We start from the raw sequence: 57,671 nt of genomic DNA on the forward strand, positions 1-57,671 counted from the left end.
CATCATACGGAATTCTTGAAGCATTAAGATCTAAGGGATTCTTGCCATAAGCAACAGTGGCAAAATCACTTGAAACTCGTGCTTTCTTTCCAGCACAATAATATGTATAAGTTTGGGTACTAATCTTTTTCTTTTTGGAGTTGACGGTCACATAGCTGGAGTTGCCTTCTCCGGTATTCATTATTAGTGGTTGATAGGTAATTTTTGATGTAATTTGTTGAGTATTATCTAAATCTGGATTATCAAGCATTGTTTTGTTAAAAAGCCAGACCGCAGCAATCAAAAAAAGCGTCACTTCAAGTAAGTCAATGAGAAAATTAGGCCAACTAAATTGTTGGTGTTTTTTAATAATCATTGTGATACGACGGCGGCGAATATTCTGGACGACAAAAATAAGAAATAAAACGACAATAGCCCATAATAGGACGCCGATTAGATTCCAACTAAACATGAAAGACCTCCTGTAATTGACTTCATTATATGGTAAAAAGCCACTTTTGGATAGTTAAAAAGAATGATTAATTCTCAGTATTATGACACCCGTTTTTTATTTCTTCGCTGTTTTGCTCTTTGTTGTTTTCTTTGCGGTAGATTTTTTGGCTGGCGTTTCTGGTTTTTGGTATTCACGCACTTGCGCAATTTTATCAAAAATAGCCTCAGTTAGCTTGTCAATGACTTCATTTTCATTTTTGCTAATTTCTTCTTCAGTTGCCAACTGATCAATGCGAAAGTTTGAAGCATTTATATATTCAGACTGGGTTTCAAAGTACACGGATACTTGATATTCCTGACCTTCTTCAAAAAAATTGGCTATTTTTTTATAGTTACTGTATGGCAAATTAATAATATTATTTTCTAATGCAAATGTTACTGGTCTTTGTCCGGTTACTTCAAGTGCTACATGACTCAACGAATTGTGCTTAATCGCCGCACCAGTTTCTTTAACCATTTTTGCTGCCAAAGCTTTAATTTTGGCTTTAGACTTAGCAATATCAGCATATTTGACAGTTTCTAAGTCTTGCAGGTAATCCTGCTGTTCAATCTTTTCAGTTAAATCAGTTAAGTTAATCTTCAAAATAAAAATCCCTTTTAATTTATCAGTTTGTATTCAATCTTCTATACGATACTCAAATTTTGCGATAAAAACAATTAATTTTATTTCTTTTAAAAATTCTTTTTAAAAAACAATTTTACCAAAAAAGTCAAAAAGAAAATCCATTAAAACGATATTTTTAATTAAAAAACTCTAATTTTACTTACTTTGCTCACCGGTTTTAAATAACACCCTGCAACTTAATTAAGCCGAAAATGGCGCACTTTGTTTAATCAATACGGAAACATTATTTTCCCCACTTTACAAGCGTTTTCACAAAGAATAGAATTTAATATGTAATTAAGGATTTTTCACTAAATTTTTTTAATTGAGAGGTAGACAAATATGTCAGAAAAAGTTTACACAGATTATTTCTATAATCCAGATGATTTTGATAAAAATCATGGTATGGGCTATAAAGAGCTTCATATTCCCGAAGGCGTCGAGGCACAGCCATTAATCGTACCACCAGTTTTAGAGCCAGATAAACAAGAATATAACGATGTCTGGTACACCATTGAGTCTCAAGAAGGTGACTTCCAGTTTTTACCAGGTAAAAAGACTCATACTTGGGGCTATAACTTCCCTGTTCTTGGGAAAACCATGGTCTTGACCAAGGGACAACACGTTCATGTAACCTTGAAAAACAGTTTGCCTGAATTAACTACATACCACTGGCACGGTATGGAAGTTTCCGGCCCTGGTAACGATGGCGCTTGTCACTCACCTGTGTACCCCGGTGAAGAAAAGCACATTGACTTTGTAGTTAACCAACCAGCTGCTCTTACTTGGTTACATGCTCATCCATGTCCATCAACTGCAATGCAAGTTTGGATGGGACTTGCCATGGGCGTTGTTGTCACTGATGCTAACGAAGCTAAGTTACCAATTCCAAAAACATATGGTAAAGATGAATTCCCAATTATTCTGCAAGATCGTATTTTCCACGAAGATAATCAATTCGATTACAAGGCAGATTACAATGCAATGGGCATCTTTGGCGACACACCAGTTATCAACGGTGTTGTTCGTCCTTACGTTGATGTAACTACTCAAAAAGTTCGTTTGATTTTCTTAGGTGGCTCTAACCGCCGCGAATGGCGTCTACACTTTAGCGATGACTTGGTAATGACTCAAATCGGTGGTGACGATTCATTCTTGGAGCATCCAGTTAAGATGACTAAAGTTTTAATTGGACCGGGTGAACGTCAACAAGTAGTTGTAGATTTCAGTGATTATAAAGAAGGCGACGTTGTCAACCTTTACACTGATGATTTCAAATTAGTTGAATTTCGAATTCACAAGTATGAAAAAGACGATAGTGTGATTCCTGACACGCTCTTTAAACCATATGACCCAGTTGTTAACCCTAATGCACCAGTTCCTCATGTTACCATGGATGACCACAACAAGATTAATGGTAAGCTGTTCTCCATGCAGAGAATTGACTTAAAGCAAGAGCTAATGGATGCAGAGTACTGGGATGTAACTAATACCAATGATAAAGTCAATGGTATGTTGCACCCATTCCACATTCACGGTGCCCACTTCTTAGTTGTTTCTCGTAACGGTGAAGATCCATATCCAAACGAACAAGGCGTTTACAAGGATACGGTTGAAGTTGCCCCTCAAGAAACCGTTCGCTTGAAAGTTTACTTCCAGAACACTGGTGTCTTCATGTATCACTGCCACATCATCGAGCATGAAGATGCAGGTATGATGGCTCAAATTCAAATTGTTGATCCAAAAGATCCAGACAAGAAGTATCACTTAATGGACATGGAAACTTTAACTAAGGCTTTTGCTGAAGAAAAAGGTATTCCAATGGACGAAGTATACTGCCCAGGTATGGACGTTGAAGGTATGGACGTTAAGGGTGAAGATCATTCACTAGATGCTCTTTCAGGTGCTAGTCATCATTAATAATTTGAAATGAATTTTATTAGTTAAAAAAACCGCTCATGATTTCTGAGCGGTTTTTGTTTGAACAGCTTTATAACAAGTAACTAAAAATCGTTTAAATTCAACGTTTTATTTAAGAAATCCTTTGCGTTAATCTATCCATATATGTTTAAATGACTCTATTATGAAAGAGAAAAAATCTGCAACCAAAATCGTTGTGCGCATTGTACTGGTCTTAGTCATTATTGGACTCGCACTAGTTTTTTTCAACGCTAATAAAATTAAAGATCAATACGACTGGGTGACACTAAAATCAGCGCAAAAACTGGATGTCCCCTTAGAAAATCAATATCCTGACTTGCCTAATGGCTGCGAAGTAACTTCTTTATCCATGCTTTTGCAATACTACGGTATTAAAGTTAACAAATTAGATCTATCGCAAAATATTAAGCACGTTTCTTCTTATACTGATGGCGGCAAATATCGTGGCAATCCACATGTTGGTTTTGTCGGTTATATGAGTCAAGCTAATGCTGGTTGGTGTGTCTATAATGAACCGCTCGAACAAATTGCGCGCAAGTATACTAATCGCATCCAAAATTATACCGGACATGACTTTATTCAAGTAATAAAGCTAGTATCACAAGGACATCCTGTGGTAATTATCACTACCATCAAATTTGATCATGTAAATGATATGCAAACTTGGCAAACTGCTCAAGGAGAAGTCAATGTGACTCCTTCCTCACACGCGTGTGTAATTACTGGCTTTGACAAACAAGCACGCACCGTGCTTATTAATGACCCATTTGGATACAAAAATAAAGTGGTTTCCTGGAAAAAATTAGAAAGTAGTTACAATCAACAAGGTAAACAAGCTTTATATCTCAAATAAAAAAGAGCAAATTCAATTAAGAATCTGCTCTTTTTCAAATCGAGGCTCATTTAGCTAAAAATAAGTGACTACTTCTGTTCACATCAGGTTGGTCAACCGCCAATACTTCCCGTATTTGCCAGTTAAGGCAGGCGTCCTCATACAAATACGCATCTCGCGCTTTTGTCGACTCGTACTATTCATTATACGAATTTTTATTTTGTTTGTAAAACTTTTTTATTTTGAAGAAAATCTCAACGCACATATTAGAAAGCAGCATCCCCAGTGCGATTGATCCCGTTACAATAATCACGCGCAGCATCGAGTCACTAGCAGCATTAATATTACCAGAAGTCAGTTCACGCACCGCTTGATAAGCTGGCACTCCAGGAACTAGTGGAACAATTGCGGGAATATAGAAAACTGTAGCTGGACATTTTTTTATTCTGGCAAAAACAATGCCTAAAATCCCAATTGCAAATGAGCCCAATAAATTAGACAAAAGTCGACCCATCGAGGCTTCCATTGCTAGCCAATATATTATCCAACTAATTACACCACTTATTCCAGCCAAGTTAAGCACACGATGTGGCACGTTGATAGTTAAAGCAAATCCGGTAGATGCAAGATAAGCAAATACAATGTTTATTAGTAATTCTATCCAAAATGGCATTTTTCTATGCTCCTAAAAACTTCAAAATTATCCCGACACCACCACCAAGTGCAAAAGCGGTTAGTAAGGCCTCACAAATTTTAACCATTCCAGAAAGAAGATCTCCCTTAAACAAGTCACGCAGAGCATTAGTTAAAGCTAATCCAGGAACTAGCGGCATCAACGCTCCGGTCAAAATACTATCAGTTATCATCTGCGGAAAAATATGTACTAAACCAACGGTCACTAACGTCATAATCATCGCAGCCACTAACTCCGCTAGGTACTTTACGTTGGTAAATCGTTTAAAATAATAAAAAGAAAGAAAACCAATCGCACCTACAATTGCGGCCGCTGGAAAATCAATCCAATCATAGTTATCCATAAACATCACCATCAATGTCGCACTCAAAACTGCGGCACCAATAGTTTGTAGCCACAACGGAAAAGTAGGAAAATCGCCACGAGCAATATCAAAAACTTGTTTTTTTACTTGCTGTAAGCTGATTTCGTGATCAGCAAACGCCCGAGACAAAGAATTAATTCGGTCAACAAGTTCAAGATTGATATTTCGCTCATGGACTAAAATGCTCTGACAATAGTTGCCATAATCTAGACTCATAAAGATACCCGTTGGTATCACGAAGACACGTGGATCAGGTTCACCTGCACTCTTGGCAATACGAACCATTGTATCCTCAACGCGGTACATTTCGCTGCCGCCTTCAATCATCAACTGACCAGCGGTTAAGCAAGTATCTAATAATTCTTGGTAAAAAAATTTATCTTTTTCGTTAAACATGATTCCCTCAAAGCTTGTTCATAGTTTCAATGTCAATTGTTTTATCAACCCAGTCGCCTTGGAAAAAGTCGCGCTCGTGGCTAACAATAATTACTGCACCCGGAAATTTAACAATTGCATCACGCAACGCATCCTTAGAATCGCGATCTAAGTGATTGGTTGGTTCATCCAAAAACAGCAAGTTAGTCGGTTCAAACTGCATTTTAGCTAGCTTTACCTTTTCTTGCTCCCCACCCGATAATTTTTTCAATGGGCTCATTGCCTGCTGCGCAGTAACACCAAGACGAGCTAAAGCACCACGTAGTTCTTTTGGTTTTTTGCGCTCAAATATTTCTTGTAAATACTGTAGCGGCGTCATGTTGTTATTGGGCCACGTTAAATCTTGTTTAAAATACGCTAATTTGGCAGTTTCAGATAACTTAAAGTCGCCAAAAATTGGCTCAATCTGACCAAGTAACGTTTTTAATAACGTCGTTTTGCCGATACCATTAAATCCAGTAATAGCAACTTTTTCGTTTCCTCCTACCGAAAAGTTAAATGCTTCTTTAACTAACGCTTGGTCATAGCCAATCACTAAATCTTGCGTCTGCAAAAGTAAATTAGCAGCTGTAGCGACATAGGGAAATTCAAAATGAGCCCTTCGATTACCTTTTGGTGGACTTAAAACTTCCATTTTGGCAAGTTGACGCTCACGCGATTTTGCACTTTTGGAACGAGTACCAGCCTTATTCTTACGAATATAAGCTTCAGTTTTAGAAATTTTACGTTGCTGATTGGTATACGCCTTCAAATAAGTTTCGCGATTTGCCGCTTTTTGGCGCATAGCCTGCTTTAACGTTCCGGTATAGCGTGTAATTGTACCGATATCAATATCAATAATGCAATTAGCAATACGACCTAGAAAATCATAATCATGACTAACCACGATAAAAGCACCGGTGAATTCATTCAAATATTCCACTAGCCAATCGATATGTGATACATCCAAATAGTTGGTTGGCTCATCTAAAAGTAGTACATCTGGGCGTTGCAATAATAGCTTGGCTAAAATAATTTTCGAACGCTGCCCACCAGATAGTTGCGCAACGTCGTGCTCGTAACCTAATTCAGCTAAGCCGAGACCCGAAGCAACTCGTTCAATCTCAGTATCAATGCCATAAAAGTTGTTTTCTTCTAAATATGTTTGTAATTTACCGGCTTTTTCAAGTAGCTGGGCATCTCCGCTTTCCGCATACTGACTATACAAATCAGTTAATTCTTTTTCTTTTTGGTAAAGTGAAGCAAAAGCAGTACGTAAAAAACTCCGAATAGTCACACCAGATGCTAATTTGGCATATTGGTCAAGGTAGCCAACAGATACACGATTTTGCCACTTTACCTCGCCTTCATCAGGAAGCATTTCGCCAGTTAAAATTTTGATTAAGGTAGACTTGCCTACTCCATTTTGGCCAGTAACACCCATATGATCTTCCTTGTTGAGAACAAAATCACCATTTTCATACAAAGTCTTATCTATAAAGCTCTGCCCCAAATTTTTAACTGTCAGTAAACTCATTTTACATCCCCTTTTGGCTAATATTGACTTGCTCTAGTATATAATAAAGGTGTGCTTTTGGCTTGTATTTATTAATTGGTACTTTATTTACGTTTTAGCAATAAGTATATATCTTGACGGCCACAAAAGTTAAACTAGAAAAATTATAATTATATTCATTACTTTTGTCACTGACGAAATGGTGGTTTTGGAGCATTCAAATTAAGCAATACAAGAAAATAAAAAGCGGGCTATTACCCGCTTTTTTTATTTTCTTTCTTGTTCATACTTCTGTAAAGCCTCTAAAACTTTTGGCCAATATCGTTTAGGTAAAATTAACTGCAATTTATCATGATAAATTGGAAAATCACTTGCCTTCATACCAGTGATTTTAGCTAAATCTTGATCTGAAAGCTTGAATTCGCGCGCAATTCGTTTTATTTCAACAGAAGCATGCCCTCTAAACCAGGAAAGAGCAAAGAAAAGCAAAGCAAATATACTAGCGCTCAAAACCGATACAGGTAATGCCCAGTTAAATGTGCGCAAACAAATAAAAAATACTGCAATAAAAGCAATAAGCGCTGATAATACACCATAAACTGCTGGAAAGAGTGATTTTTTTTGCATTATTATCCTCCCTTTTCTAAAACGTTAATTATTGCCCCGAACTGTTGTCACTTTCGGTTCCAGCTGTACCACCAATATCCTCAGTAACAACTGAGCGATAAATTTGATAATTTGTAAACGCATTAGGATCACTCCATTTAATGCCGTTGTTTTGCTCGTTTAGCTTATTTAGCTTAGTTTCATCGTTATCTAAAACTTTTTTAGGTAACCCTAAGTTATTACGCATCTTGTCCGAAGCTTTTTGTAATTCGGCAGTAGAGGCAACTTGAATTGATGAGCCATTAATCCACGCATCATGACCTTGAATGTAGCCACTGCTGATATTTTGCGAACATCCCCGGTAAGTTAGTGCTAAAGCTAGCATGTCGTTAAATGTTAAGTTAGTTCGCACATATTTACTAAAAATCTTAACGAGCTTACGGTAGTTCGCAATTGAATCAAGTGAAATCGCCTTATGGACGACTGCTGTAATTACTTGCCGTTGACGCATTTGGCGACCATAATCGCCGCGCGGGTCATCATGACGCATCCGTACATAAGCCACGGCATGGCGGCCGTTTAAGTGCTGCTTTCCTTTATGAAAATCACACCAATCGTAGGAAAAGCTAAAGGGAACGTTAACGTCAACTCCACCCACAGCATTAACTAAACTCTTAAGAGCCTTCATATTAACTTCTACGTAATAATTGATTGGAACGCCTACAAGGGCTGATACTGTACGCATTGAGGCCGCACTTCCACCCACACCATATGCAGAGTTAACGCGGAACATGTTGTATTTATCACCCGGATCACCCAAAATATTGGCTAAGGTATCACGTGGAATTGAAGTCATAGTTGCCTTATTTTTAGCTGGATTAGCAGTTGCTAAAATTATAGTATCGGAATTGCCTTTGTCGTGGCGACCTTCCAATCCCTGGTCAACTCCAAGAATCAAAACTGAAATTGGTTGTCTTTTGGCAATGCGCACGGACGTAGCAGAGTTACCACTTTGTCCGTCAATTGCACTGTGTAAGGCAAAATACATATGCGCTGCCCAAGCAATACCTCCGCATACAAGCAAAACCACCACAATGCCACAAAATCTAGCCAGCGGACTACCTTTTAATTCACTTGCTGGAGCGGCAATAGCATGATTGCGGTTAAGGCTTAGGGAAGAAGTTGCTTGATGAGAAGAATGCTCTTTGCGATAATCTTCTCTGCGTTTTGATTTTGGATCCATACCTTTTATTCAAGTCCTTCCATAATTATCCAAGTTTATTTGTATCACTTTCAAAGTTGAATTAGAATGTTAACAAATATAATTAATAATATCTTATTTTTTTGTTTTTAGCACAATTAAAATTAATCGCATAAGGAGAGCAACTAATGCCAATACCGCAAAGAAAAGACGTCCCTGAAAAGCTTAAGTGGGATCTTACTCGTATATTCAAAACTGATAGTGACTGGGAAAATGAATATACTAGCGTTAAACAAGAAATACCGGCGTTAGATAAAATCCAAAAAGATTTTACTACCTCAGGAAGCAAGTTATATGATGGTTTAACAAAGATTTTAGCAGTAAATCGGCGCTTAGAAAAAGTTTATGTTTATGCCACAATGTCAAGTGACGTTGATACTGGGAATGCACATTATCTGGGTTATGTTGCCCAAGCTCAAGCATTGGCAAGTCAATTTGAAGCCGTTACTGCCTTTCTTGACCCTGCTATTTTGAGTATTTCCGCAGAAAAAATGGCTCAGTTTAAGCAAAATGAACCAAGGCTAAACGATTATGCACACCTGCTCGATCAAATCACGCGTAAAAAGCCACATACATTATCTGCTCAAGCAGAAAAATTAATCGCTGATGCCGGAGATGCGCTGGGAATTTCAGAAAACACCTTCAATGTTCTAACCAATTCCGATATGGAATTCGGTTATGTGGAAAATGAAACCGGTGAAATGGTGCAACTGTCAGATGGACTATATTCAATTCTTATTCAATCGCAAAATCGCGAAGTTCGGCAAAACGCCTTTGACGTCATGTATGCAACTTATGGACAGTTTGAAAACTCGCTTGCGTCCACGCTTTCTGGTTCAGTCAAGCAGCACAATTATCATGCTCGGGTACACAACTATCATTCTGCGCGCAGCGCAGCTTTGCATGATAACAATGTTCCAACAGTAGTCTATGATACTCTAATAAAAGAGGTCGACAATCACTTGAACTTGCTTCATGACTATGTTGACTTACGTAAGCAAATTCTTGACGTAAGTGACTTACAGATGTGGGATATGTATGTTCCCTTGACGGGAAAACCTGCTTTGTCATACACTTTTGATCAAGCTAAAAAACAGGCCAGAACGGCTTTAAAACCACTTGGAGAAGACTATTTAAAACAGGTTGACTATATTTTTAACAACCGGGTTATCGATGTCGTTGAGTCACAAAACAAAGCCTCTGGGGCATATTCAGGAGGCTGTTATGATACTGATGCTTATGAGTTGCTTAATTGGGAAGGCGACGTTGATTCGCTCTATACACTAGTTCATGAAACTGGACACTCTGTTCACAGCATGTATACTAGGCAAAATCAACCTTTTGTATATGGCGATTATCCTATTTTTATTGCTGAGATTGCTTCAACTACTAATGAAAACATCTTAACTGAGTACTTTTTAGACCACATCACTGATCCTAAGGTTCGCGCGTTTGTTCTTAATTATTATCTTGATTCTTTTAAAGGAACCTTATTTAGACAAACGCAATTTGCTGAATTTGAACAATACATTCATGAAATGGATGCTCAAGGAGAACCACTTACGGCTGACAGTCTTAACGACTTTTACGGGAACTTGAATCAACGCTATTACGGTGATAGCGTCACACCTGGTAGCGATATTGCAAAAGAGTGGGCTCGTATTCCACACTTTTATTACAACTTCTATGTTTACCAATATGCGACTGGCTTTGCCGCAGCAACAGCGCTAGCAAATAATATCGTTACTGGTAACCCTGAGCAAAAAGAAGCCTATCTCAATTTCTTAAAATCTGGCTCAAGTGACTATCCAATTGAAATTATGAAAAAAGCCGGTGTTGATATGACCAAACCTGATTATTTAGAAGAAGCATTTGCAACTTTTGAAAAGCGATTAGCTGAGTTCAAAACAATTGTGGCAAACAACTTTAAGTAATACCAATATCTTAAAAATTAAACTATTTAAAAATCCCTTCTTCGTATTTGAAGAAGGGATTTTGTTTACTTATACTCCTGCCAAAAGCGGTCTGCCAATAGTTGATACATTTTGCAGCCAAGTAAATAATCTTCTACTCTAATAAATTCATTTGGTTCATGATTTGTATCGCCAGCAGCAGGACCCAAAATAATAATTGGAAAATCGCCAGCCAAAATATACTCAGAAGAATCCGTAGCGCCTGTGCCAGCCACAAACTCACAAGGTTGTTTTAGTTCATTTTGAACAACTTCTTGAGCTAATTTTGCTAGTTTTGAGCCCGCTTGACTGGGGAGTGGTACTTCCGGAAAACTATAGCGTATTTCTAGTTGCGCTCCTTGCTCATTGAGCTCGGCAATGATTTTTTCAAGTTCTCGGTAAATTTGCTCATTAGAATAAATCGGCGTGGTGCGGATATTGCCAGAAAGCCAAGCACTATCTGGAACGGAGTTGATCTGACTACCGCCCTGAATTTGACTAATTACATGGCTAAAAGAACCTAGAACTGGATCCATTTTGGTGTGCGTATCCATTAAGTCTTGCACTTTTTCCGCAAATGTAATAAGTGGCATAATCGCGTTCTTTCCTTTTTCAGGCATTGACGAATGAACGCAGACCCCCTTAGAAGTAACGTAATAATCGATTACCCCTTTATGCGTGACTTCGACATTAAAGCTAGACGGCTCGCCAACAATTAGACCATCTAAATCAGTAGCATAACCAGCTTTAGTCAACTGTGCCGCACCATACTCACCGGTTTCTTCACCAACTGAAGCTAAAAGCCGAATACGTCCGGGCAAAGTTTTTTTGTTTTCCAATAAATCTAGCATTGCAACAACCATTGCTGCCAAGCCTGATTTCATGTCACTAGCGCCACGACCATACAATTTGCCGTCACGAATAGTTGGCTCAAACGGGGGAAATTTCCAATTATTCAAGTCTCCGGCTGAAACAACATCTTCGTGTCCAGAAAAACCAAGTAATGGACCCTGATCACCCATCGTAATAACAAGATTGTCACGCCCAGGTGCATAGGTTACTCGCTGTATTTCGACAGGATAGCCTTTGAACAAATCAGTTAAATAATCGGCGACTAGGCTTTCATGATCATTGGCCGAATCAATCGCAATCAAATCAGAAAGAATTTTAACTGCACGCTCTTTTTCCATAGTCACATACCCCCTATGCTTCTAGCACTTTTGCTAAAAATTCTTGGGCGCGCTCTGTTTTAGGATGTTCGAAAAACTCTTGCGGTGCCGTCTTTTCCTGAATATATCCGTCGTCCATAAACCAAATTTCATCAGCAACTTTTTTAGCAAAGCCCATTTCGTGGGTAACAACAACCATCGTCATCCCCTTTTGCGCTAAATCTTGCATTACTTTAAGCACTTCGCCAACCATTTCAGGATCAAGCGCCGAAGTTGGTTCGTCAAATAGCATTACTGCTGGATCCATTGCTAACGCCCGAGCAATGGCCACCCGCTGTTGTTGACCACCAGAAAGACTTGCAGGAAAATCTTCTGCCTTATCCTCCAATCCTACTTGTTTCAGCAGCTCAATTCCTTTAACTGTAGCTTCTTCATCGGTCATTTCTTTGACTTTCATTGGTGCCAGCTTGATATTTTCAATAATATTCATGTGCGGAAACAAATTAAATTGCTGGAAAACCATTCCCATTTTTTCACGTAGAATGTCTAATTGTTCTTCACTAAGTGCTGTTAGTTCCTTATCCTCAAACAAGACTTTGCCAGAAGTTGGTTGATCTAACAGGTTAAGGCAACGTAAAAAAGTACTTTTACCAGCACCTGAAGGGCCAACCAAACAAATTACTTGACCATCATTAACTTCTGAATTGATGTCTTTTAAAACTTCATTATGACCAAATGACTTTTTCAAGTGTTCAACTTTAATAATCGGTGCTTTAGTCATGGTTCATTTTCCTTTCAAAAACTTTCATCAAACTGGACAAGCCAAAGGTAATGATAAAGTACAAAATCATTGTAATTACCAACGGCATAACTCCACGATATGTATCAGCTTGGACAACTCTTGATTGGTAAATAAGATCTCTAACTCCAATAACTGATACAATTGAACTCTCTTTAATCAAGGAAACAAATTCGTTTCCTAAAGCTGGCCAAATATTTTTCATTGCTTGCGGCATAATGACATAGCGCATCGTCTTAAACTTTGATAATCCCAGAGAACGTGATGCTTCAGTTTGACCAATGGAAATTGAATTGATTCCTGATCGAATAACTTCCGCGACATAGGCTGCCGAGTTAAGTGAAACAGCAATGATGCCCGATAAAAGAGCCGGAATATTAACAATCAGACCCAAGCCAAAGTAAATAAACAGCAATTGTACCATCAAAGGCGTACCACGAACAAATTCAATATAGGCAGTTGCGACAGTATGCGCAACTTGATTATGACTCAGTCGCATAAGCGCCAAAATTGCTCCAAGCAGGAAACCAAAGAAGACTGAAATTGCCGAAATGAACAAAGTATATCCAACGCCAGCTGCAAAAAAGTCCTTATAAGCCCACATTGAATTTGATGCCTTAGCTTCTTTTTTAGTTTTGCCACTAGCTAAATACTTACCAGCTTTAGGTAAGTACTCCTTGTTAATCAAGTCATTTTTCTTGATATCGGCAATCGATTTATTTGCGGCATTAACCAAGCTTTTTGCACCCTTGTGGAAGGCAATTGCAGAACCATCAGAAGTAATTTTGAATCCAGATGGTATCGCCATAATACCATTAGTGTTTTTAGCAAAAGCCGCAGCCGTGGCCGTATCAACCGCTACAGCATCAAATTTATTTGTTTTCAAGCCTAAAACTAAATCAGTATCCTTGTCCATTGTCTTTAACTTAGTTTTTTTGGCCTGTTCTTTAATTAAAGTCGCCTGCAAACTACCTGTTTGAGCAGCAATTGCTTTACCACCAAATGAGCGGTAATCATGGTATTTACCCTTATCGGTAGTTCTGATCAGCAGTGCTTGGCCACTGCGGTAATATGCATTACTAAAGTCAACACTTTGCGCTCTTTTCGGAGTTGCAGTCATTCCAGAAATGACCATATCAATTTTTCCTGTTTCAAGGGCAACTAAGAGCGAGTCAAAGTCCATTGTCTTAACCACTAATTTAACTCCAAGGTCGCGGGCAATTTTTTTACCGACTTCGATATCCATCCCCACGACTTTAGATTTGCCATTAATGTTTTTGACAAACTCGTAAGGAGGAAAATCAGGACTAGTTCCCATAACTATCTCGCCCTTTTCTTTTACCTTTTTCAGGTAATTGTCCGTTGCTTTTGGTGCTTGATCACTTTCAGCGGCATTGGCAGTCTGTGGCATTATGGCCAACATCAGCATTGCTACTAGAAGCGTTTCAACCCATTTCAACGCTTTTTTCATAATTTTCCCTCCATGCTAGATTTTTATTATAGCAATTATAATAATCAAAAGATTAAATTACAACTTTAGATTCAAATGTTTTTCTCATTTTTGTTGATTACAACAGCAAAAAAGCCTTGCACATCAGCTTTTACAGCCAATATATGCAAGACTCGCTTTATTATTAAATTAGTTTTTATGAATGTGATGCACCGGAAACTGCATCTGTTCCCGCATCTTTCATTTGGTTTTCAGGGGTAACCGGATATGGTTTCATTCTTGACGGATCAGTGTTTGACTTTAAGTTATCAGCAGTGTAATTGATGTGCGTAATTTTCGCGCGCTTAATGTCTTCGACAGTCTTGCAACCGGTCAATTGCATATCAATTAGCAATTCTTTATTAAGTTGTTCAATAACTGATTGTACACCCTTTGCTCCACCTAATGCTAAACCATATAGATAAGGACGACCAACGCCGACTAGGTCTGCACCAAGTGCTAAGGCTTTAAATACGTGCGAACCACGTCGTACACCACCATCAAAAACAATTGGAACACGATGGTTAACAGCTTTAGCAATTTCAGGTAGCATATCAATAGTAGCTGGTCCACAGTCAACTTCACGACCACCATGATTAGTAACGTAAATGCCGTCAGCACCTGCTCCCATTGCCAAGTAAGCATCTTCTTCACAAACTACACCTTTAACAAACACTGGCAGACCTGACATTTCCTTAATTCGCTTAATATCGTCAGGGCCAATCTTTTGAGCTGATGAGGCATACATTTGCGCTACAGTTTGGCCTTCGCCTTTACCGCCTTGATAACGCGTAAAGAAGTCAAGTGGTACTGGATAAGCGAATTTGGTCCTCAAGTTTGCTTCACGAAAGCCTGATACAAGCGCATCGACTGTTAAGTAAATGCCTTTGTACCCCGCCTTTTTAATGGCTTTAAAGACCATTTCATTAAAGCCCCAGTCTTTACTTAGGTAAAGCTGGAAAAAACGTGGCGCATCAGGAGCAGCAGCGGCAATTTCTTCTACGCTTTTATTGCCATATGTGCTTGAACCAAACAAAGCTCCAACAGCAGCAGCACCTTTTTGAGTAGCAACCTCAGCATCCTTGTGAGCAATTCCGTGACAAGCAATCGGTGAGATTATTACTGGCGTCTTCAGTTTCATTCCCATGAATTCAGTATCAAGTTGAGGATTATCCATATTGGTCAAAGCGCGCGGCACAATTTGAAAATGATTAAAGGCAGTAGTATTGTTACGCCAAGTCCATTCGTCCTCTGAACCAGAGGCAATGTAGTAATATGCAGCTTCTGGCATTACTTCTTTTGCACGTTCCTCAAGCTCATCGAGGTTAATCATATCAATTGCTTCATCACGATCACTTTGCGGAAAACCATTATAGTATGATGTCATTTTATAAGACTCCTTTTAGTTTAATCAATTTACAATTCTATTATACATGCAAATGCTTACAATAGTTAGTGAAATTTGTAAAAAAATGCTAAAATATCAGCCTTAGTTCTGTATTATTTTTCACAAAGTTACAAGAGGTAGCACTATCCAAACTCTTTTTTACAATACTGATTAACGATTATGCTTAATAACATTTGTAAAGTAAATAACAAGATAAATTATTACTTCTATAACTGCGATGAAAAACGTTACTGGCAAACTAGTCATAAATCCAAGATAAAGTCCAAGCCACACTCCAATTAGAGCGAAGAAAACTGACCAGGCAATCATTGAACCAATTGTTTTGCCCAAATAATTGGCAATTGCTGGTGGCAACGTCAATAAAATAAACACTAAAAGTGAACCAACAATCTGCGCACCAACTGAAACTGACATTGCTAAAGCAACTAGAAAAACTACGCTGACCATGCCGGTTTTCACCCCATGCGCCAAGGCACCAATGTGATCAAAAGAATCAAAATTCAGTGGTTTTTGGATACTAAAAATTAACAAAAGAACAATTATCGATAGTCCAACGAGCTGAATAACTCCCTGTTTATTAACACCAATAATACTGCCAAACAGAATATTAGTAGCGTAGTTGCTATTTGTGCCTGAAATTGCCAAAAATAAAACACCTAAACCAACAAACAATGCCGAAATTGCACTAATTGAAGATTCTTTTTGTTCACTGTGCAGAGATAGCTCACCAACACTAATTGAACCTAAAAGCGTAAATAACAGCATGCCCCATAAAGGATTTATACCTAACCACACCGCAAACGCAGCTCCAGCAAAGCCAATTTCCGACAACGTATGAGCCAGAAAACTGAAGTTGCGCGAGACCACATAAACGCCAACCGTACCGCAGGTAATTGCAATAAAAGTGCTTGCTAAAAAGGCATTACGCATAAAGTCATAGGCAAACATTATTCGTACGCCTCCTTAAAATCAGCCATTTTTCCTTGCTCAATAGTTCCGTGGTTTAAATATAAATAGTCTTGCATATACTTAGCAGCCAGCGGAACGTCATGTGTTACAAATAAGACGGTAATCTTATGCTGGTCGTTTAGATGCTGAATCAACTGCATCAGCTCATCTTTAGCCATTGGATCTAAACTAGCCGTTGCTTCATCAAGAATAATCACATTAGGATCATCCAAAAGAGCCTGCGCTAAATAAGCTCGTTGTTTTTGTCCACCGGATGCTTCACCCATCCGAGTGTTTTTGATTTCATACAAATTTGTCTCTTTCAGTTGCTTTTGAATTACCGCTTTAACTTTTTTAGTCTTAACAAGCGGTGCATTCAAACTTACAAATGCTTGAATTGATAAAGGATATTCAGCGTCAATATTTCGAAATTGAGGTACATAGCCCAGTCTAACGCCATCGACAAATTTAAATGAACCGCTAGTTGGTGTCAATAACTTCATCAAAATACTGATTAAAGTTGTTTTACCTGTACCATTAGGTCCAAGGAGTGCGGTCATTGATCCTTTTTTTAGCTTAAAATTCAAATTTTCGAAAACTGTTTTTTTGTCAAACTTCATCGAAAGATTTTTAACTTCTAAAATTTCAGACAAATTACACTCCTTGTTTGTTTTTACTTAAAATTACCAACTTTAATAAATTGTCCATTGTCAATAGTGTAGTATTTTTTACCATGGATTCTAACTCGGCTGCCATATGTTCTAACATAGTTGCCACGCTTTAATTTACTTTTTCCAATTCTATTACCATCTTTATCATAAAGATAAGCGTTAGATTTCAAAAGCTGCAAAGTTCCTTCGACATTAGTTGCAACTACATATTGATTAGAGCCAACTTGGAAATACTTCTTTCCTTTAATTGTTTTGGTTCCATAAACGGTTAAATTTGTACCAGCCTTTTTGGATGGCAGCTTAGTTGCTGTGCCATTTTCATCATAAACTAGCGCATTATGCATCAAGAGTCTTGTTCCAATGGGCTTAGGTAATGATGCTGTTCCAGTAGGCTTAGTTACAGTTGGTTTTGGCTTCGGCTTGGCAGGTATAGCTGGCTTTGTAGGCACTACTGGTTTTTCTACCGGTTTAGTATTACCAGTACCTGTGTTACCACTAGTTATCGCACCATTATCATAGTAATATTTGATAAGGTCATAGAAGTCATCCATTGAATAACCCCATTTTGCAAAGTAGCCATCGGGGTCCCCATGGTCTGTGCCACCTAAGAACTGTGACACGGCACGATGAGACCAAACAGTTCCTTTGCCATCATGAACAGCGTTATCAGGCACAAGATTATATCTCAGCATTATTTGCGCAACGTAAATCGCGTCATTATTAATACTTTTAGCAAAATCAGAAAGATTGTTTTCTTCACACAATTCAACTTGGAAAAATCGATTGTTAGCAATTGGGCCTGCACCCCACACGCCATAATCTGGTTCCATCATCTGAATGACACCAGTTTTATCAACAAAAGCGTGTACATAAGAATATATGTTCATCCACTCGCGATTGAAATAAATTGCTTCGTTATACGCCGAAGCACCAGGAGTTGCGGTTTCATGAATAACGACTCCTTCGGGCTTGCCATTACGGTATTTGAGCGGATTCTGTGCAGAAAAATTGTTGTATTTTATGCCCGCTTCTTGAAGCATTTGCTCAAGGTAAGTTATTCCGCCATAGCTATTCTGCTTTGCCATATCATTAATTGAACTAGCATGAACTGCTACAGGTTCAGCGGCAGTTGCAGCAACCGGAAGCGCTGCTCCCGCAATTAAAGCCATAGCGGCAATCATTTTCCTCATTTTTCTTTCCTCGCAATAACTATTTCTTGGCTACATCAGCCAATTTTTGATAATTATCAGTCATCCAATCAAGGTAAGTGGTCTTATCTGGGATTGTCTCTCGTACTGGTAGGACAGGAATATTCTGCTGTTTTGCCAGTTTAATAAAATTGTCTACGGTTGAACTAGAAGTTTGGGAATTAGCGACAAAGAAAGCAATTTTGTGCTTCTTAATTCCTTCGGTCATCTGTTGAACAGTTGCTGGGCTCGGGTCTGTATTATTTTGAATCGCTTTTTCAAAGTCCTTATCAGCAACAGCTATGTGTGTAGCCTCCAAAGCATAGTCAAAAACAGGTTCACTTACATAAACTGGTTTACTGCTTTGACCATCAATTTTAGTGGCAATCTTTTGAATACGCGCTACTTTAGCTAAATAGTTTTGACCATTATCGCGATAATAGCTTGCATGACGCGGATCTTTTTTGCTCAACTTCCTAACTAAGTAATTAACATACTTTGTCGGCATAGTCAAATCAAACCAAATGTGAGGATTGGCTCCTTGCTTCAAATTCATCAAGTCTTCACCAACCAAAACGGGTTCTTTGTCCACCGAAGATGCTAGTTTGTTCATCCAACTATCGTAGCCCAGGCCATTGGCAACAACAATGTCTGCGTTTGAAAGAGTCTTAGCATCATCAGTTGTCGGTTCAAAATCGTGTGGATCAGCATTGGCATTCTTGATAATTGCTTCAGCCGTTCCATACTTGCCGACCACATTTTTAGCAATATCAGCATATACATTAGTAGTGGTCATGATTGATATTTTAGCGTTTTTCTCAGGTTTTTGTGAGCATCCACTTAGCATTAAAAAAAGCAAACCAGTCAAGGTAGTCACAGCAAATAATTTCTTTATTTTGGCAAATTTCAATATTGTTGTCATTCCTTTTCTATTTTTCGTTTTCACAATCAATACCACTGCAATTGTCCAACTGCAGAAATAAAAAGCTACTTACTTTTAATAACCATTATACACTAAAAAAGGTTAGCTATTAAGGGAGCAATATAAGGACTGCTATGCCAAAAGTTATTTTGCCCTATGGCTACGTACTTAAAACAAGTTTGTTACTAAAATTTGACATTTACCTTAAATTTATTTCAAAAGAACCAAAAAGCGTCCGGAACTTGTCCGCACGCTTTTTGTGTAAGTAAATGTATAAAAAATAATTAATTAAAAACTATAATAATCCAACCATATGAGCAAAGACTGGAACCAACAAATTATCAACTATAGCAGTTGCAACCACTGCTACCGCAGCCATTGCCCCTTGGATTGAACCAAGCTCAAGAGCAAAAGCTGACCCAATAGTGTGTCCAGCTGTACCCAGTCCTAAACCAGTACCAAGAGGATCACTGTTTAAGTTAAACCACTTAACAAGCTGTTTGCCTAAGGCATAAATAACCACGGCGTTGATAATACATGCCATTGCCGTAACAGAAGCATCACCTCCGATTGCTGCAGTAAGTGGCATTGCGACTGCGGTAGTGGCTGACTGACTAAGCATTGATTTAATACCGATTTTATTCAGACCTAATCCTTTTGCTACCAGAGTAATTAAAATCATTGAAATAAAGGTACCAATGACTAATCCTAACAGAATCACTAGCCAGTTTTTCTTAACAACATCATTACGCTTGTATAGTGGAACAGCGAAAGCAATTGTCGCAGGTGTAATAAACCAGAAAATGATATCACCACCTTGTTTATAGGCCTTAGTATAAATTGTAGCTGTTGTAGTTCCAAAAAATTTAGCAAGAATGACCAAAATTACAATTCCTAAAACCATGCTTACAAATAATGGTTGAAAAAGAAAGAAACCTTTTGACTTTTTGAATAGCCATTGACCGATCAGAAATACAAATAGCGATAAAAACACGCCAAATAATGGGGTCATTAGATATTTCATTATTAATTCTCCCTTACTTTCTTACTTTCAGAAGCACTTACCCACTTATTAGTTATCTTTTTAATAAGCCAGCTAAAAAACTTGGTTGTATATGCAGTGACTACTAATAAAATGATGGTTGAAATAATGATAACAATTACTAATTGCACCCCTTCTTTTGCCATAATCTTTAAATTAGCCGCTAGAGAAATACCAGACGGTACAAACATAAACCCAATTAGTGAAATTAGCGCACTGCCAAAAGAGTCAACCCATTCAACCTTAATAATGTGTGCAGTCAATAAAACATAGAGTAACACTAAGCCAATTACCGGAGTTGGCACTGGAAATGATTTCGGCATTAAATCAGAAATTATTTGTGATACAAATAAAATTGCCGCATAAATAAACATCTGAACTAAGATCGGTGCTGACTTTGGTGTTTCTTTATTTTCCTTTTTCATAGGCCATTTCCTTTCTCACTACATCTTCTTTTGCTTTCAAGTATAGGATAGTCGAAAGTTATTCTGGTGTAAGCGCTTTTTACGCGAACAGTAAAAAAAGCCTTGCGAACTGCACAGAAACAATTTCACAAGACCTTGGCGGTAAATTTTTATCTACAAATCTACTTGTTAAACTACATCCCCAAACGTTCATTTAGTTCTTTACGGTACGAGCGACCGACCTGTATTTTTTCGCCATTACTCATAATCAAAAGCAAGCTATGGTTGAACCAAGGCTGAACTTCTTTTATTTCATCGACATTCACAATAGCGTTCCGATATACTTGCATGAAGCACTTATTGGTTAGGCGCTCTTTTGCCCACGCTAAGGTTCTTCGGGTTTCAAACTTCTCACGAGCAGTTGCAATAGTCAAAAGACCATTATTAACAGTAACCGTCACGATATCTAGTTTCTTAATTACTACATTACGATCTTCAAGTTCGATACTAAGAATTTCATTTTCAGCTTTATTTTGAGTAGGCTCAGTTTTTTCTGATGATAAAACATTTATTGCTTTTTGCAGAGCTAAATCCACGCGCTTTTGTTCAAAAGGCTTTAAGACATAATCCAGCGCCCCAACATCAAACGCTTTGACAGCATAATCATCATAAGCAGTAGCAAAAACAATCATTGGCGAATAAGATAATTGTTTTAACTCATCAGCTAGTTCAAAGCCATTTTCTTCGTTCAATGAAATATCCAAAAATACCAAATCAATTTTTTGCTTTAATAAAATTCCCTGGGCAGATTTAATGTCTTCAGCTTCATAAAGTTTGAATTCCTGTTTTTGCATAATAGGACTATTTTTAATCAAATATGATAATTCAGTTCGCGCCAATGGTTCATCATCAACTACTAAAATCTTCATCTGCGTTTCTCCTTTCTAACTTGCTTCACTTTGAGATTGCTTAAATGGAATTACAGTTCTAAAAGATGTGCCTTTTGCACTGCTTTTAATCTGCAAATGGCTATTTGTCCCATATAAACCTACCAATCTCTGATTTAAGTTATAAAGGGCAAGGCCGCTGCCATTAGTTTCATTGATTGGCTCTTGACCTAATCGTTTTAAAACCGTTGGATCAATACCATCACCGTTATCGCTAACTGTAATTTCCAAGTAAATGTCAGTCTTTTTTAAGTTAATAATAACTTTATTACCTGTTTTTCTACCCTTAAATGCATGTCGAATTGCATTTTCAACAAAAATCTGTAGACAAAATGACGGCAGCATTGTGTTATCTGGAACATCAATACGGTAGTCAATGGTAAATTTATTAGGAAAACGTAAGCTTTCAATGGCTGCGTAAGACTCTACATGACGCTTTTCTTCTTCCAACTTGATCTCTTTTGTTTGACTATTTTTCAAACTTGACCTAAAAAACGTACTCAGTTCCATCAGAGCCTCATGAGCCTTGTCAACATCAACTCGCATTAAGGCACCAATTGCATTGATCGCATTAAAGAAGAAATGCGGATTAATTTGTACTTCCAATGCGCGAATCTCTGTTTCCTTTAGTAAAGCGGTTTGCTGCTCAGCAATGCCAATTGCAAGTTGGCCAGAAAAAATCATCGCTAGTCCGCGGACCAAATTTTCCTCAACTACCGTCATTTCTCGACCTTCACAAAAATATAGTTTTAAAGCACCGATTGTCTTTTTATTAACTTGTAAAGGGCAAACAATTGCCGAAGTTAACGGGCAAGATTTATTAGGACAGCCTATCTCTTCCTTACTGTGAGCTAACTTTTCTTTACCAGTGGCAATAACTGTTTTAGATAAATCAGTAATAACCGGCTCGCCTCCGATATGATGATCCTGCCCCGCACCAACATGAGCTAACACATTGTCCCGATCAGTTAGTCCCACAGCATCAAACTTAGTATATTGCTTAATAATTCGACAGACATGTTCAGCTGAATCTTGATCGAGACCATGCCGAAAATATGGTAGGGTCTTATTAGTCAATTCCAAAACATCTTTTGTTTGAACAGCGCGCAATTGCCGTTCATTTGATAAATAGGTTTTTAAAATTTCAATGAATAAACATGAGCCGATTGTGTTAAGCAAAATCATCGGAACAAAAATCAGTTTAATCAAACCAAAACCATGAAAGGCAAAAATGAAAGCCATTTGAATCAATTCAGCTAAAAACGACAAAATTGCCACCCACATGGTTGAAGGATATAAGTTGTTTTTCTTTACCCGATCACCTAAAACTCCAACCAAGTAACCAATTAAAACTGAACTAACAATATAAAAATAATCGGAAAAACCACCAAAAATTACCCGGTGCAGCCCGCCGACTAATCCCACCAGCATGCCTACATAAGGTCCGGCCGTCAAACTAGCTGTTGTAATAACTAAAACGCGAGTGTTGGCAATTGAGTCGCTTTGCGGTAAGCCGGTAATAATAAGTGGCGTAATAACTTCTTTCGAACTGGAAATTTCAACTCCTGTCAAATTAGCCACAACCACAAACAGAGAAAAGATTATAAACAACCAAATTTGTGATTTTATCGTTCTTTTTTCAATCAAATCTCTAAAAAAGCGCATATTAACAAGCAAAAAGGCCAGAATCATAATAATTCCTAATCGCTCAGCCAATAAGATAAATAGATTAAACACGATTGTCTCCTCATTCTGATTTAGGTAAAACTATCCCTTTTTACCATTTAAGTATTGCACTTTAAACCGTATTTTAATCAAAAATCGTCTTTAACTGTTTAAAAATACGGATTAATTGCTCAAATTATGGCCTTAACTTTTGCTAAGAAACTTGGTTTGTCTAGTTTGTAGTGCTTCACAAAAAAATGCGTCACGAATGTGACACATTGAAATTTAGCTATTTTATTTACTTTGAGAATCAAGTGGTTTTTTCCACATTCCCAAAATCACCCCAGCAACAATTGAACCAACTAAAGTTGCCACAAAATAGAGAACAATGTGGTTAGCAAGTGGAGATACCCACAAACCGCCGTGCGGTGCAGGAACGCCGATACGCCAAAGACCGACCAAAGCTCCTCCAACTGCCGAGCCTATAATACATGATGGAATAACGTGACCAGCATCAGCAGCTGCAAATGGTATTGCTCCTTCTGTAATGAATGAAAAGCCCAAAATCCAGTTAGTAATACCAGCACGACGATCATCTTCAGTATATTTGTTCTTGAAGAAAGTAGTTGCAATTGCTGTAGCAAATGGTGGAACCATACCGCCGACCATAACTGCTGCCATCATCACTGCCGCAACAGATGAATGCGGGTCATTAGCAAATGCACCTGAAGCAAAGACATAAGCGGCTTTGTTGAATGGTCCACCCATATCAATTGACATCATTGCGGCCAAGATTGTAGTCAAGACAACTAAATTACCAGTACCCATACGGTTTAAGAAATTGGTAATGGCAAAGTTAATCGTACTAAAGATTGGATTAACAACGTAGTACATAATTAAAGCAATCAGTAAAAGACTTAAAATTGGGTAGATTAGCATTGGCTTCATCCCTTCAAGTGACTTAGGTAGTTTGGCAAACAATTTTTTCAAGCCAACCACTAAATAACCAGCAATAAATCCCGAAGCAAGACCACCAAGAAAGCCAGCAGGTGATTTAGCATCTGTTAAAACATTAGCTACATATGCACCACCGTATGCTCCGCTGTATACAGTAGCCATAAAGCCACCTACAAAACCAGGCATTAAAGCCGGCAAGTCACCAATTGACTCAGCGATATAGCCTGACAAAATTGGTACCATAAAGGCAAAGGCCATGTTACCAGCATTGTTTAAGAAAATGAAAGCAGGTGATTTAGGTCCGCCAGCGTAGTTCTCAACAATAAAAGAAATAGCCATCAAGATACCGCCACCGATAACAAACGGAAGCATATGCGAAACACCGTTCATTAAGTTTTGGTAAATCGAACCCCAAAAGCCTTTTTTAGAATCATCTGCAGAGCTTGAACTAGCTTGTCCATCAGAATGGTAAACACTAGCTTTTTCATCTAAAATCGTTTCTACTAATTCATCAGGTTTGTTAATTCCGTCAACCACAGGTCTGCTAATTAATGGCTTACCATCAAAGCGGGGCATGTCAACTTTCTTATCCGAAGCGATAACGACACCAACAGCACGCTTAATTTCATCAGCTGTTAGCTTGTCTTTAACACCTTCTGAACCATTTGTTTCAATCCGAACATCTGCACCACGAGCTTTACCAGCCTTAATAATGGCTTCTTGAGCCATATAAGTATGCGCAATTCCGTTGATACATGCCGTAACACCGACAATTAATGGTTTTTCAGTTTTGCTTGAACTTGCAGAACTTGCGGCTTTTTCTTTTTCGGCTTTTTTGTCTGCATCGCTCTTTTGCTCAGCATCTTCAAAAAGCGTAATAACTTCTTCAGGTGACTGCGCCTTTTTCAATGCACTGACCAACTCAGGATTAATCAACAAACCAGATAATTTGGCCAAAGCCTCAAGATGAGTATTATCTGCTCCATCAGGGGCAGTAATCATAAAGAACAGATTAACTGGTTGGCCATCTAATGAGTTGTAATCAATACCTTTTTCGCTTTTAGCAAACAAAACCCGTGCCTTGTTAATTGACTTATTACGAGCATGCGGCATGGCGATACCATCACCAATACCAGTTGTCGATTCATTTTCACGTGCCCAAATCGACTTAATGAATTCATCTTCATCATTAACGATGCCGGTCTTGACTTCTAAATCAGCCATTTCCTTAATTGCATCTTCTTTATTAGTCGCATTAAGTGACATAATCATCGATTCAGGAGCTAAAATATCTTTAATTTTCATTCGTTCTTTCTCCTTAATTATGAAATTTGTTCTACATTAATCTGTGGCAAAACGGCATTAATCTGGCTCATCACCGCAATATCCTTCGTAAAGGCTGTCGCAGCGCCACAAGCCATTCCAATGCGAAAGCTTTCAACCGGATCATTATTTTTGACATAAGTTCCGACAAAGCCGGCAATCATTGAATCACCAGCACCCACTGAGTTAACTGCTGTTCCCACAGCAGCCTTAGCATGATAGAAATGATCCCGTGTAATTAGATAACCGCCTTTACCAGCCATTGAAACCATTACGTTTTGCGCACCTAAATCAAGTAATTTATGTGCACATTCCAGCATGTCTTGATCAGATTCAAACTTTGTGTTGAATAAATCCGCAAGTTCATGATGATTTGGCTTAATTACCAACGGTTTATAACTCAGTGTATCAAGCAACGCCTGACCTGTTGTATCAATAACAAATTCAGCCTCAGCCTTTTTAATTGTTGGTAATAGTTGTTTATAAAAATCAACTGGCAAGCTTGGTGCTAAAGATCCGCTTAAAACAACAATATCACCTTTTTTCAGATCGCTTAGATGCGCTTGAAAAGCAGTGATTTCTTGCTCAGTAATGTTAGGACCAGCTGCATTAATTTCTGTTTCAGCTTGAGCATGGACTTTAACATTGACACGCGTAGCATCAGAGATAGTTACGAAATCATTAACAATCCTTCGCTGATTCAGTTGACGCACCAACTCTTTACCAGTAAAGCCACCAACAAATCCCCAAGCAGTGTTGTCAATTTTTAACTGATTAAGAATTTGAGAAACATTAATTCCCTTACCTCCAGCCAGAAATGTACAATTGTTGCTACGGTTCACGTTTCCGCTATCTACCCGTTCAAGCTGAATTACGTAATCCAAAGCCGGGTTAACGGTAACCGTATATATCATCTATTTAGCCTCCTTCAAATCAATCTTTGCAGGTAAAATGCTCTTGTGCTGCGTAGTAAGTGCGGTAGTAATTACAGTATTGGTTTTAGCATTACCGAAAACTGCAAAATTTCGTTCGCCGACTTTAGTAACATCCGTCAAAATATAGGTATGATCGGCCCGCGCGATTTCAAGTTTCTTGACCGCTGCTTCTTCGGGGTCAGGTGTAGTTAAACTGCCCAGATGGTCAATACCATTAGTTCCTACAAAACTAGCCGCAAAGTTCATACTGCGCATCTGTTCAAGTGCAGCTTCACCAACAACCGCATGAGTATTCGCTTTAATTTTTCCACCTAAGAGGATAGTGTTAATACCATGTCCTACAGCGCTCATCGCAGTATCAATTCCATTAGTTACAACTGTTACCCCCGCAATTTCAGCAAGAAATGGTACCATTTCATAACTAGTAGTACCCGCATCGATAAAAAGATAATCGTTTTCGTGCACGTAGTGCTCTACTGCATAGCGCGCAATGAGAACTTTATCATCATGATTCATTGTGAAGCGAATATGCTGCGAAACATCATGAGCAAAGTTCTTAACCGACTGCGCACCACCATGAACTCGTTTGACCAAGCCTTCTTCTTCCAGCTGAATCAAATCCCGCCTAATCGTAGATTCCGAAGTTGCAGTAATTTCAGACAAATCACAAACTCGGCATAACTCGTGCTGATTAACATAGTGCTCAATCAATTTTCGTCGCTTTTGCGTTAGCATACCCTTCTTCACCTCCTTGAGTAATTTTATGCGCGTTTTCACTCAAAAGCAATCATTTTAGAGCAAAAAAATTCAATTTCTTTCAAAAACGAGCAGACAATATGCAATTATTTGCTTATAAACAACAAAAAACTGCACAGTTAAACTGTGCAGCTTATAAACTTTTTGCTTTTTTCTTTATCTATTTATGTTCATTTTTTGCAGACGGTAATGCAAATGAACAAACAAAGCCAATAATGGCAAAAATCAACATTAAAATAAAGCCTAAGTGATAGCCATTTTCAAGCTTGACAGCTTTGCTGCCAGCTATTCCACTGGCTCCTAAAGTAACAACTAGCATGGCTAAAGCAGTTCCTAGTGAACCACCAATTTGTCTGACAGTCGAAAGAGCACCGTTAGCGTGGGCAGTCATATCAGTTTGAACTTCATTAATCCCTGCAGTGAAAGTTGTCATCATTGTAAATGAAATCCCAATCATTCGTAGTGCGTAACAAACGCTAATTAAAACTAAACTAGTCTCAGTATTAAATAGCAACATCGGTAAAGTACCAATCAGCAACATGATAAAGCCAAAGAGCGATAACTTTTTAATTCCTAGTCGATCATATAAGTCGCCTGAAACCGGATTGCAAATAATCATTACTAATGCGCCCGGCATCATTACTAACCCAGATGTCAAAGCTGATTCTGCACGCGTCGTTTGCAAATAAAGCGGTAGAACCAACTCAATACCAACCATAGAAATGTTACTAATAGTGCTTAGTAAGGTACATAAGTCAAACCGGAAGTTTTTAAATACACGAATATCAAGCAATGGCTCCGCCATATGTAATTGGCGATAGCAAAACAGCCCAATAATAACTAAGCCAACAATAAAGACTAGTACCAAGGTTAGAGTTATTTTTCCAGTATTTCCAACCTCTGACAAAGCATATAAAATCAACCCAAAACCGAAAATCGATTCCAAAAAGGAAATTCCATCAGTTGAACTCATATGAGCCGTAGTGATGTTTTGTATTGTGAATAAGGCAAGAATACCGACAATTCCACTAGCAATGCTTAAAATTACAAATAACATTTGCCATTCGGCATACTTTAAGATCAAACCAGAAATTGTTGGTCCAACAGCTGGCCCAAAACCAACCACGAAGCCAGTAATACCCATAGCTAAGCCTCGTTTTTCTGGCGGAAACATCATCAAAATAACATTTTGGATGAATGGCATCAATCCACCTGCAGCAACGGCTTCAATGATACGGCCAGCAAGTAAAACATAAAAGTTAGGTGCGAAAATACAAATAATCGATCCAACAAAGAAAATACCAATCATTGTTAAATAGTTTTGCTTTAAGCTAAATGACTCAAAAATCCATGCTGAAATAGGAATCATTAATCCAACTACCAACAAATATGCGGTTGTAAGCCACTGCGCAGTCGACTGACTAACTCCGAATGACTTCATGATCGAAGGCAGAGCATTGTTTAAGAACGTTTCGGCAAGTAAAGCAACAAACGCCCCAAATAATAGGACTGTCATCATCAGCGTTCTTTTTTTACCAGAAATACTTTTTATATTATTTTCCATTATTTCGCTCCTTTTTGTATAGCATGCTACACTTTTTATAAAATAAAAATTAGAAATTGGCAATTATTACATTCAAAATTGAATTTAATTGCTTAACATCTGAATCAGTTAAACCAGCAATAATTCGTTCATTTACCTTGTTCATGATGTCATGAATTTCCGTAATATTATTATCAAGCAAATCAAAGCCTTTAGCAGTCAATGTTAATACAATTTGACGCTGATCATTTTTAAGGTGAGAAGTGGCAATCATTTCATTATCTTCGAGTCGTTTGACAATTCCACGAATAGTTGGATGACTTAAAACAAAGGTATCAGCTATTTCTTTTTGCGTAATTGTTCGACCTTTGGAATCATACAAATAAACCAAAAGCGAAATTTGCGCGCCAGTGAGCGAGTATTTTTTAAATAGTTCTGCAAAGCGATTATTCAGTTCTTTTTCAACCACAGTGTTAGCTATTTTTATTTTAGGGCCAAGCTGATCTAAATAGTGATTCGACATTTTCCTTTCCTTTCTATTTTATAGTTATGTAGTATACTACATAATTTTCATAGCGAACAACTTTTTATTAAATTTTTTTTGAAAAAATCAATTGCAGTTTCTTTTACTATGTAATTCAAGTTGGTTAGCATATTTAAATACTACCATACAATTAAATAATTACTCTATTGTTCATCAATTATTGTAAGCGGTTCCTATTTAATTTACATTTTTTCATTTGTGATAGAATTAAAATAATATCAGCAAAATTTTAGAAAGGTCACGCATTCTATAATGGATGAAAATGAAGCTCAACACCATATATCTTCTCATCACCATATGAGAATTCATTGGAAAGAATTTTTTAAAAGCTCTGATGACACTTTAGTTAAAGATACAACTTTAGTAGAAAAGGGATCGCTAGTCGGCAGGATTGGCATTATGTTGCTTGAATGTGGTACTGGCGCTTGGCGTGTGCGGGATTCAATGAATACAGTTGCACGTGCTCTAGATATTACCTGCTCTGCTGATATTGGTCTCTTAACCATTAGTTATACCTGCTTTGATGTAGACAACAAGTCATATTCCCAAACTTTATCACTTCCAACAACAGACGTTAACATGAACAAGTTAAATAAAATGGAAGACTTTGTTCGACGCCTCGAAACCGAAAACTCGTATTTAACAATTGGCACCGTGCACCATGAACTCAATCAGATTGAAAACCACACCAAAGCCTATTCACTTACAATTTCAGCTTTAAGTGCTGGACTTGCTTGCGCAAGCTTTATTTTTCTACTCGGCGGTGGTTTGCCAGAAATGATTTGCACTTTTTTTGGTGCAGCTATCGGAAACTATTTTCGCGGGATTCTGACTAAAAATAAGATTACCTTAGTGGCAAAAATAGCGGTGGGTGTTGCAATTTCCTGTGCTGTTTACTTCTTTTGCTTCCAGCTTGGTGAAAAAATTTGGGGCTGGAGCCCTCGTCACGCATACGGCTATATCGGGGCTATGCTTTATGTCATTCCGGGCTTCCCTTTCATTACTTCTGGATTAGATATGTCAAAACTTGATATGAGATCAGGACTTGAACGACTTGCCTATGCTGTATTAATCATTATGATTGCCACAATGGTTGGCTGGGGAATGGCCACTACTCTTAATCTACAACCGGGTTCAATACCGGAACTTAACTTGAACCCTTTCCTTTTAACAGCACTGCGGCTAATAGCCAGTTTCTGCGGTGTTTATGGCTTTTCAATTATGTTCAATGCTACACCTTCAATGGCAACAATTGCCGCTTTGATTGGGGCTTTTGCTAATACTTTACGTTTGGGACTAGCCGAATTCAATCATGTGCCAGCGCCACTTGCAGCTTTTATCGGGGCACTACTTGCTGGTTTAGTTGCTAGCTTTGTTCGCGATAAAGTTGGATTTCCACGAATTGCAATTACAGTGCCAGCGATAGTTATCATGGTGCCGGGGCTTTATATGTATCGCGCCGTCTTTAATTTTGGTGTGACCAATATAAATATTGGGGCCTACTGGATCATGAATGCTTTAATGATTATTACAGCCCTACCAATTGGTCTTTTAACTGCTCGTATTCTAACTGACAAAAAATGGCGACACGCTGATTAAAAATTGGAGGTATTTCTTAAATCTAATCTTGATTTTTATACTAATCAAATTATCAAATTTTACTACTTATTTGCAATTGCTTGAATAGCATTCCGACCTAAAAAAATACAGTAACCAAATATTAACACCGTAGGTATCGTCATAGCCTTGTGCAAGTATTCGTGACCGTTTTTTTTTTGGATTTCCTCATAGGCAGTACGGACTTGACGGCGCACAACGCCAAGTCCGCGAACCGCAACTTATATATTGACCCCCTTCTCTTTAAAATGGAAGAGCTTATAATTTTTCAGACTACGAAATTCTTCCACATGGTCACCTTCGACAAAAAGCCAGGTATCCTTGCGGATATCCGGCAGAATCACTCATAAATATATGACTGAAAATAGGTGTCAACTGTGTTTTGTTGCTGATTTCTAGGCCATTCGGCGCGCAGTATAAAATGAGTGTACGCGGCGCGGTTATCCTCGATTATCTGGACGAAGACTCCTTTGTACTTTTCCGGAAAGACTATCACACCAATATGAGCCGATTTACTACGGCTGGCTGGGAATACGGTCTAGATTTGTTCGGCGGTTCAGGTACAGCGCTGATTGCCTGTGAATAATCCGACCGGCTGAACTGCTCAATGGAACTCGACCTGAAATACTACGATGTGATTGTAAAGCCGGTTTATTGAATTCCGAAAAAGCGATGAGGGCGTGTTCTTTCTCCGTAATGGCGAGAAAACAGCATATCACGACTAACATAAATTATAAAGGCAACCAAGTTGTCATTGCTTGGTTGCCTTAAAGATCGAGTTTATTACACAAAAATGAATTAGTAATTTACTGCTGCAACTATACTAATCCACAACGTCTATAAATTTCTTCAATGATTGGACTTTTGTATTGAATATATGCATCAATATTCTCCGGAAACAATTTTGCTCTTTCACGTTTCACGCAACTGTATTCCTCAACAACATTGGGATGGGTACGCAGAAAATCTCGAAAAGTAAGATGTCTTTTTAATTCTTCTGAATCCAATGGACAAACATATAGATGATGGAGCATAAGCTCCAGTTTATTATAACAAAAGGCTTCGCGTCCACTGATGCCAAGATTGCCTTCATGATGATATCCAATATTTCTGAGATAACAACATCAATATCGATAATGGGTTTTGCCCATAACCCTTTTACTGCGGTACTACCAACATGTTCAACCGACACTGCTAGCGGACCTAATGCGGTAAGTATCTCCAGTTTAATTTTTTCAAATTTTTTGACCATTGCTCGTTATAGGGGACAACAATAACTTTTTTAGTTTTCATAAATTACACCCCATGCTGCATGCTCATTTTTTAAGTCACTCATGTAACTAGTTGATATTCCATAAACAAAAATGGTCTCACTTGTTTTTTATTGTTTATCAATCTGACTTAATGCATCGTTAACTGCGTCTTTTAATCCACGAGTAGTACTAGAAGCTCCAGAAACAGCATCAACATCAACCTTATTTTGCTTAACCATTTCTTCAGGCAACAATTTTACTGCTTTGAGACCATAGTCGGCAGACTCGGCTTGCTTCAAAACCTCAATTTTCTTTAGATTCTTTTCCTTATCAGCAGTGACACGAACTACTATTTCGCCTCCCATACCACCGTTGGAACGACCAATATATTGATCTTTTTCGGTTGGGAAGTTCTCATGCTTAAGATCTGAAGTCAAATGTACATCATGAGTAGAAGCTCCACTCACTGCGTCCACCGTAGAATCAGCCTTGTCTTTGGCAGCATTCTCTCCGGCAATTTTACCCCAGATGAGACATTCAGCAATGTTGTTACCGCCTTGGTATTGGTTTGCACAGATGCCACCAAATTCACCAGCAGAATATAAATGAGGAATTGGTTTACCCTTGGTATCCAAGATTTCGGCTTCCTTGTTTCTCCTTGCACCGCCTTGCGTATTAAGCATAGCTTGCTCCATCCGAATAGCATAAATTGCTCCTTCTTCAAAAGCTCGAATAGTTGCCGGGTCACGGCGGAATTCTGGGTCATCATGCTCTTTAGCTGCTTTGTTAAAGCGCTCAAGTGAGTCTTGCAAAGTTGCTGGTTCTACACCAATTTTTTCAGCTAATTCAGCAACTGAATTAGCTTTAATCACATTTTCAGTATAGACATTGTATTCACCAATGATTGGGTCGCTATCTAATTCCTTCTTTTTAACTTCGTCAAAAATTAAATAAGGATGTACTTGATTAATCGGAACTTTCCATTCACCATGATTCTTTATATGACCGTGGCGGTTGTCCTCAGCTTCATTAAAGTATCTAGTACCATCATCACCAACTACAAATGAACTACCGTGGGCAACAGCTATATTCTGAGCACCTAACATTAAGCGACCACGTTCACCTTCTGGTACTGCAAAGGCCATTCCATGAAGCAAACCAAGTGATTCGTAGTTATGCATATGCCAGAAATCAGCACCAACTTGCTCGGCCATTTTGATACCATCACCCTTGTTGTAAAGAGTGCCAAGTGGCGCCAGTCTCTTGGCACCAATATAGTCTTCGATCATCGCCTGGTTGTTTTCAAAACCACCAGTAGTCATTACCACGCCGTTTTTGGCTTGAACCTTGATCAACTTGCCATCACGCTCTATGAGAACTCCTTCAATTTTGCGTGTTTCTGGATCTTGGATCAGTTCTTTAGCAGGAGTTTGGTACATCACGTCAATATTGTCTTGGCGTTTGACAACTTGCTCTTTTAAAATCTTCCATAATGCCGCGTCAAACCAAGATTCGCGAACAGTAGTGAAATCATAGGATTCAGATCCTTCAAACTCCGGAAACTCTTCATAAGCATGATGTAGCAATTCTGGCGCGTATTCTTTGGCACTACATGGTTTGACACCCAAATACTCAGTAACGTATTTTGGAGTATTAACCATTCCCTCAACGTAAGTGTCAATCATGTCCTCATCTAGTGACATTGGGGCCGTTAAGTTCTTATAGTATTTCTTTAGTTCATTAAAGTCATTACCCGTACCAATCAATTGCGCCGAATAACGAGTATTACCGCCTTCGTGGCCTTCTGGCGCTGCATCAACGAGTAAAACTTTTGCACCGTTATCTGCAGCAAAACGAGCTGCAGTGGCACCAGCACCACCAAAGCCTAATACAACAACATCATAATTAGCATCCCATTTAAGGTCTTTTTGATAAATCATTTGGAGATCCTTCTTTTTCTATGTAACTGTTTTCATTAACAAACTAATTTTAGCACAAAATTGATTATACGATTGTCAAAAACAACTACAATAGAAGTTAAAATTTTCCTAATTTATAAAGAAAAAGTATAGTTTTACTTTCAGTCTAAAAACTACACTTTATTTGCTCAGTTATTAATATATTTCTTTAGAACCGGAACTCAAGCCAACTAGCAACTTAATTCCTGCTTTTTGTCCAGTAAGTTCGCGACAGTATATAATATCCATCTTGTCAAGACTAATGCCTCTATCAATGAGAACCTTTAAAATATTCTCATATCCCTTTATTTGAAATAGTTTTACTGATATCTGAAACTTCTGAAGGGTATTTGTTTTTCATTCTGCTTTTACCCAAGTTTGATTTTATTACACTGGTAACAACTGGATCGTCTATTTGGGCGTATGTATCAAGAAGCACAAATCCATCTGAGGGAAGAGCGCTGACAAATACGCTCAAACAATAATCTAAACCTTTCTTTAAGGCTTTAAATTCTTCTGACCTTCGTTCTTGAGAAGGAACTTGTATTACCTTGGACATGATGTCGTCCGCCATCTTAAGTGCGAATCTCGCATGATCACTATTTTTCAGAATGGGAGGATGCGCAAGGGCAGCCAAAATACCCCGCTGTTCAAGAAAATTGGCATTTTTTATCCATTCGTTGAAGTATTGTTCCAATAAGCCAAAATCGCCTTCACCGATGATCTGAAAAGCTATGGCAGCACTTTCTCTGATCCTCCATCTAGAATCACTCATTGCGCCTTTCAATATACCGATTAATTGATCTTGTCGGTCGGAAAATTCAACATGGGTACCTATGGCTTGAATTGCACAAAAAGGAAGATATTCTCTGGAAGTATCGTCCTGGGTCTCGTCTGCTGAAATGTGTGCCCATTGAATAATCAACTGCCAAAGAGGTTCCGGCACCACCTGCTTTTGAAAATACTGAGCGAATTCAGAAGCAAACGTTAAATTAGCCCTAGGACCTGGAAGGTTGGACTTACCAATTACAAGTTTCTCTACTTCTGTGTTGGAGGTAGCGTCATTCAACGATAACAAGTCTTCAAATTCATTTTTCTTAGATTTCGTAGCCATAATCACTCATTCTTTTTTATGCAGCTGTTTTCATTAGCAAATTAATTTTAGCACAAAATTCATCATGCGAATGTAACAATACCCATCATTAAAAGTTATAATTTTCCTAATTTATAAAGAAAAAGTGTAGTTTTACTTTAAGTTTAAAAACTACACTTTATTTGCTCAGTTATTAATATATTTCTTTAATTCTTCATCTTTAAGACCGGCACTCAAGCCAACTAGCAGCTTGATTCTTGCTTTTGGTCCAGTAAGTCCGCGACAGTATATAATACCCATCTTGGCAAGGTTAACGCCACCACCTTCGTAATCATAGACCGGTTCAGCAATCCCGTTAAAACAACGAGAAACTAAAACGATTGGTATGTGGCGGTCAACTAATGACTGTAGCTCAGGTAAAGTCTGAGGCGGCAAGTTACCTGCACCAAGTGCTTCAATTACTAACCCATTAGTTGTAGGCTTGTTTAGAGCGTGCAAAAGCTCCGTGCCCATTCCCGCATAGGCCTTGATCAGATAAACATCTGAAACCACATGGTCAATCGGTAAATGCTGTTGCGGTTTAATCGTTTGGACGTAATTAACATGTCCTTCAGAAACAATACCGATTGGACCAAAAGTTGGGGTACGAAAAGTTGCTACATTTGTAGTATGCGTTTTAGTAACATAGCGAGCTGAGTGAATTTCATCATTCATTACAACCACGACTCCTTTACCAACTGACGTCGATGCACTGGCAACCGTAATAGCTGTCCGAAAATTGTATAAACCATCACTGCCTACTTCATTAGAAGAACGCATTGCCCCCGTAACCACTACCGGCATTTTACTAGAAATAGTCAAATCTAAAAAAATCGCCGTTTCTTCTAAGGTATCCGTGCCATGCGTTACTACCGCACCAAAAAAGCCCTCGCTTTCAGCGCGGCGAATTCGCAAAGATAATTCGAGCATGCGTTCTGGTGTCATGTGTGGCGAAGGAATATTAAAAATTTCTTCCGTTACAAGTTTTAGTTCACCTTGGTTACCTAATGAAAGTGCCGCTAGCGGGTTTTGAGCATTGGGCTTAATATTACCGGATTCATCTTCTGACATTGAAATTGTTCCGCCAGTGTGCAAAATCAAAATTTTCTTAGTCACAGTCTGTTCTCCTCCATACATAATAGTCAAGCCAATTCTAACATTTATACCATTCCAAAAGATATATCTAGAATTCTTAAATTAAAAAAAGTTTCCCTCATCAAAATTGACTCTTAGGAAACTTTTTTAATAAAAACTATTCACCATATACTTCTTTAGCAAGATCAAACGCTGACCAAGCCTTAGGCCAACCACAATAAAATGCTAAATGAGTTATTAGCTCAACCATTTCTGTTTTAGTAACCCCATTAGTTTGGGCAATTCCCATGTGAGATTTAAGTTGCGGATATAAGCCTTGAGCCAGTAACGCTGCACAGGTAATCAAGCTGCGATCGCGAGCAGACATTTTGTCTTCACGTGACCAAACTTCACCAAATAGTACATCATCATTTAATTCCGCAAACTTAGGAGCAAACTCTCCTAAATTGTCTCGTCCAGCAGTTTGTTTTTTCATGATTATTTCTCCAAATTCTGATAATACTCTTCACTCACCGGTTCTAGCCATTCTGGCGTGCCGGCAGTAATTGCAAGGTGTGAAAACCAACTATTCTTAGTAGCGCCATGCCAGTGTTTAACACCGTCATGAATGACAACTACATCTCCAGGGTGCATTTTTTTAGCCGGCTTGCCTTCTTCTTGAAACCAGCCTTCACCAGCAAGTCCAATTAAAATCTGAAAACCATTATTGTGTTTATGCCAATTATTACGGCACCCTGGTTCAAAGCTGACGTTAGAAACACCCACTTCAATTTCCGAATCTGCAACTAAACTCTGTAAGTAGCTTTGACCAATAAAATACTTTTGATAGGTTTCGTTTTTGTCTCCAATGGCAAAAAGTCCTTGCTTTACTTCTGCTTCATTATTATTCATCTTAATTATTTTCCTTTATTCTCTTCAAGTATTCCGCAAAGGTTTCGTCATCAGCAATTTGATGATTTTGCTTGCCCTCATACCAGTTAATCTTATGATTAAGCACACTTAAATTGTTCGATAACTCCATAATCTGCTTTTCGGCATTCTTTTGGACCCTTTTTAAAAGCGCCAATCGCTGACCAATTGTTTCATCCCCTTGTGCACGTAAAGCTATATAATCTTTTAGTTCAGTAATCGTCATGCCGGTACCCTTTAAATGCAAAATAAACTTCAACCAGTCCCGATCAGCTTCCGTGTAATAACGTTGGTCGCGATGATCGCGATGTGGCACGAGCAGTCCTTCACTTTCGTAATAACGTAATGTTGCCGAAGGTAACCCAACCATTGCACTAAATTCACCAATTCGATATTTTTTCTCTGTATCAGCTAAAACTGTCATTTTCAATGTATCCAATCATTAAAACTTACTACTGCATTAGCAGTCCGGCTGCAGAGGACCTTAAATGTACTTTTTACCATAAAATCACCTCTTAATGTCTACAATAGTCCTTAAAGTGTACTTTAAGTCAAGAACTTTTTACCTAGAATTGTTTTCAGACTAAATAAAAAGCCACAAAAGTTTATCTTTCGTGACTTTTCTTTTCTGGTTTTTGCCCAACCAATCAGTAATATATCTTTTTAAATAATAAAACTGCCAAACATTACTTTGACTGACATACAGATATAACCGTATTCTGGGCTAACAAAATCTCATTGGTAGTTTTAGCATCATGAATTTCTCCAGTTGATGCATCTTTGTGCTCACCTAAAGCAATTTTAGCAACAGCTTCAATTTCAGCCAAAGCGTCTTCTTTTGCTTCAGCTGTTAATGAAGTATTAGCATTAATTTTTTCTTTGGTTGAAACTACTGCTGCTTTAATGGTATCGACTGCAAATTCCTGTTGCTTAGCAAACGAAACTGCTTCGTTTAAAGCTGTTTGGAAACTCTTTTCGGTCTGATCGATTTCAGCTGATGTCTTGGCATTGGCAATAGCTGTCTTTGCAGCGTCTACAGCAGCAACAATTTTATCAGGTGCTGTTATCCTTGCTTCACTGTTTTCAATCTTAACTACAGCCTTGTTGGCAAACTCAGCTGCTTGTTTTACTAATTCACAGGCAGAAACAGCCTTATCTTGAATTGACTTAATTTCTTCTTCCGAAGTAGCATCGTAAATATCGCCGGTAGTACCATCTTTTTGTTCTCCTAAAGCTGCTTTAGCAATAGCATCAATTCTCTCAATAGCTGCTTGCTTTTCATTTGCAGAGGCAGGAGTATCGTTAATCATTTGACTTGCGTCTTCAGCTGCTTGTTTCACAGCGGTAATAGCGCTTGCCTTTATATCTTTTAGAGCAGAATTAGCTAATTCTGCTTTACACTTAGCTAAAACCATATTCTGGGCTAACAAAATGTCATTAGTCGTTTCAGCGTCATGAATTTGTCCAGCTGTTCCGTCTTCATGCTCACCTAAAGCAATTTTAGCAACAGCTTCAATCTCAGCTGGTGTTTTCGCATTGGTAATTGCCGCTGTAGCAGCGTCTACAGCAGCAGTAATTTTATCAGATGCTGTTGTCCTTGCTTCATCATCATCCATCTTAACTACAACCTTGTTGACAAACTCAGCTGCTTGTTTTACTAAATCGTTTGAAACAGCTTTGTCACCAACTAGCTTACATTCTGCTTCAACATTTGCTTGTGTTGTTTTAACTTCGTCTACTGTTTTAGCGTCGTTAATTGCGCCACTCTTACCATCTTTTTGCTCACCTAAAGCTGCTTTGGCAATAACGTCAATTTTAGCAATAGCTGCTTGCTTTTCTGCATCCGTTAAAGGACTGATTTTAATTAAGTTAGTTGCATCTTTTACAGCTTCCTTAATAGCAATAATAGCCTCGTCTTTGGCATTCTTTAAAGAATCTACATTTGAAGCACTGCCACTGTTGTTTGGAATACTTGGAGTGCTTATTACAACATTATTATCGTTTGCAACTGGTTGATTATTTTCAGAAGTATCCTTTGACGGTTCTACCTGGTGCTTCTTAACTAAAGTGTTGGCTTTAATGTAGCCAAATTTAGTAGAATAGTACTTCTGACCCTTAATTTTAACGGCTCCACCAAAAATCTTAACTTCTTGGCCTTTAACAATGTTCCTATTCTTTACAATTTTACCTTTTCTTGTATATAAAGATGTTCTTTTAGCGGCTTCACGAGTTCTACCATCGACATTAACTGCCTTAATGAACTGATTCTTCGCTATTTTGTAATAGCGCTTGCCATTAACCATCTTTTGTCCAAATACACTAACCTTTTTACCAACTTTTATGATCTGTTTGGTCTTGATCATTTTCTTGCCTTGTTGCTTATAAACGGCTGAATTGGCTCCAATTGTTTTGGACTTTTTGGCAGCATTAACCTCATTAAGCAAACTGCTCCCAAAATTGTTTGGCATTTGACTTAAACCAACTGATAATAGCGCCACACTGGACACTGAAACAATTACTTTTTTATACAAACTATTTTTACCCATATAATTAAACCTCTCATTAACTCTTTATTCAGTTTCACGAAAATTCTAATTTTAGTAAAAAAACAAAACATATATAGCTAATGGTAGTGCTAATCTATGAACTTTAGAATATTATATATGGATATCGATATAGCTTTATCATTTGGTAAATATAACTTTGGCAAAAATATCAGATAGATTGTATTAAAAAATTCTTGGTTGCTTTCATTCAATCACTGCCTTTATTCACAGTAGTTAACATATTAGATTAGAAACCTTGCGTTGATTGACTAGCTAAAAGAATAGGAATGCTATTAACTGTTAGACTAAAAGCAAAATCTGTAAATATTATTTTTTTAACAATTTCACAAATTAACGTTACCAAAACTACTTATGAATAGATAAACATCACGTAATACCGGAAGAACAAAAATAAATTAGTAGTCCTTTGTCTAAGCATTTCTTTAAGCGAGCGCAGCTAATTTTTAATAACAAGCTCAGTTTCTAAATAAGTCGTAGCAACTAATTACGCGTTCATATTACAACCGATAAATAAGTAATTTAACATTTAAAATAAAATGTGTTATTATAAATGTGTAATAGATAAATAGTACAGTAATAATTTGAGGCGAAAAAATGAAAGAAAGTATCTTTAAAATTAAACATAATCAAGCAATTTATTTGATAATTGCAAGTATTGTCTTTATCGCACTTTTTATGGCTTTGCCTATCCCAAGTGTTGGTTTTAGCTTGTACGGAGGAAAATTAGGCACTATCAATGTAAGTTTTGCATTAAGCGATCTTATTTATGGGCTTTTGTTTTTCTTAGTTTGTCGCTTTTTAGTAAAAGTCAACTTTAACTTTTCTTTTAAAAATTTAGGCAAATTCACTTTGCTAGGGGGATCATTTGCATTACTTGTGTTATACAACATTTATTTAACTAAAAAGAATCCATTTTCCTATACTTTTACTACTGGCCTAGGAACCTTACTTTATTGTTTTATTGGAGCAGCTTTTGTTGGTTGGTTTGAAGAACTAATTTTCCGAGGCGGAGTGTTAATGGGATTAAAGTCATTGTTAAAGGATCATGATGTGATAGCAATAATTATTGCTAGTTTAATTTTTTCGGGAATGCACATCCAGAACTTTTTGGTTCAGGCATATTGGGATACTGTAAATCAAGTATTTTTTGCTTTTGCAATCGGAATTCTGTTCTCAGTTTTATATTTAGCTTCACATAATATTTTGGTGCCAATGCTAGCTCACACTCTAATCGATACATCAGATATGTTTTCAAAAGCGATATCTTCCGGGCCTCAAAGTAATGGAATCGATTGGGTTGTAGTTATTTCGTCAATCATTCTTCTAGTTAACGCCTATTTTATTTATCAAAAATACCTAGTTAAGGATGTACAAGAAAAAGCTTAAATTATGCACACAAAAAGCACTTTAGGTTAATTACCTAAAGTGCTTTTTAATTATATTTAACTAGTCGTCTAACTTCTCTTTGTTAGTTACGTTTAGTTTATCATCAAAGGTGTAAACTACTGGCTCACCAGTCTTCATTTCTAAGTTCATGATGTCTTCATCAGAAATGTTTTCGATGTACTTAGTTAAAGCACGAAGTGAGTTACCGTGAGCAGCAATAATCACATTTTTACCAGCTAAAAGGTCTGGAGCAATGTGGTCTTCCCAGAAAGGCATGACTCTTTCAAGACAAACTTTTAAGTTTTCAGTCCGCGGAATAATATGTGGGTCAAGATCTGCATAACGACGATCATGTACTTGACTAAATTCGGAATCATCCTCAAGTTTTGGTGGTAAAACATCATATGAACGACGCCAAATATGAACTTGCTCGTCACCATATTTTTCAGCTGTTGCTTCCTTGTTTAAGCCTTGTAAACCACCATAATGACGCTCATTTAAGCGCCATGATTTGGTTTCTGGAACCCAAAGTTGACCACTTTCTTCCAAAGCAAAGTGTAAAGTCTTGATAGCACGGGTTAAAACTGAAGTATAAGCTTGATCAAACTTAAGTCCGTGCTCCTTAATTAACTTACCAGCATTTTTTGCTTCTTCGACACCTTTTTCGGATAAGTTGACATCAACCCAACCAGTAAACTTGTTTTCAAGGTTCCATTCACTTTGACCGTGACGGATTAAAACTAATTTCGACATGAAATATCTCCTTTGCAAATTAAAAGCTTCACTTTCTATTTTACACATTTGAATTTTGTTTTCATAGGGTTTAATCTTAAAAATCATTTTTTAAATTATCGTTTTACGATACAATAGAAATGATAATGACTATAAGAAAAGCGAGTATCTAACCAACATGAAATTCAAAAAATTATTGCTAAGCATGGGTGTCGTAGCCGCACTAATTTCCGGTGGTTGCTCTAATCAGAAAAAACAGGCTGAACCTGTTTTGACTAAAACCCAGGTAATCAAAAAAGCACAGCGTTCATTTAAAAGCGGACAAGCAAAGCAATTAGTTAACTTAAAAACAGATACCTCAAGACAAGTCGTGGCTTCGACCTACACTTTTGGTGGTAATCCTACTATTTTCCACGTTAACTACCAAACTGAAAATAAAAACAAAACTCGTAGCTCGGATCAGTGGGTCAGCAATACTGGCACCCTGTATATTAATGGTCAAAGTACGTGGTATAAAACTAAGCTTGAGCCAGTCACCGGACATAGTTATGCTGACTTGCTGGAGGCTATCCTTAACAACGAAATGTTAATGAATCCTCCTAAAGCTCTGACTAATGCATACAAGATGACTCGCAAGGGCAATACGTACACACTAAAAGCTACAATCAAAGACAAAAAGATCATGAAACATGCCGTTAAACCGATTTTTGCTACTAATACACAAAGTTCAGAACAAAAGAAAATATATAAGCAACTTGGTAAGGCCGCCAAGTATCAAAATATGACAGTTAAGCTAGTAGTTAAAAACAAGAAAATGTATCTTTTTAATTACACAGTTAACATGAAAATTGGTAAGCTAATGAACTTTAGTGTAGGCCAGAGCTACGGCAATATGGGAAGCCAAGATTTCCTAAAATTACCAAATAATGCCTTGAACGCTGAGCCATTGCAAAGGAATAAAAAGAAAGCTAACAACAACCAAACTAATTAAAATAAATCCCTCTTACCGCAATAATCTTCACGGAAAAGGGATTTTTTCTTTAGGAAAATTAACTATACAGTTATAAAAGTAAATAGTATACTCAAATTAAACATATATTAGAGAGATTTCAATAAGGAGTTTAACAAGATGAAAGTTAAAAAATTAATCTCTTCGGTACTACTAGCCTTTACTTTAGTAGCAGGCGGACTAACTCAAATAAAACCTGCCAATGCAGCAACTTTGAGTAAAAAACAAGTTGTATCTGTCATTAAAGATGATTTACAAACCAATAAAAATGGTAAATATGACGCAATATTTAATAGCTCGACGCTTATTTCCACTAAATCTGGCAAAACAAAAAAATATCATTCTACAGCTAAATTATCTGGCGCTTACAATAAAGATGTTGTTCAGCTTGAAAGTAAGTCTATTCAAAATAATGTTCAAAATAAAAAAGTAGTTGAGATAACAAATACTTGGACTGATATAAATAATTCCCGTTTCTACTCTAGTCAAGACGGCAAATGGGTATATTCCCAAATAACAAAAGAATTCAAAGGCTCTCTTTACGAACAACTTGCAAATCAAAATACTCAAACTAGTTTTTTTATTGCCGGGCTTAAAGGCGGTAAGTTAACCAGCAAAAATGGAACTTATACGCTAACTTCTACTGTTGATGCTAAGAAACACTTTAATTTAATTATGAAAATGACCCTAGTCAAAGACTTTTCTAACAAAGAACTTAAGCAATTTAGAAAGCAAACAAAAATTAAAAAAGTTAAAGTAGTATACACGGTCAGAAATAATAAGCTAGTTAGTTCAAAAGCAAGCATTCTAGTTTCAGAATTATTCAGTAAGCAGAAAACCAAGTTTGTCCATAAATTTAGTCACTTTGGTGAATATGCCAATCTTGTCGTACCTGATGACGTAAAAAATACTGCCACCCTCATTACTCGAAACTAATTTAAAAAGCCTCTTTTACGCAATAATATTAAGCGAGAAAAAGGGGCTTTTTTAAACAATTATCGAAAAATTCAAAGGCTAGTTGTTACAATAATATATAGAAATGACTATACAAAATCCGTAGTATAGAATAAACTTAGTTAAATAAACATTAAAGAAATCTCATAAAGGAGCTTAATAAAATGAAAGTTAAAAAAATAATCTCTTCAGTATTGCTAGCCTTCACATTAGTTGTAGGCGGACTATCTCAAGCAAAGCCAGCTAATGCAGACACTTTAAGCAAAGATCAAGTTGTCTCAATAATTAAAGACAATAAAGCAAATAGCGTTAAGTTAGATGGAACTATATCCGTTAAACCAGTTAAATCAAAAAAATCTGCTACATTAGTCAGTTTGTCTGGTGAAATCAACAACGAAGTTGCCCATATTACTGCTAAAGCACTAGTTGGCGGCAGTGAAAAAGAGCAAAACATAGTAGAAATGTGGGCAAGTACTAAAGAACAACGTACTTACGTCTACTCTGACGGTAAGTGGGAATATGCACCTATATCAGATGCAACTAAAGACGCTCCATATGAGAAACTGGTAAAATTACTGTCTCAAGAAGATCTTTTTGGTAAAGCACTTAAAAATAGCAAATTAACCCATAATCAGGATGAATCTGATACTCTTAAAACAGCTGTTAATGTTAATAAATACTACCCTACCTACTTAAAAATGATAAGCAAAGAGGCTAAACTTACCAAAAAAGACCTTAAGTATCTTAAGAAGAACATTAAAACAAGTAAAGTTCACGTTACTTACACAGTTAAAGACAACAAACTAATTGGTGTTGAATCAAGACTCAATTATACTCTAGCTAAGTCTATAAGCTGCACGGCTGTGTTCAGCATTAGCAACGTGGATGAATATCCAAATCTTGCTGTACCTGACAGCGTTAAAAACAGCGCAACTCCAGTTAAAGCTGAAAAATAGTCCCTTTTTACTAAAGGAGGATAATTCATGAAGTTAGGAATAATTGGAAGTGGAAAAATTGTTCATGACTTTTTAACGACTGCAAATAAAATCAAAAATTTAGAATTGGCTGCTATTTCAACTACCAAGCGCAGTGAACACATTGCCCATGATTTGGCTAAACAATACGGCATTAAAAAAGTATTTTCTGACAATAATCAGCTTTATCATGACAGTAATGTTGATACCGTCTACGTGGCTGTGCCCAATTTTCTGCACTATGATGTAGTTAAAGCGGCGATTGAAGCCGGTAAAAACGTAATCTGTGAAAAGCCGTATGTAGATACGGTGGCACAAGCAGAAGAACTTAAAAAAATTGCTGATCAAAATGGTGTAATAATCGTTGAAGCCATCACCAATATTCACCTAGAGAACTTTCGGGCAATTAAGCAAAAAATTGCCGAAATTGCACCTATTCATATTGTTTCGTTGAATTATACACAATATTCCACTCGCTATGATAACTTTTTGCAAGGTGAAATTGCGCCTGTTTTTGATCCAGCAAAAGGCGGCGGCACCTTAACAGACTTAAATATTTATAATATTCACTTAGCCGTTGGCCTTTTTGGCAAACCTGATGCAGTTCAGTATTATCCAGTAATGCAAAAAGGAGTTGATACTTCAGGCATTTTGAACTTAACCTACTCGGATAAGCAAGCTACCCTAATAGCCGCTAAAGATTGCTATACCACTCCCCGTTCATTTATTGAAGGCGAAAAAGGAACAATCTACTTTGATGGTTCAACGGGCGTACTCAACGACTTTACGGTTGAATTTCGCCAAGGTGATACTACCAAATACCAGTTCAACCAGTATGAGCATCGCATGGCGAGTGAATTTGTTGATTTTGTTAATATTATTGATAATCGCGATGTTAAAACTGCAAATGAATTGTATAGCCACAGCGTCAACGTGATGGATGTTCTAGTAAAAGCCCAAGAATCCGTTAAGTAACTAAATAAAAATCAAAATTGCCAGCTAGGTTGTTTCGCAACCCGGTTGGCAGTTTTTTTACTTCTTTCCAATGATTTGACGAACCTTATCTGCAGCTTCACTCTTAGCCGAAAAAATCAGTTCGTCGCCTGCTTCAATCACGGTGTAGCCATGCGGAACTAGCCACTCTTGACCACGATGAATGCGACTAATTGTAATGTCATGTGCTAAATCCCAGTCCATCAACTGTCGACCAGCGTAATGCGTATTTCGCACTACGACAGAATAAAGCGAGTTTTTGGTGTCTGTTAAAACACGGTAAACCGCTGGTGATTCAATCAAAGCTCGCATCAACGAAGAAGTAACATTACTTAAGTCAAAAATTTCGATTCCTTCATCGTTTAACTCAGCTACTTTGTCAAGGTCCGCTTTTTGTTGGCAGACAATCACTCGTTTAAAGTTAGTCCTTTGCTTAGCAAGCTCACCCAGTTCGAGATTAACTTCATCTGATGAAAGTGCGGCAACAAAAATATTGCCGTCAAAGACGCCCAATTTTTCAAGTTTTTCTTCATCCAAATCTGGCAAAAAAACCAGACTAGGCACCCGGCTCTTATAAATACCATAGTTCTCTGGATTAACCGTGAACATCTTAACTGAGTACCAGTTATCGTGTAAATCATGCATTACCGGAACAGTCAGTGCTGATGCCCCCATAATTACAACCTTTTCTTTGATTCGGTCTTCTGGCTTCAATTCAAAAATCGCATTAAAAATGATGGGGCAAAAAATGCAGACAATCACAGCAGCGAGAATAAAAACATCTGACTGCAACGAAGAAATAACCTCTAACTTGCGTGCTACGGCTAAAGTTGGTAGGACAATAGTAATTGTTGTAGCCGTTAGAAATCCACCGGCTGATCCGTTTCGCCACCCAAATTTGCGAGAAAATACCAAAGCAACAGGTACTTTAGCCAGAAAGAGAAACAAAACCAATACTGGTAACAGGACTAATGAGTCGGGATGAGCTAATAGAGACCGTAAATTCAGCTTGACTCCTGTCATAATAAAGAAAATAGGAATAAAAAAACCGTAGCCAATTGAAGTTAACTTATCCTTGGTTTCGTGACTTGGTTGTAGTAATTTCATCACAATTCCCGCCAAGAATGCGCCTAAAATGTTCTCAACGCCTACTTTTTCCGCAACAGTTACCAAAGCAAAAATCAAAAAGAAGGCAAGACGGACATCAAGCTGCGTGGTTGACTTGGTTACCCTGACAAACCATAAATACGGTTGTTTAAAGCGCCATAACAAGAAAATGGCAGCTACAAAGAGCAAAATAATTAACCATAACTGTTCGGTGTTACCCCCGTTAATTGCGGCATATACCGTCAGCAGCATTAAGGGAATAACTTCACCTAAAACAGCCGTTAACAAAATTGTCTGTCCAATCGGGCGGCTTAAGATGTCTTTTTCTTTTAAAGTTGCAATAACTACCCCCAGTGCGACCGTCATTAAGATGATTGTAGAAAGCATGACATCGCTAAATAAACCAAGCCAGCGCAGGATCAGCCCTAAGCAGACTGACACGACAGCAACACCAAAAAAGGCACTCGCAGCTACTCTTAATGGGTCAACTGCATTTTGATCGTGGCTTTCATTTGTGTGCGATTTTAATAAATCAAAGTCAATTTCCATTCCGGATAGAAAAATCAGCAAAATCACTCCCAGATCGGACAAGAAATTTAGGTCATGCGTTACCCGAACCACATTAAAACCACTGGCACCTAAAATAATCCCAACGATGATTTCGGCAATTGCAGTTGGCACAGCATTCACCTTAAACCGAGCCATTAAAATAGGCACGATTAAAGCAAACAAAACGACTAAAAACAAAGACAATTGAGCCACGTGAGAGCCTCCTTTTTAATACAATGAAGATATTATACTAAAAATCGTTTCTAAGACAAACCGTTATATCTTACAGTTTTAAGCAAAAAAATCCGCAGTAGTAACTGCGGACTTGTGATTTTTAATTAAAAATTAGCTACTTTTACAAATTGTGTTGCGTTAATTGCATAGTATGCAGTGTCGCCAATATTAATGCGGCCGCCATACGTTTGAACCCTTTGACCTTTTAACAATTTTGAATTGCCAACTCGAAGGCCAACTGTGTCGTAGATATACGCATTATGGGTTAAAGTTCTACCAGTACCAACAATGTTGCTGGCAACGACATATTCGTTTTCACCAATTTGCAAGTATTTTTTGCCATTGATCGTTTTAGTAGTCGAAACTTCTACTTCCGTACCAGCTGTCTTCAATGCCGCCTCGGTTTTAACGCCATTAGCATCATAAACATAGGCATCATGCATGAGCTTTTGTTTGCCAGTAACAGCTTGATTATTAGAATCAGTTGCAGTCGAACCAGAAATAGCACCATGACCTGGATTAGTTTCACCAGCCTGAAGATTGTAGTGGTACTTCAACAAGGAGAAGAAATCATCCATGGAATAGCCCCACTTCTGGAAGTAGCCGTCAGGATCGGTATGATTAGTTCCGCCTAGAAAGCGGGAAACTGCATGGTGGGACCAAATTGTACCTTGACCAGTATTTGAAGCATTGGTCGGAGTAATACCATAGCGGTGCAACAACTTGGCCGCATAGATGGCATCATTATTAACACTTTTAGCAAATTTATCCCGGGTGTTTTCTTGGCAAAGCTCAATTTGAATATAACGGCTGTTGGCAATCGCACCAGCACCCCAGACACCGTATTTTGGTGTCATCATTTGAATAACCTGGGTACTGTCAACAAAGGCATGAACATAGGAGTACATGTTTTTCCATTCACGGTTAAAGTAAATAGCTTCATTGTATGCTGAAGCATTAGGAGTTGCCGTTTCGTGAATAACAATACCCTCAGGTTTACCATATCTATACTTGATAATGTTGCCGTTAGCGTAAAATTTATTGTACTTAATGTTCTCCGTTTGGAGCATTTTGTATAAATAAGTTTCACCAACATAACTGTTTTGCTTAGCAATCGAATTAATCGATGCCGCTGTAACAGTTTGACTTGATTCTACATAAAAAACAGGCGCAACTAAACCTACTCCGATAGCAATAGTAGTTATTAGTTTCTTGATCTTCATTCTAAACTTTCATTCCTCATTTCTACTTGTTGTTGGTTCTATTCAGCTTTAAAGTTTGCTCTCTTGATATATTGGTTAACGCCAATACGGTAGTATTTTTGACCATAAATTGTAATGGCTGAACCGAAGGTGGCAACTGACTTGCCCTTCTTCATTATCTTCTGATTATCACGATTGCCAAAATCATTATAAACATAGGAGTTACTCTTTAAGGTTCTAAAAGTACCGTCTATATTACCGGCAGCAACGTATTGGTCTTCGCCAATGCGGTAGTACTTTTTGCCGTCAATCTTCTTAGTGCCGTAGGTGGCAATAACTTTGCCGGCAGAGCCAACTTTAATTGCCTTTTTGTTTTTTACCCGTTCACCCTTAGCATCATAGATATAAGCTGTATGCATCAAAGTTTTGTTGACTTTTTCATCATCTTTTGGGGCTTGGGAAGCCGGTGGCAGAGCACTGCCAGTATTTAAAATACTGTCATTAACCCAGCCTTTACCAGAAATATACATCCGCTTTTTACCATTATAAAAAGTAATCGTCTTTGTAACGGTAACGGCATCGCCTTTAGCAACTGAGTCAGTCTTAGTGGTGATTGCATGATCTGTCGGCCACGCATATGTTGCACCAGCCTTCTTAACTACATATGACTTGCTGGCATTAGAGACGCTAGGGTCATATTGAGTTAAATTATTTGTAGAAATTTGGTTGTTTAAAATAGTGTTGTAATTGTTAGCAGTAGCGTAAGTACCAGTTAGGGCTTTGGTAGCATCCATATAAGAAGCGGCATTTTCCAGCCATGCTCCCTGGTAACGGTCCGGTTGCCAAGAAACACCTTCGCGGAGTTTCTTACCGTTATCATCAAATGAATCTTGATAAGTATCGTACTTTCTAAATTTGGCAACTACATAGTAGCTCTTGCCGTTCTTATCTTCTTCACGCGTCTTAGCGGAATAAGTTGCTCCTGGCCAGTTGTCATCGGCCTTCATCCCAAAAAGATTGTTGGCATTAACCGCTAAGCCTGATTGACCCCAGTTTGATTCAATAATTGCTTGAGCAATCATTACTGACGGGTACAAACCATACTTCTTCGATACTTTTTGTGCTTGTCTAACTGCGGTATTTAGAAAAGCCGTTTGGCTATCCGTTGCCGCTGAAACCTTCTCAGCTTTAGCTGGAGAATTGGCAATTAAGTTGTTGGTAACTGATACTACAGCAGACGCTGCCAGAACAGCCGCTGAAAAACCAGTGATTAGTTTTCTACTCATAAAATGTGATTCCTCCTTAATCGACATCTTTATTGTATCGAGCAATTTGCTTATAAACAATAGATTCTATTTAATTGTAGTCAAAAAGTAATATTGACTTGTTTATGTTACATGCAGTAATTTACACTTCTAAAACGTGACGCAGTCTTAATAAAAGACGGCGTTTCACGCGCTGCAGCTGCATTCTGCTAATTCCAATCTGCTTAGCAAGCCTGCTGATTGGCTTTCCGGCTAATAAGTGCTGAAAAAATAAAAATTGCTCCAAGGGCGTCATTTGGGTAACCTCTTTTTCAATTGCTAAACGATTATTCCAATCATTAGCTTGGCTAATTGCATAAGCATACTCTATACTGGTCTGACGCTCACTGCTACGCTGATCTTTACGCAATAAGTCCAGCGTGTGCCAAATAATTTTGCGAAAAGCTAAATGATCAATTTCTTTTCGTGACAATTGCTGCGCTTGACTAAGCATTTGCGCATAAAGCAAAATTCCTTCTTGAAAGAAATCCTCATAATTAGGATAATCCAATCTAACATGAGCACACTTGAGTGCCCCTTTGACTAATCTTTGATTGTGCCATGCTGTTAAAAAACACTGCTGACTAATTTTCATATATGACATTTACCTCTTGCTGTTAGTGTCACAAGCGCTTGTGCTCTTTTAGATTAGCAAGTTGATCGCCTTTTTAAAAACCGCAAAAAAGTAAGCGTTACCATTTGAGCTAACAACATTACTAACTTAGGTAATTAATCTTTTTCTCCGTCAGTTAACCATACACATATACTTTTTAATGGGCAAAAAAATACACGAATCATTTTGATTCGTGCTTAAACCTAATAAAGGGTGTCTGGTCTTTGACTTGCTTGATGAACAGTCTGATGAAATTCAGTCAGTTGCGGTAATTCATAAACTTCAGCAAGGCAGCGACCGTAACGTTTTTGCTTCTTATCTAACAAATCTAGCAAAATCTCTTTTAGTGATAATTCAGTTAATGATAGGTGTGGATGAAAGTACTCAGACTGATCAATTAGCGATTGCCCCTGCACTTGCTTAACTTGCCAGCCTAGGGACTGTTCAAGATGCGCTGCGGCAAGCTTAAAAAGGACATGATTATAAACTAGACTATTACAAAGCCGCTGGCGAATATAGCGACTACAGTTATAAAAAGCAAAAACATAACTAGTTGACCCACAAGTAATCGATTCAAAAGCAATAGCTGAAATACTTAATGGTTGAAACTCAGCCATTTGGTGGAGCGAAATCCAATCAATACTGCCAGAATTATAACTACGCATGGAAAAATAAGCCATTCTTCCCGTAGCTATAATGTTGTGCCCTTTTAAGTTAATCTTCTGAGCAAATTCCCGTTGAAACTCTAAACCAGCCAGTAAACACTTCTTACCAAAGGCGGTAAACATCGCCTGACTACTGTTGCGACTTAAAACTATTCCCTCTTGGCAATCAAAAATTACGCTCTTGAATTTACCTAGAAGCGGCTCTTTTTGAAATTCATAAAGCGCAATTGTCTGCTGATTTATGCAGTAATTTTCGTCTTCGACTAAATATGAATTTAACGTCTTATCATGACCAACCTTTTGACGCAATATAGCCTTTGACCAAATGTGATATTCTTTTCCTGGCGGTAAATTCCAGCTTTTACTATTCTTTTTGGACATCCAATAACTCCTCCTAAAGTCATCTAGTTAATTCTTTATTCCAAATTAGACTGTTTGTTTTATACCCCACTTTCATGGCAACCTATTAAAAATTTGGACAACAAAAAACGGAGACGACATAGTCGTTTCCGTTTCTGTAATTAATTATTTAAATTAATTAAAAGTTAGCAACCTTAACGTATTGCTTAGCTGGGCCACCAATACGGTAGTAAGCCTTACCATTCTTGAATGTGTAAGGTGAACCGTAAGTAGTTACAGTTGAGCCAGCCTTTAATACACGACGGTCAGCACGTTTCTTGCTGCTCTTGTATACGTAAGCGTTGTGCTTCAGAACACGAGCAGTACCATCGATGTTATCAGCCATTACGTATTGGTTGTCACCGATTTGGTAAACCAAGCTGCCATCAGCAAGCTTAGTTGCAGCACCGTAAACGTCAACCTTTGAGTAAGCAGCTAAAGTCTTAGTACCAACACGCTTGTGGTCCTTGTCGTAGATAAATGCGTTGTGCATTACCTTCTTAGAAACCTTGTTAGCTGGTTTGAAAGTACCGTCAACATACTTGCTTTCAACAAACTTGTTGGAGTCAGCACTGTTGATACGAGCATAAGTCTTGTCGCCAACCTTAACTACGTCACCGAAGATAGCAATTTGGTCGCCGTTCTTAACAGTAGTCTTAGTGTCAGTTACAGTGTTACCGTTGATTTCGTAAACTGGAACGTCACCATCTGATTGAACAGTCTTGTAAGTTGCACCCTTAGCACCAACAGTTAAGTAGAATGTCACCTTAGTAGTCTTCTTTTCAGCGTTAGTTGCAGAAACAGTAACTGGGTATCTACCAGCAACCTTAGTGTTAACTTGTGAGTAGTCAAAAGTTGGGGTAAGTGTAGCAGCACCAGTAGAAGCACTTACTTGTGCCTTAAATGCAGCTTCAAGAGCAGTCTTGTTAATGTCACCATTAACAGCTACGTAGTTGAACGAAGCGTCATCTGTAAGGTTGATAGTTTCAGTACCCTTGTAAGGTACATTATTGTAAGTAATTGTTGGGTAAGTGTCATCAACAGCTGGGTTAGGGTTAACAGTAATTACAGCAGTGTTAGTAGCACCGTTACTTGATTGCATGTTAACAGTAACTGGGAATGAAGTTGCTGGCTTGTCAAAGCTCTTGTCAGCTTTTACAGTAATACCAGCAGCCTTCAATGCAGTTTCAACGTCTGCAGTAAGATTCTTGAACGAAGCTGTAGCAGCAGTTACATTTGCAGCAGGTGTACCAGCAGGATCAGCAGTAGTGTTTACAACTGAATACTTAGCATTAATTGCAGCAACTACACCAGCAACGTTAAATTGGTTGCTGGCAAGGTTAACTGAACCAGAAGTTACAGCAGCATTCTTAGTAGTTTCCTTTAAGTAAGGTGCACCTGACAATACAGTGTTAGCCAATTGGAACTTACTACTTACAACTGGGAAGTTTGTAATAACACCTGTTTCACCAGAGTTCCTTGAAATGCTGTTAATTGTGTAACTAGTGTTAGCCTTCAAGCCAGTGATGTTAACATAAACAACAGCAACATAGTCAGTACCAGTTGCAAGTGTGTTCAGGTTATTAGTTGCTGTAGCTGAACCAGCAGTACCAGCACCAAGCGTACCATCATTACCTACTGCACCAACCAAATTACTTGGATAAACTTTAGCTGAACTTGTAGTAACAGTAGCACCAGCTGGTAAAGTTGGAGTTGCAAGAGTAACATTCAACTTAGTAGCTGAGTCACCATTAACTAAAGACAAAGCGTTGTTAACGTCAAGTCTCAAGGTTGCAGTTGTAACACCATCATTGGTTGATCCACCCACAACAGTAACATTAGTATCAGCTAAAACAGTTGATACACTAGTTGCAGCAACTGGAGCAACAGCTAATAAAGCTGAAGCAGCAGCACTAACAATTCTTAAATTTTTCTTCATGTGGTCTTTCCTCCTTGTGTATATACAAAATAGTAATAGGCTATAGGTTCAGTCGTATGAGCCTACATTGTTACAACACCCTTCAAGCCGAATTCATAAGTTTATAACTCTTATGAGGTAGCTCTCCAACTGAAGAACGCGCATGCGTACAGGCTATCGTACCTGAAGCATAGCTATTACTTACCACATTTCATATTGTACCTACCTTTGTTGAAAAAAGCAAGATAGCGAGTAATTTTACATACTTTTGTAATAAATTTTTACTTATTTTTACTTTACTGCTACATTTTCAACTTATAAAAAAGCCTAATATAACAACCTATAATCCGTTTTTTTAAGCTAGCTAGTTTTTATGAGTCATATTATTGCATATTTTATTTTACAAAATAATAACAAAATAATTTGAAGAAAAATAAAAAAAGTCAGACTTTTTGGCAAAGCTGACTTTTTTCCGACACTAAATTTGTTTAATTCTTTCGATAATCCTTTTAATTATTATCAGGACCTGCAAGTTGGTTTGACTTAGCTGCAGCATTATCAAACACGTTAGTGACAACTCGTTCAATATACGAAGCAGATTGCGGAATCCGATAGATCTCCACCCCTTCTTTTTCAAAGGCATCAGCCTGTGAAATTACGGTCATTGCCTGTTTGACATCCGCTAAATCCAGATTTTCAGCCGGATCGGGCAATGACAAAGTTACCTTTTTACCTTGCTCATTTAAAAATACCAATTGCAAAATTTTAGTTTTTGAAGTCATTACTAATTTTCCTCTTTCTTCCTATATTATAGATATACGATATGCGGATAGTTTAGGCGTCTAATTCACTTAATGGCACTGCCTGCTTTTGAATTAGCGTAGCCTGAGCAAGTTCATCGCCTTGAAGAAGTGCCAGAGCATTACCCACTTGAGCTAATCCAGTTGCCGCAACGCCGGGTTTTACATTTTTAAAAATGCGCGACTTCATACCTTCTTCGCCATACTTAGAATTGAAAAAAGTGTATTGGATTGATTGGTCTAATAATTCGAAATTCATCTTAAAGCCTTCCTTAGTATTATTTTTTGATGTAATTGACCTGCGCGCTAGGTATTACACTATTACTAACGATTTGAAACGGCAAAGTGTAACATTTTTATTGAGATTTTCTTATATTGCCTAGTTAAAAACGTGATTAGGTAGTCAAATCACTTCAAACCAACTATAATTAACTTAAGAACTAGTAAGGAGGATATATTCCTATTATGAAAAAATCTACAATTTGGACGATTGTGGCAGTAGTAATTATTGCTATCGGCGGTGGTGTATTTTATGCTACGCAAAAATCGAACAATAACCAAGTTGATGCATCGTATAACAGTGCAATGCAGAGTGGTAAAGATGCCGTGGCTGAAAAAGACTATTCTAAGGCCAGCAGCGACTTTGACAAGGCGCTTGGCATCAAAAAGACCGCTCAGGCTGAAGCTTACAAAGCTCAAGCTAACAATATGCTTTCCGCAATTAGTTCAACTAAAGCTGGTAAATATGAGCAAGCCTTAAATAAGGTAGACAAAGTAGTTAACCAAGCTAATGGATATTCTGTTTTGGTCAGTCAAGGGCGTAAATTAAAGTCCACAGTTAAGGATGTCCAAGATAACTATGAACACGAAATCAAGCCTCTGCTTGATACTGCTAGGGCGGATGCTGAAAATAAACAGTACCAAAAGGCAGTAGATCAATATCAAAAAGTCCTTGATTTACCGTACATTGACGGTAAATACTACGCTAAATACCGGAAAGAAGCAGAAGAAGGCTTATCTGATAACAAAGAAGCTGCTAAGACCGAAAAGGCTGAAAACTCAAACCACACCGGTGCAAAATCTGATGGTCAAGATACCGGTAATGCTGGTAATACTGGCGAAGGATCAATGGGCGATCACAAGGTTCATGGTAAGACGGTAACTGACGGTGAAATTGCTGAACTGCGTCAACGCGTTACTAAACTTGGTTTTAACGGCATGTCCTGGAGCCCACAAGATTTAATTGATCTTTATCGTAAATCTGGTCGGGCTAACCCAAGCCAAATTACCAAAGACGATATTCAAAGTTATCTGAAACCATAATTTGAAGTTTTCTTCTATTAATTATGTGACCTACTTTAACTTAAAAGACAAAATCGCCCTTGTCTTGTGACGGGGCGATTTTTATGTCTTTGCGCTTTAGGTGCTATTTAGTAAAAGGTAAAAATGATATAATTTTATTAGCATATTTTAGGGTGAGCTACCTCACATAGTTGCTTTTACCACTTAAACTCGGTAAAATGACTATTGACTTTCACGTTTCCTATTTATATTAAAGGAGTGTCTGCTTTGACGGAAAAAGAAAACAATATCAAAGAGCAAGATAATGAAAAAGAACAAGAAAACGAAGAACTTGAAGTTGTAATGCCAGAGGCAAACTGGACAACCATGCCAGAAGAAGAATTTGCTGAACAACCTGATTATTTACAGGTTTTTGCCGACTTCTACATTGCTAAGTTCAATCAACGTGACTTGGAAATCATGAACACTTATGATGTTGGTTCGAATATGGTCGACATCAACCACTATGTTATTGACAACATCAACTTTGAGCGCAGAGACTTAGTTAAGCATGCTTTACAATATCATGCTGATAACTTCCAAGGTATCATTGATGAAATTGCTAAGCAAGACGGCGTGGCATCTGCAAAAATGACTTCTTACCGTGACTGGAACGACTGGTACGAAGATCGCCGTAACAATATTGCTACTTCTTTATCATAATTTACTTGTGCTATTGCTGAAAAAAGAACAAAATAGATATTTAAAAGAGGATGTCGATTGGCATTCTTTTTTACTTAACAAATATTAATAAATTTGTGGGAGTACGAGATTACGATGGATCAAAAAAAGAAACGGATTTCAATGGCGGGTCTGTTAATTACGATTGGAATCGTATACGGAGATATCGGAACTAGTCCGTTATACGTAATGAAGTCAATCGTTAATGGTAACGGCGGCATCGCTAACGTTAATCGTGAATTGATTTTAGGCTCAATTTCTTTGATTTTTTGGACAGTTACCTTACTAACAACAGTTAAGTATGTGTTGATTGCTCTAAGAGCAACAAATCGTGGTGAAGGTGGTATTTTTGCGCTGTATGCCCTAGTACGCAAGCAAGCCAAATGGCTGGTTATGCCAGCACTAATTGGTGGCGCGGCTTTACTGGCTGATGGAACCTTAACTCCAGCCGTGACTGTTACCACGTCAATTGAAGGCTTAAAAAACATGCACTTTGGTTCAAGTGTACCAGTTCCTAATCAGAATACGGTTATTGTAATCACAATCGCTATTTTGTTGGTACTATTTTCAATTCAAATGCTAGGCACTAGCAGTATCGGCAAGGCGTTTGGACCAATCATGTTTGTTTGGTTTACTTTTCTGGGATTAATTGGCATCAGCAACATGATGCGCGACTGGTCAATTTTAGAAGCACTCAACCCAGTTTGGGCAATTCGAATTTTGTTTAGTCCCGCCAATAAGGCCGGTATCTTTATCTTAGGTTCCATTTTCTTGGCAACAACTGGTGCCGAGGCCTTATATTCTGACGTTGGTCACGTAGGTAAAGCCAATATTCGTGGCTCTTGGCCATACGTTTTCGTCTGCCTTTCACTAAATTATTTAGGGCAAGGCGTT

At 37.9% G+C, this 57,671-nt stretch carries 53 protein-coding genes and 1 pseudogene (2 of these 54 running past the window's edge); 13 read left to right on the forward strand and 41 right to left on the reverse strand.

The features are described 5' to 3' along the window. Together AC2JF9_RS04230 and AC2JF9_RS04235 are read right to left on the reverse strand one after the other, a co-directional pair. Positions 1-451, reverse strand: partial view of an LVIS_2131 family protein gene (locus AC2JF9_RS04230; RefSeq protein ID WP_500725549.1) — the 5' portion only. Its footprint begins 170 nt before the window's first position; 451 of the gene's 621 nt are visible here — the first part of the coding sequence; its start codon is at positions 449-451; the stop codon falls past the left edge of the window. Positions 452-547: 96 nt separating this feature from the next. Next, positions 548-1,075 carry a hypothetical protein gene (locus AC2JF9_RS04235; protein WP_500725550.1) on the reverse strand — a complete coding sequence of 176 codons (528 nt, stop codon included), beginning with the start codon at positions 1,073-1,075 and terminating at the stop codon, positions 548-550. 363 nt (positions 1,076-1,438) lie between these two features. On the opposite strand from AC2JF9_RS04235, the gene AC2JF9_RS04240 reads away from it, so the two are divergent. Continuing rightward, positions 1,439-3,016, forward strand: a complete 1,578-nt coding sequence (locus AC2JF9_RS04240; RefSeq protein WP_500725551.1) for a multicopper oxidase family protein — start codon at positions 1,439-1,441, stop codon at positions 3,014-3,016. Positions 3,017-3,179: 163 nt separating this feature from the next. Further along, positions 3,180-3,890: a C39 family peptidase gene (locus AC2JF9_RS04245; protein ID WP_500725552.1), complete on the forward strand. Its 711-nt coding sequence runs from the start codon at positions 3,180-3,182 to the stop codon at positions 3,888-3,890. Between the two features lie 175 nt (positions 3,891-4,065). On the opposite strand, the gene AC2JF9_RS04250 is transcribed toward AC2JF9_RS04245, so the two are convergent. The 5 genes from AC2JF9_RS04250 to AC2JF9_RS04270 form a co-directional block, all read right to left on the reverse strand. Continuing rightward, complete coding sequence (locus AC2JF9_RS04250; protein ID WP_500725553.1) at positions 4,066-4,542, reverse strand: threonine/serine exporter family protein; 477 nt, start codon at positions 4,540-4,542, stop codon at positions 4,066-4,068. 4 nt (positions 4,543-4,546) lie between these two features. Then, positions 4,547-5,323 (reverse strand): threonine/serine exporter family protein, encoded by a 777-nt coding sequence (locus AC2JF9_RS04255; RefSeq protein WP_500725554.1) that lies wholly within the window; start codon positions 5,321-5,323, stop codon positions 4,547-4,549. Between the two features lie 7 nt (positions 5,324-5,330). Continuing rightward, entirely contained in the window at positions 5,331-6,878 is a 1,548-nt protein-coding gene (locus AC2JF9_RS04260) for an ABC-F family ATP-binding cassette domain-containing protein (protein WP_500725555.1), read from the reverse strand. 246 nt (positions 6,879-7,124) lie between these two features. Beyond that, positions 7,125-7,484 carry a hypothetical protein gene (locus AC2JF9_RS04265; RefSeq protein WP_500725556.1) on the reverse strand — a complete coding sequence of 120 codons (360 nt, stop codon included), beginning with the start codon at positions 7,482-7,484 and terminating at the stop codon, positions 7,125-7,127. A gap of 28 nt (positions 7,485-7,512) precedes the next feature. Continuing rightward, entirely contained in the window at positions 7,513-8,706 is a 1,194-nt protein-coding gene (locus AC2JF9_RS04270) for an LCP family protein (RefSeq protein WP_500725557.1), read from the reverse strand. 146 nt (positions 8,707-8,852) lie between these two features. On the opposite strand from AC2JF9_RS04270, the gene pepF reads away from it, so the two are divergent. Then, positions 8,853-10,658, forward strand: coding sequence for an oligoendopeptidase F (pepF, locus tag AC2JF9_RS04275; RefSeq protein ID WP_500725558.1), 1,806 nt, complete (start codon positions 8,853-8,855; stop codon positions 10,656-10,658). 65 nt (positions 10,659-10,723) lie between these two features. On the opposite strand, the gene AC2JF9_RS04280 is transcribed toward pepF, so the two are convergent. The 17 genes from AC2JF9_RS04280 to AC2JF9_RS04360 form a co-directional block, all read right to left on the reverse strand. Next, the gene (locus AC2JF9_RS04280; RefSeq protein ID WP_500725559.1) at positions 10,724-11,866 is read right to left on the reverse strand and encodes an ArgE/DapE family deacylase; all 1,143 of its coding nucleotides are present in this window, start codon (positions 11,864-11,866) and stop codon (positions 10,724-10,726) included. 13 nt (positions 11,867-11,879) lie between these two features. Continuing rightward, complete coding sequence (locus AC2JF9_RS04285; protein WP_500725560.1) at positions 11,880-12,626, reverse strand: amino acid ABC transporter ATP-binding protein; 747 nt, start codon at positions 12,624-12,626, stop codon at positions 11,880-11,882. Further along, positions 12,619-14,115, reverse strand: a complete 1,497-nt coding sequence (locus tag AC2JF9_RS04290) for an ABC transporter substrate-binding protein/permease (protein ID WP_500725561.1) — start codon at positions 14,113-14,115, stop codon at positions 12,619-12,621. The genes AC2JF9_RS04285 and AC2JF9_RS04290 overlap by 8 nt, the downstream gene beginning before the upstream one ends. Before the next feature lie 175 nt (positions 14,116-14,290). Next, positions 14,291-15,520, reverse strand: a complete 1,230-nt coding sequence (locus AC2JF9_RS04295) for a lactate oxidase (protein ID WP_500725562.1) — start codon at positions 15,518-15,520, stop codon at positions 14,291-14,293. Positions 15,521-15,691: 171 nt separating this feature from the next. Further along, positions 15,692-16,489: a metal ABC transporter permease gene (locus AC2JF9_RS04300; protein ID WP_500725563.1), complete on the reverse strand. Its 798-nt coding sequence runs from the start codon at positions 16,487-16,489 to the stop codon at positions 15,692-15,694. After that, complete coding sequence (locus tag AC2JF9_RS04305) at positions 16,489-17,109, reverse strand: metal ABC transporter ATP-binding protein (RefSeq protein ID WP_500725826.1); 621 nt, start codon at positions 17,107-17,109, stop codon at positions 16,489-16,491. The genes AC2JF9_RS04300 and AC2JF9_RS04305 overlap by 1 nt, the downstream gene beginning before the upstream one ends. Before the next feature lie 53 nt (positions 17,110-17,162). After that, a complete protein-coding gene (locus tag AC2JF9_RS04310; protein ID WP_500725564.1) occupies positions 17,163-18,350 on the reverse strand; it encodes an SLAP domain-containing protein in 1,188 nt (395 codons plus the stop codon). Between the two features lie 19 nt (positions 18,351-18,369). Continuing rightward, complete coding sequence (locus AC2JF9_RS04315) at positions 18,370-19,269, reverse strand: metal ABC transporter solute-binding protein, Zn/Mn family (protein ID WP_500725828.1); 900 nt, start codon at positions 19,267-19,269, stop codon at positions 18,370-18,372. A 295-nt stretch (positions 19,270-19,564) separates the two neighbouring features. Then, entirely contained in the window at positions 19,565-20,293 is a 729-nt protein-coding gene (locus AC2JF9_RS04320; RefSeq protein ID WP_500725565.1) for an LrgB family protein, read from the reverse strand. Between the two features lie 2 nt (positions 20,294-20,295). Beyond that, a complete protein-coding gene (locus AC2JF9_RS04325; RefSeq protein ID WP_500725566.1) occupies positions 20,296-20,736 on the reverse strand; it encodes a CidA/LrgA family protein in 441 nt (146 codons plus the stop codon). A gap of 173 nt (positions 20,737-20,909) precedes the next feature. Continuing rightward, entirely contained in the window at positions 20,910-21,644 is a 735-nt protein-coding gene (locus AC2JF9_RS04330; protein WP_500725567.1) for a LytTR family transcriptional regulator DNA-binding domain-containing protein, read from the reverse strand. Between the two features lie 15 nt (positions 21,645-21,659). Further along, entirely contained in the window at positions 21,660-23,354 is a 1,695-nt protein-coding gene (locus AC2JF9_RS04335; protein WP_500725830.1) for a LytS/YhcK type 5TM receptor domain-containing protein, read from the reverse strand. A gap of 267 nt (positions 23,355-23,621) precedes the next feature. Next, positions 23,622-25,589 (reverse strand): PTS fructose transporter subunit IIABC, encoded by a 1,968-nt coding sequence (locus AC2JF9_RS04340; RefSeq protein WP_500725568.1) that lies wholly within the window; start codon positions 25,587-25,589, stop codon positions 23,622-23,624. Positions 25,590-25,606: 17 nt separating this feature from the next. Then, entirely contained in the window at positions 25,607-26,521 is a 915-nt protein-coding gene (gene pfkB, locus AC2JF9_RS04345; protein WP_500725569.1) for a 1-phosphofructokinase, read from the reverse strand. Beyond that, on the reverse strand, positions 26,522-27,277 hold the full coding sequence (locus tag AC2JF9_RS04350) for a DeoR/GlpR family DNA-binding transcription regulator (RefSeq protein WP_500725570.1): 756 nt from the start codon (positions 27,275-27,277) through the stop codon (positions 26,522-26,524). 181 nt (positions 27,278-27,458) lie between these two features. Beyond that, a complete protein-coding gene (locus AC2JF9_RS04355; protein ID WP_500725571.1) occupies positions 27,459-28,862 on the reverse strand; it encodes an MDR family MFS transporter in 1,404 nt (467 codons plus the stop codon). Between the two features lie 49 nt (positions 28,863-28,911). Next, a complete protein-coding gene (locus AC2JF9_RS04360) occupies positions 28,912-29,364 on the reverse strand; it encodes a MarR family winged helix-turn-helix transcriptional regulator (RefSeq protein WP_500725572.1) in 453 nt (150 codons plus the stop codon). A 273-nt stretch (positions 29,365-29,637) separates the two neighbouring features. Between AC2JF9_RS04360 and AC2JF9_RS04365 the strand changes: the two genes are divergently transcribed. Beyond that, complete coding sequence (locus tag AC2JF9_RS04365; protein ID WP_500725573.1) at positions 29,638-30,984, forward strand: threonine/serine exporter family protein; 1,347 nt, start codon at positions 29,638-29,640, stop codon at positions 30,982-30,984. Between the two features lie 439 nt (positions 30,985-31,423). Then, positions 31,424-31,588, forward strand: a complete 165-nt coding sequence (locus AC2JF9_RS04370) for a hypothetical protein (protein WP_500725574.1) — start codon at positions 31,424-31,426, stop codon at positions 31,586-31,588. A 232-nt stretch (positions 31,589-31,820) separates the two neighbouring features. On the opposite strand, the pseudogene AC2JF9_RS04375 reads toward AC2JF9_RS04370, so the two are convergent. The 8 genes and pseudogenes from AC2JF9_RS04375 to AC2JF9_RS04410 form a co-directional block, all read right to left on the reverse strand. Further along, positions 31,821-32,254 (reverse strand): annotated as a pseudogene (locus AC2JF9_RS04375) (GrpB family protein). A 129-nt stretch (positions 32,255-32,383) separates the two neighbouring features. Continuing rightward, the gene (locus tag AC2JF9_RS04380; RefSeq protein ID WP_500725575.1) at positions 32,384-34,195 is read right to left on the reverse strand and encodes an FAD-dependent oxidoreductase; all 1,812 of its coding nucleotides are present in this window, start codon (positions 34,193-34,195) and stop codon (positions 32,384-32,386) included. A 313-nt stretch (positions 34,196-34,508) separates the two neighbouring features. After that, positions 34,509-35,327 (reverse strand): hypothetical protein, encoded by an 819-nt coding sequence (locus tag AC2JF9_RS04385; protein ID WP_500725576.1) that lies wholly within the window; start codon positions 35,325-35,327, stop codon positions 34,509-34,511. Positions 35,328-35,492: 165 nt separating this feature from the next. Then, positions 35,493-36,482 carry an asparaginase gene (locus AC2JF9_RS04390; RefSeq protein WP_500725831.1) on the reverse strand — a complete coding sequence of 330 codons (990 nt, stop codon included), beginning with the start codon at positions 36,480-36,482 and terminating at the stop codon, positions 35,493-35,495. 115 nt (positions 36,483-36,597) lie between these two features. Further along, positions 36,598-36,918: a carboxymuconolactone decarboxylase family protein gene (locus AC2JF9_RS04395; protein ID WP_500725833.1), complete on the reverse strand. Its 321-nt coding sequence runs from the start codon at positions 36,916-36,918 to the stop codon at positions 36,598-36,600. Next, positions 36,918-37,331 carry a cupin domain-containing protein gene (locus AC2JF9_RS04400; protein ID WP_500725577.1) on the reverse strand — a complete coding sequence of 138 codons (414 nt, stop codon included), beginning with the start codon at positions 37,329-37,331 and terminating at the stop codon, positions 36,918-36,920. Before AC2JF9_RS04400 ends, AC2JF9_RS04395 begins: the two co-directional genes overlap by 1 nt. A 1-nt stretch (position 37,332) precedes the next feature. Continuing rightward, entirely contained in the window at positions 37,333-37,788 is a 456-nt protein-coding gene (locus AC2JF9_RS04405; RefSeq protein WP_500725578.1) for a MerR family transcriptional regulator, read from the reverse strand. Between the two features lie 247 nt (positions 37,789-38,035). Continuing rightward, the gene (locus AC2JF9_RS04410) at positions 38,036-39,895 is read right to left on the reverse strand and encodes an SLAP domain-containing protein (protein ID WP_500725579.1); all 1,860 of its coding nucleotides are present in this window, start codon (positions 39,893-39,895) and stop codon (positions 38,036-38,038) included. 615 nt (positions 39,896-40,510) lie between these two features. On the opposite strand from AC2JF9_RS04410, the gene AC2JF9_RS04415 reads away from it, so the two are divergent. Further along, the gene (locus AC2JF9_RS04415; protein WP_500725580.1) at positions 40,511-41,302 is read left to right on the forward strand and encodes a CPBP family intramembrane glutamic endopeptidase; all 792 of its coding nucleotides are present in this window, start codon (positions 40,511-40,513) and stop codon (positions 41,300-41,302) included. A gap of 60 nt (positions 41,303-41,362) precedes the next feature. Here the strand turns inward: AC2JF9_RS04415 and AC2JF9_RS04420 are convergent, their stop codons facing one another. Then, on the reverse strand, positions 41,363-42,055 hold the full coding sequence (locus AC2JF9_RS04420) for a 2,3-diphosphoglycerate-dependent phosphoglycerate mutase (RefSeq protein ID WP_500725581.1): 693 nt from the start codon (positions 42,053-42,055) through the stop codon (positions 41,363-41,365). A 157-nt stretch (positions 42,056-42,212) separates the two neighbouring features. Between AC2JF9_RS04420 and AC2JF9_RS04425 the strand changes: the two genes are divergently transcribed. The 4 genes from AC2JF9_RS04425 (at position 42,213) to AC2JF9_RS04440 (ending at position 45,946) form a co-directional block, all read left to right on the forward strand. Next, on the forward strand, positions 42,213-43,025 hold the full coding sequence (locus tag AC2JF9_RS04425; RefSeq protein ID WP_500725582.1) for a hypothetical protein: 813 nt from the start codon (positions 42,213-42,215) through the stop codon (positions 43,023-43,025). A 138-nt stretch (positions 43,026-43,163) separates the two neighbouring features. Further along, positions 43,164-43,979: a hypothetical protein gene (locus AC2JF9_RS04430; RefSeq protein WP_500725583.1), complete on the forward strand. Its 816-nt coding sequence runs from the start codon at positions 43,164-43,166 to the stop codon at positions 43,977-43,979. Positions 43,980-44,161: 182 nt separating this feature from the next. Further along, the gene (locus tag AC2JF9_RS04435) at positions 44,162-44,953 is read left to right on the forward strand and encodes a hypothetical protein (protein WP_500725584.1); all 792 of its coding nucleotides are present in this window, start codon (positions 44,162-44,164) and stop codon (positions 44,951-44,953) included. 27 nt (positions 44,954-44,980) lie between these two features. Beyond that, positions 44,981-45,946, forward strand: coding sequence for a Gfo/Idh/MocA family protein (locus AC2JF9_RS04440; protein ID WP_500725585.1), 966 nt, complete (start codon positions 44,981-44,983; stop codon positions 45,944-45,946). Positions 45,947-46,003: 57 nt separating this feature from the next. Here AC2JF9_RS04440 and AC2JF9_RS04445 read toward each other — a convergent pair whose 3' ends face one another. From AC2JF9_RS04445 to AC2JF9_RS04480, 8 genes are all read right to left on the reverse strand, one after another. After that, positions 46,004-47,833, reverse strand: coding sequence for a cation:proton antiporter domain-containing protein (locus tag AC2JF9_RS04445; RefSeq protein ID WP_500725586.1), 1,830 nt, complete (start codon positions 47,831-47,833; stop codon positions 46,004-46,006). A gap of 125 nt (positions 47,834-47,958) precedes the next feature. Further along, positions 47,959-49,077: an SLAP domain-containing protein gene (locus tag AC2JF9_RS04450; protein WP_500725587.1), complete on the reverse strand. Its 1,119-nt coding sequence runs from the start codon at positions 49,075-49,077 to the stop codon at positions 47,959-47,961. Between the two features lie 38 nt (positions 49,078-49,115). Continuing rightward, on the reverse strand, positions 49,116-50,342 hold the full coding sequence (locus AC2JF9_RS04455; RefSeq protein WP_500725588.1) for an SLAP domain-containing protein: 1,227 nt from the start codon (positions 50,340-50,342) through the stop codon (positions 49,116-49,118). Between the two features lie 121 nt (positions 50,343-50,463). Then, the gene (locus AC2JF9_RS04460; RefSeq protein WP_500725589.1) at positions 50,464-50,964 is read right to left on the reverse strand and encodes a sigma-70 family RNA polymerase sigma factor; all 501 of its coding nucleotides are present in this window, start codon (positions 50,962-50,964) and stop codon (positions 50,464-50,466) included. A 212-nt stretch (positions 50,965-51,176) separates the two neighbouring features. Beyond that, complete coding sequence (locus tag AC2JF9_RS04465; RefSeq protein ID WP_500725590.1) at positions 51,177-52,019, reverse strand: hypothetical protein; 843 nt, start codon at positions 52,017-52,019, stop codon at positions 51,177-51,179. 157 nt (positions 52,020-52,176) lie between these two features. After that, positions 52,177-53,976 carry an SLAP domain-containing protein gene (locus tag AC2JF9_RS04470; RefSeq protein WP_500725591.1) on the reverse strand — a complete coding sequence of 600 codons (1,800 nt, stop codon included), beginning with the start codon at positions 53,974-53,976 and terminating at the stop codon, positions 52,177-52,179. Positions 53,977-54,464: 488 nt separating this feature from the next. Further along, positions 54,465-54,737 (reverse strand): DUF2922 domain-containing protein, encoded by a 273-nt coding sequence (locus tag AC2JF9_RS04475; protein WP_500725592.1) that lies wholly within the window; start codon positions 54,735-54,737, stop codon positions 54,465-54,467. A 52-nt stretch (positions 54,738-54,789) separates the two neighbouring features. Beyond that, complete coding sequence (locus AC2JF9_RS04480) at positions 54,790-55,014, reverse strand: DUF1659 domain-containing protein (protein ID WP_500725593.1); 225 nt, start codon at positions 55,012-55,014, stop codon at positions 54,790-54,792. 206 nt (positions 55,015-55,220) lie between these two features. On the opposite strand from AC2JF9_RS04480, the gene AC2JF9_RS04485 reads away from it, so the two are divergent. From AC2JF9_RS04485 to AC2JF9_RS04495, 3 genes are all read left to right on the forward strand, one after another. Continuing rightward, complete coding sequence (locus AC2JF9_RS04485) at positions 55,221-56,078, forward strand: hypothetical protein (protein ID WP_500725594.1); 858 nt, start codon at positions 55,221-55,223, stop codon at positions 56,076-56,078. Positions 56,079-56,324: 246 nt separating this feature from the next. Further along, on the forward strand, positions 56,325-56,759 hold the full coding sequence (locus AC2JF9_RS04490) for a hypothetical protein (RefSeq protein ID WP_500725595.1): 435 nt from the start codon (positions 56,325-56,327) through the stop codon (positions 56,757-56,759). 114 nt (positions 56,760-56,873) lie between these two features. After that, a protein-coding gene (locus AC2JF9_RS04495; RefSeq protein WP_500725596.1) for a KUP/HAK/KT family potassium transporter crosses the window boundary here: on the forward strand, positions 56,874-57,671 show its 5' portion. 1,236 nt of this gene lie beyond the right edge of the window; 798 of the gene's 2,034 nt are visible here — the first part of the coding sequence; its start codon is at positions 56,874-56,876; the stop codon falls past the right edge of the window.

Source organism: Lactobacillus sp. C449L (assembly GCF_059900815.1).

Excerpts from the sequence above, each read along its gene's own strand:
- AC2JF9_RS04255 (WP_500725554.1), bottom strand. The coding sequence starts at position 5,323 with ATGTTTAACGAAAAAGATAAATTTTTTTACCAAGAATTATTAGATACT.
- AC2JF9_RS04420 (WP_500725581.1), bottom strand. The coding sequence starts at position 42,055 with ATGTCGAAATTAGTTTTAATCCGTCACGGTCAAAGTGAATGGAACCTT.
- AC2JF9_RS04450 (WP_500725587.1), bottom strand. The coding sequence starts at position 49,077 with ATGAAGATCAAGAAACTAATAACTACTATTGCTATCGGAGTAGGTTTA.
- AC2JF9_RS04350 (WP_500725570.1), bottom strand. The coding sequence starts at position 27,277 with ATGCTAACGCAAAAGCGACGAAAATTGATTGAGCACTATGTTAATCAG.
- AC2JF9_RS04340 (WP_500725568.1), bottom strand. The coding sequence starts at position 25,589 with ATGAAAATTAAAGATATTTTAGCTCCTGAATCGATGATTATGTCACTT.
- AC2JF9_RS04390 (WP_500725831.1), bottom strand. The coding sequence starts at position 36,482 with ATGTATGGAGGAGAACAGACTGTGACTAAGAAAATTTTGATTTTGCAC.
- AC2JF9_RS04430 (WP_500725583.1), top strand. The coding sequence starts at position 43,164 with ATGAAAGTTAAAAAATTAATCTCTTCGGTACTACTAGCCTTTACTTTA.
- AC2JF9_RS04480 (WP_500725593.1), bottom strand. The coding sequence starts at position 55,014 with ATGAATTTCGAATTATTAGACCAATCAATCCAATACACTTTTTTCAAT.
- AC2JF9_RS04470 (WP_500725591.1), bottom strand. The coding sequence starts at position 53,976 with ATGAAGAAAAATTTAAGAATTGTTAGTGCTGCTGCTTCAGCTTTATTA.
- AC2JF9_RS04460 (WP_500725589.1), bottom strand. The coding sequence starts at position 50,964 with ATGTCATATATGAAAATTAGTCAGCAGTGTTTTTTAACAGCATGGCAC.
- AC2JF9_RS04290 (WP_500725561.1), bottom strand. The coding sequence starts at position 14,115 with ATGAAAAAAGCGTTGAAATGGGTTGAAACGCTTCTAGTAGCAATGCTG.
- AC2JF9_RS04270 (WP_500725557.1), bottom strand. The coding sequence starts at position 8,706 with ATGGATCCAAAATCAAAACGCAGAGAAGATTATCGCAAAGAGCATTCT.
- AC2JF9_RS04245 (WP_500725552.1), top strand. The coding sequence starts at position 3,180 with ATGAAAGAGAAAAAATCTGCAACCAAAATCGTTGTGCGCATTGTACTG.
- AC2JF9_RS04475 (WP_500725592.1), bottom strand. The coding sequence starts at position 54,737 with ATGACTTCAAAAACTAAAATTTTGCAATTGGTATTTTTAAATGAGCAA.
- AC2JF9_RS04365 (WP_500725573.1), top strand. The coding sequence starts at position 29,638 with ATGGATGAAAATGAAGCTCAACACCATATATCTTCTCATCACCATATG.
- AC2JF9_RS04300 (WP_500725563.1), bottom strand. The coding sequence starts at position 16,489 with ATGTTTGCCTATGACTTTATGCGTAATGCCTTTTTAGCAAGCACTTTT.
- AC2JF9_RS04325 (WP_500725566.1), bottom strand. The coding sequence starts at position 20,736 with ATGAAAAAGGAAAATAAAGAAACACCAAAGTCAGCACCGATCTTAGTT.
- AC2JF9_RS04250 (WP_500725553.1), bottom strand. The coding sequence starts at position 4,542 with ATGCCATTTTGGATAGAATTACTAATAAACATTGTATTTGCTTATCTT.
- AC2JF9_RS04360 (WP_500725572.1), bottom strand. The coding sequence starts at position 29,364 with ATGTCGAATCACTATTTAGATCAGCTTGGCCCTAAAATAAAAATAGCT.
- AC2JF9_RS04455 (WP_500725588.1), bottom strand. The coding sequence starts at position 50,342 with ATGAGTAGAAAACTAATCACTGGTTTTTCAGCGGCTGTTCTGGCAGCG.
- AC2JF9_RS04320 (WP_500725565.1), bottom strand. The coding sequence starts at position 20,293 with ATGAAATATCTAATGACCCCATTATTTGGCGTGTTTTTATCGCTATTT.
- AC2JF9_RS04485 (WP_500725594.1), top strand. The coding sequence starts at position 55,221 with ATGAAAAAATCTACAATTTGGACGATTGTGGCAGTAGTAATTATTGCT.
- pfkB (WP_500725569.1), bottom strand. The coding sequence starts at position 26,521 with ATGATATATACGGTTACCGTTAACCCGGCTTTGGATTACGTAATTCAG.
- AC2JF9_RS04425 (WP_500725582.1), top strand. The coding sequence starts at position 42,213 with ATGAAATTCAAAAAATTATTGCTAAGCATGGGTGTCGTAGCCGCACTA.
- AC2JF9_RS04310 (WP_500725564.1), bottom strand. The coding sequence starts at position 18,350 with ATGAGGAAAATGATTGCCGCTATGGCTTTAATTGCGGGAGCAGCGCTT.
- AC2JF9_RS04280 (WP_500725559.1), bottom strand. The coding sequence starts at position 11,866 with ATGGAAAAAGAGCGTGCAGTTAAAATTCTTTCTGATTTGATTGCGATT.
- AC2JF9_RS04370 (WP_500725574.1), top strand. The coding sequence starts at position 31,424 with ATGAGTGTACGCGGCGCGGTTATCCTCGATTATCTGGACGAAGACTCC.
- AC2JF9_RS04410 (WP_500725579.1), bottom strand. The coding sequence starts at position 39,895 with ATGGGTAAAAATAGTTTGTATAAAAAAGTAATTGTTTCAGTGTCCAGT.
- AC2JF9_RS04385 (WP_500725576.1), bottom strand. The coding sequence starts at position 35,327 with ATGGCTACGAAATCTAAGAAAAATGAATTTGAAGACTTGTTATCGTTG.
- AC2JF9_RS04265 (WP_500725556.1), bottom strand. The coding sequence starts at position 7,484 with ATGCAAAAAAAATCACTCTTTCCAGCAGTTTATGGTGTATTATCAGCG.
- AC2JF9_RS04400 (WP_500725577.1), bottom strand. The coding sequence starts at position 37,331 with ATGAATAATAATGAAGCAGAAGTAAAGCAAGGACTTTTTGCCATTGGA.
- AC2JF9_RS04465 (WP_500725590.1), bottom strand. The coding sequence starts at position 52,019 with ATGTCCAAAAAGAATAGTAAAAGCTGGAATTTACCGCCAGGAAAAGAA.
- AC2JF9_RS04285 (WP_500725560.1), bottom strand. The coding sequence starts at position 12,626 with ATGACTAAAGCACCGATTATTAAAGTTGAACACTTGAAAAAGTCATTT.
- AC2JF9_RS04240 (WP_500725551.1), top strand. The coding sequence starts at position 1,439 with ATGTCAGAAAAAGTTTACACAGATTATTTCTATAATCCAGATGATTTT.
- AC2JF9_RS04415 (WP_500725580.1), top strand. The coding sequence starts at position 40,511 with ATGAAAGAAAGTATCTTTAAAATTAAACATAATCAAGCAATTTATTTG.
- AC2JF9_RS04355 (WP_500725571.1), bottom strand. The coding sequence starts at position 28,862 with ATGGAAAATAATATAAAAAGTATTTCTGGTAAAAAAAGAACGCTGATG.
- AC2JF9_RS04335 (WP_500725830.1), bottom strand. The coding sequence starts at position 23,354 with ATGATTCTGGCCTTTTTGCTTGTTAATATGCGCTTTTTTAGAGATTTG.
- AC2JF9_RS04435 (WP_500725584.1), top strand. The coding sequence starts at position 44,162 with ATGAAAGTTAAAAAAATAATCTCTTCAGTATTGCTAGCCTTCACATTA.
- AC2JF9_RS04260 (WP_500725555.1), bottom strand. The coding sequence starts at position 6,878 with ATGAGTTTACTGACAGTTAAAAATTTGGGGCAGAGCTTTATAGATAAG.
- AC2JF9_RS04305 (WP_500725826.1), bottom strand. The coding sequence starts at position 17,109 with ATGAAGTTTGACAAAAAAACAGTTTTCGAAAATTTGAATTTTAAGCTA.
- AC2JF9_RS04330 (WP_500725567.1), bottom strand. The coding sequence starts at position 21,644 with ATGAAGATTTTAGTAGTTGATGATGAACCATTGGCGCGAACTGAATTA.
- AC2JF9_RS04380 (WP_500725575.1), bottom strand. The coding sequence starts at position 34,195 with ATGATTTATCAAAAAGACCTTAAATGGGATGCTAATTATGATGTTGTT.
- AC2JF9_RS04295 (WP_500725562.1), bottom strand. The coding sequence starts at position 15,520 with ATGACATCATACTATAATGGTTTTCCGCAAAGTGATCGTGATGAAGCA.
- AC2JF9_RS04315 (WP_500725828.1), bottom strand. The coding sequence starts at position 19,269 with ATGACAACAATATTGAAATTTGCCAAAATAAAGAAATTATTTGCTGTG.
- pepF (WP_500725558.1), top strand. The coding sequence starts at position 8,853 with ATGCCAATACCGCAAAGAAAAGACGTCCCTGAAAAGCTTAAGTGGGAT.
- AC2JF9_RS04440 (WP_500725585.1), top strand. The coding sequence starts at position 44,981 with ATGAAGTTAGGAATAATTGGAAGTGGAAAAATTGTTCATGACTTTTTA.